This window comes from Pseudomonas frederiksbergensis, assembly GCF_017114915.1.
GTDB lineage: Bacteria > Pseudomonadota > Gammaproteobacteria > Pseudomonadales > Pseudomonadaceae > Aquipseudomonas > Aquipseudomonas frederiksbergensis_I.
Map to the genome: position 1 here is coordinate 1 of NZ_JAAUOE010000028.1, position 57,671 is coordinate 57,671.

42 protein-coding genes (1 of these 42 running past the window's edge) are annotated in these 57,671 nt (G+C 60.8%); 18 read left to right on the forward strand and 24 right to left on the reverse strand.

Annotated features, from left to right (window positions below; genetic code table 11):
* On the reverse strand, window positions 1–764 hold a 764-nt coding region (locus tag HCU66_RS19020; RefSeq protein WP_205889926.1), incomplete at its 3' end, for a cbb3-type cytochrome c oxidase subunit I.
* A gap of 382 nt (window positions 765–1,146) precedes the next feature.
* Here HCU66_RS19020 and HCU66_RS19025 point away from each other — a divergent pair.
* The 3 genes from HCU66_RS19025 to HCU66_RS19035 all read left to right on the forward strand — a co-directional run bounded on the left by HCU66_RS19025 (window position 1,147) and on the right by HCU66_RS19035 (window position 4,085).
* The gene (locus tag HCU66_RS19025) at window positions 1,147–2,820 is read left to right on the forward strand and encodes a nitrite/sulfite reductase (RefSeq protein ID WP_205889927.1); all 1,674 of its coding nucleotides are present in this window, start codon (window positions 1,147–1,149) and stop codon (window positions 2,818–2,820) included.
* A complete protein-coding gene (locus HCU66_RS19030) occupies window positions 2,817–3,311 on the forward strand; it encodes a DUF934 domain-containing protein (protein WP_205889928.1) in 495 nt (164 codons plus the stop codon). Before HCU66_RS19025 ends, HCU66_RS19030 begins: the two co-directional genes overlap by 4 nt.
* Before the next feature lie 102 nt (window positions 3,312–3,413).
* On the forward strand, window positions 3,414–4,085 hold the full coding sequence (locus HCU66_RS19035) for a DUF3313 domain-containing protein (protein ID WP_205889929.1): 672 nt from the start codon (window positions 3,414–3,416) through the stop codon (window positions 4,083–4,085).
* 70 nt (window positions 4,086–4,155) lie between these two features.
* Here HCU66_RS19035 and HCU66_RS19040 read toward each other — a convergent pair whose 3' ends face one another.
* Complete coding sequence (locus HCU66_RS19040; RefSeq protein ID WP_205889930.1) at window positions 4,156–4,581, reverse strand: YciI family protein; 426 nt, start codon at window positions 4,579–4,581, stop codon at window positions 4,156–4,158.
* Window positions 4,582–4,777: 196 nt separating this feature from the next.
* Here HCU66_RS19040 and HCU66_RS19045 point away from each other — a divergent pair, with 196 nt between their 5' ends.
* From HCU66_RS19045 to HCU66_RS19080, 8 genes are all read left to right on the forward strand, one after another.
* A complete protein-coding gene (locus tag HCU66_RS19045; RefSeq protein WP_205889931.1) occupies window positions 4,778–5,221 on the forward strand; it encodes an SRPBCC family protein in 444 nt (147 codons plus the stop codon).
* Between the two features lie 127 nt (window positions 5,222–5,348).
* Window positions 5,349–5,849, forward strand: coding sequence for a thiol peroxidase (gene tpx / locus HCU66_RS19050; protein WP_205889932.1), 501 nt, complete (start codon window positions 5,349–5,351; stop codon window positions 5,847–5,849).
* 167 nt (window positions 5,850–6,016) lie between these two features.
* Window positions 6,017–7,333: an MdtA/MuxA family multidrug efflux RND transporter periplasmic adaptor subunit gene (locus HCU66_RS19055; protein WP_205889933.1), complete on the forward strand. Its 1,317-nt coding sequence runs from the start codon at window positions 6,017–6,019 to the stop codon at window positions 7,331–7,333.
* Window positions 7,330–10,434 carry an MdtB/MuxB family multidrug efflux RND transporter permease subunit gene (locus tag HCU66_RS19060; RefSeq protein WP_205889934.1) on the forward strand — a complete coding sequence of 1,035 codons (3,105 nt, stop codon included), beginning with the start codon at window positions 7,330–7,332 and terminating at the stop codon, window positions 10,432–10,434. The genes HCU66_RS19055 and HCU66_RS19060 overlap by 4 nt, the downstream gene beginning before the upstream one ends.
* Window positions 10,431–13,538, forward strand: a complete 3,108-nt coding sequence (locus HCU66_RS19065) for an efflux RND transporter permease subunit (protein ID WP_205889935.1) — start codon at window positions 10,431–10,433, stop codon at window positions 13,536–13,538. Before HCU66_RS19060 ends, HCU66_RS19065 begins: the two co-directional genes overlap by 4 nt.
* On the forward strand, window positions 13,535–15,013 hold the full coding sequence (locus tag HCU66_RS19070) for an efflux transporter outer membrane subunit (protein ID WP_205889936.1): 1,479 nt from the start codon (window positions 13,535–13,537) through the stop codon (window positions 15,011–15,013). The genes HCU66_RS19065 and HCU66_RS19070 overlap by 4 nt, the downstream gene beginning before the upstream one ends.
* A gap of 269 nt (window positions 15,014–15,282) precedes the next feature.
* Window positions 15,283–17,364: a putative bifunctional diguanylate cyclase/phosphodiesterase gene (locus HCU66_RS19075; protein ID WP_205889937.1), complete on the forward strand. Its 2,082-nt coding sequence runs from the start codon at window positions 15,283–15,285 to the stop codon at window positions 17,362–17,364.
* Between the two features lie 255 nt (window positions 17,365–17,619).
* Window positions 17,620–18,366, forward strand: coding sequence for an SDR family oxidoreductase (locus tag HCU66_RS19080; protein WP_205889938.1), 747 nt, complete (start codon window positions 17,620–17,622; stop codon window positions 18,364–18,366).
* 149 nt (window positions 18,367–18,515) lie between these two features.
* Here HCU66_RS19080 and mapR read toward each other — a convergent pair whose 3' ends face one another.
* The 3 genes from mapR to HCU66_RS19095 form a co-directional block, all read right to left on the reverse strand.
* Complete coding sequence (gene mapR, locus HCU66_RS19085) at window positions 18,516–19,925, reverse strand: GntR family transcriptional regulator MpaR (RefSeq protein WP_205889939.1); 1,410 nt, start codon at window positions 19,923–19,925, stop codon at window positions 18,516–18,518.
* A gap of 71 nt (window positions 19,926–19,996) precedes the next feature.
* On the reverse strand, window positions 19,997–21,427 hold the full coding sequence (gene ccoG, locus HCU66_RS19090) for a cytochrome c oxidase accessory protein CcoG (protein ID WP_205889940.1): 1,431 nt from the start codon (window positions 21,425–21,427) through the stop codon (window positions 19,997–19,999).
* 195 nt (window positions 21,428–21,622) lie between these two features.
* The gene (locus HCU66_RS19095; protein WP_205889941.1) at window positions 21,623–21,856 is read right to left on the reverse strand and encodes a DUF3203 family protein; all 234 of its coding nucleotides are present in this window, start codon (window positions 21,854–21,856) and stop codon (window positions 21,623–21,625) included.
* A gap of 25 nt (window positions 21,857–21,881) precedes the next feature.
* Between HCU66_RS19095 and HCU66_RS19100 the strand changes: the two genes are divergently transcribed.
* The 4 genes from HCU66_RS19100 to glgB all read left to right on the forward strand — a co-directional run bounded on the left by HCU66_RS19100 (window position 21,882) and on the right by glgB (window position 30,092).
* On the forward strand, window positions 21,882–22,211 hold the full coding sequence (locus tag HCU66_RS19100; protein ID WP_277397070.1) for an MgtC/SapB family protein: 330 nt from the start codon (window positions 21,882–21,884) through the stop codon (window positions 22,209–22,211).
* Between the two features lie 226 nt (window positions 22,212–22,437).
* A complete protein-coding gene (locus tag HCU66_RS19105; RefSeq protein WP_205889942.1) occupies window positions 22,438–24,435 on the forward strand; it encodes an alpha-1,4-glucan--maltose-1-phosphate maltosyltransferase in 1,998 nt (665 codons plus the stop codon).
* A gap of 81 nt (window positions 24,436–24,516) precedes the next feature.
* Window positions 24,517–27,858 carry a maltose alpha-D-glucosyltransferase gene (treS, locus tag HCU66_RS19110; RefSeq protein ID WP_205889943.1) on the forward strand — a complete coding sequence of 1,114 codons (3,342 nt, stop codon included), beginning with the start codon at window positions 24,517–24,519 and terminating at the stop codon, window positions 27,856–27,858.
* 2 nt (window positions 27,859–27,860) lie between these two features.
* The gene (glgB, locus tag HCU66_RS19115; protein WP_205889944.1) at window positions 27,861–30,092 is read left to right on the forward strand and encodes a 1,4-alpha-glucan branching protein GlgB; all 2,232 of its coding nucleotides are present in this window, start codon (window positions 27,861–27,863) and stop codon (window positions 30,090–30,092) included.
* Window positions 30,093–30,243: 151 nt separating this feature from the next.
* On the opposite strand, the gene HCU66_RS19120 is transcribed toward glgB, so the two are convergent.
* From HCU66_RS19120 to HCU66_RS19180, 13 genes are all read right to left on the reverse strand, one after another.
* A complete protein-coding gene (locus HCU66_RS19120) occupies window positions 30,244–31,308 on the reverse strand; it encodes an autotransporter domain-containing protein (protein WP_205889945.1) in 1,065 nt (354 codons plus the stop codon).
* 427 nt (window positions 31,309–31,735) lie between these two features.
* Entirely contained in the window at window positions 31,736–32,536 is an 801-nt protein-coding gene (locus HCU66_RS19125; RefSeq protein WP_205889946.1) for an endonuclease/exonuclease/phosphatase family protein, read from the reverse strand.
* 198 nt (window positions 32,537–32,734) lie between these two features.
* Window positions 32,735–33,493, reverse strand: a complete 759-nt coding sequence (locus HCU66_RS19130) for a PIG-L deacetylase family protein (protein WP_205889947.1) — start codon at window positions 33,491–33,493, stop codon at window positions 32,735–32,737.
* Window positions 33,494–33,780: 287 nt separating this feature from the next.
* Window positions 33,781–35,940, reverse strand: a complete 2,160-nt coding sequence (gene glgX / locus HCU66_RS19135) for a glycogen debranching protein GlgX (protein ID WP_205889948.1) — start codon at window positions 35,938–35,940, stop codon at window positions 33,781–33,783.
* 93 nt (window positions 35,941–36,033) lie between these two features.
* A complete protein-coding gene (locus HCU66_RS19140; protein WP_205889949.1) occupies window positions 36,034–36,378 on the reverse strand; it encodes a DUF2934 domain-containing protein in 345 nt (114 codons plus the stop codon).
* A 21-nt stretch (window positions 36,379–36,399) separates the two neighbouring features.
* Window positions 36,400–39,195 carry a malto-oligosyltrehalose synthase gene (locus HCU66_RS19145; RefSeq protein ID WP_205889950.1) on the reverse strand — a complete coding sequence of 932 codons (2,796 nt, stop codon included), beginning with the start codon at window positions 39,193–39,195 and terminating at the stop codon, window positions 36,400–36,402.
* A complete protein-coding gene (malQ, locus tag HCU66_RS19150) occupies window positions 39,192–41,270 on the reverse strand; it encodes a 4-alpha-glucanotransferase (RefSeq protein WP_205889951.1) in 2,079 nt (692 codons plus the stop codon). Before malQ ends, HCU66_RS19145 begins: the two co-directional genes overlap by 4 nt.
* Window positions 41,267–43,063, reverse strand: coding sequence for a malto-oligosyltrehalose trehalohydrolase (gene treZ / locus HCU66_RS19155; RefSeq protein ID WP_205889952.1), 1,797 nt, complete (start codon window positions 43,061–43,063; stop codon window positions 41,267–41,269). Before treZ ends, malQ begins: the two co-directional genes overlap by 4 nt.
* Window positions 43,064–43,076: 13 nt before the next feature.
* Window positions 43,077–44,663 (reverse strand): glycogen synthase GlgA, encoded by a 1,587-nt coding sequence (glgA, locus tag HCU66_RS19160; RefSeq protein WP_205889953.1) that lies wholly within the window; start codon window positions 44,661–44,663, stop codon window positions 43,077–43,079.
* A gap of 509 nt (window positions 44,664–45,172) precedes the next feature.
* Window positions 45,173–46,126, reverse strand: a complete 954-nt coding sequence (locus tag HCU66_RS19165; protein WP_205889954.1) for a D-2-hydroxyacid dehydrogenase family protein — start codon at window positions 46,124–46,126, stop codon at window positions 45,173–45,175.
* A gap of 36 nt (window positions 46,127–46,162) precedes the next feature.
* Window positions 46,163–46,609 carry a YqaA family protein gene (locus HCU66_RS19170; RefSeq protein WP_205889955.1) on the reverse strand — a complete coding sequence of 149 codons (447 nt, stop codon included), beginning with the start codon at window positions 46,607–46,609 and terminating at the stop codon, window positions 46,163–46,165.
* On the reverse strand, window positions 46,609–47,055 hold the full coding sequence (locus tag HCU66_RS19175; RefSeq protein WP_205889956.1) for a DUF411 domain-containing protein: 447 nt from the start codon (window positions 47,053–47,055) through the stop codon (window positions 46,609–46,611). The genes HCU66_RS19170 and HCU66_RS19175 overlap by 1 nt, the downstream gene beginning before the upstream one ends.
* Before the next feature lie 196 nt (window positions 47,056–47,251).
* Window positions 47,252–48,247 (reverse strand): aldo/keto reductase, encoded by a 996-nt coding sequence (locus HCU66_RS19180; protein ID WP_205889957.1) that lies wholly within the window; start codon window positions 48,245–48,247, stop codon window positions 47,252–47,254.
* Window positions 48,248–48,364: 117 nt separating this feature from the next.
* On the opposite strand from HCU66_RS19180, the gene HCU66_RS19185 reads away from it, so the two are divergent.
* Window positions 48,365–49,291 (forward strand): LysR family transcriptional regulator, encoded by a 927-nt coding sequence (locus tag HCU66_RS19185; RefSeq protein WP_205889958.1) that lies wholly within the window; start codon window positions 48,365–48,367, stop codon window positions 49,289–49,291.
* Here the strand turns inward: HCU66_RS19185 and HCU66_RS19190 are convergent.
* From HCU66_RS19190 to HCU66_RS19210, 5 genes are read right to left on the reverse strand one after another with little or no spacing between them, the layout of a single operon-like run.
* Window positions 49,280–50,227: a GNAT family N-acetyltransferase gene (locus tag HCU66_RS19190; RefSeq protein WP_205889959.1), complete on the reverse strand. Its 948-nt coding sequence runs from the start codon at window positions 50,225–50,227 to the stop codon at window positions 49,280–49,282. The two genes, HCU66_RS19185 and HCU66_RS19190, sit on opposite strands and share 12 nt — an antisense overlap.
* Complete coding sequence (locus HCU66_RS19195; protein ID WP_205889960.1) at window positions 50,227–51,516, reverse strand: AMP-binding protein; 1,290 nt, start codon at window positions 51,514–51,516, stop codon at window positions 50,227–50,229. The genes HCU66_RS19190 and HCU66_RS19195 overlap by 1 nt, the downstream gene beginning before the upstream one ends.
* A gap of 40 nt (window positions 51,517–51,556) precedes the next feature.
* Window positions 51,557–53,959 carry an acyl-CoA reductase gene (locus HCU66_RS19200; RefSeq protein WP_205889961.1) on the reverse strand — a complete coding sequence of 801 codons (2,403 nt, stop codon included), beginning with the start codon at window positions 53,957–53,959 and terminating at the stop codon, window positions 51,557–51,559.
* A 1-nt stretch (window position 53,960) separates the two neighbouring features.
* Complete coding sequence (locus tag HCU66_RS19205) at window positions 53,961–55,091, reverse strand: LuxE/PaaK family acyltransferase (RefSeq protein WP_205889962.1); 1,131 nt, start codon at window positions 55,089–55,091, stop codon at window positions 53,961–53,963.
* Between the two features lie 21 nt (window positions 55,092–55,112).
* On the reverse strand, window positions 55,113–56,354 hold the full coding sequence (locus tag HCU66_RS19210) for an MFS transporter (protein WP_205889963.1): 1,242 nt from the start codon (window positions 56,352–56,354) through the stop codon (window positions 55,113–55,115).
* A gap of 435 nt (window positions 56,355–56,789) precedes the next feature.
* Between HCU66_RS19210 and HCU66_RS19215 the strand changes: the two genes are divergently transcribed.
* Window positions 56,790–56,978 (forward strand): hypothetical protein, encoded by a 189-nt coding sequence (locus HCU66_RS19215; protein WP_205889964.1) that lies wholly within the window; start codon window positions 56,790–56,792, stop codon window positions 56,976–56,978.
* Here HCU66_RS19215 and HCU66_RS19220 read toward each other — a convergent pair.
* Window positions 56,968–57,369: a fe2+ zn2+ uptake regulation protein gene (locus HCU66_RS19220; protein WP_205889965.1), complete on the reverse strand. Its 402-nt coding sequence runs from the start codon at window positions 57,367–57,369 to the stop codon at window positions 56,968–56,970. The genes HCU66_RS19215 and HCU66_RS19220 overlap by 11 nt on opposite strands.
* Window positions 57,370–57,603: 234 nt before the next feature.
* Here HCU66_RS19220 and pvdQ point away from each other — a divergent pair, with 234 nt between their 5' ends.
* Window positions 57,604–57,671, forward strand: partial view of a bifunctional acylase PvdQ gene (gene pvdQ, locus HCU66_RS19225; RefSeq protein WP_205889966.1) — the start only. It continues 2,278 nt past the right edge of the window; the window shows 68 of its 2,346 coding nt (coding positions 1–68); its start codon is at window positions 57,604–57,606; its stop codon lies beyond the right edge, outside the window.

The following is a 57,671-nucleotide window of genomic DNA, read 5'->3' on the forward strand; positions in this document are numbered from 1 at the left end:
GCCCAGATGTACAGGGTGATCAGCGCCCAGAAATGCACGATCGACAAGCGATAGGAGTACACCGGCCGCCCCACCTGTTTCGGCACGAAGTAATACATCATCCCGAGAAACCCCGTGGTCAGGAAAAAGCCCACGGCGTTGTGCCCGTACCACCACTGCACCATCGCGTCGGTGGCCCCGGAGTACACCGGATACGACTTGAACCAGTCCACCGGAATCGACAGGTGATTGACCACATGGAGCATCGCGATCACTACGATGAACGCGCCGAAGAACCAGTTACCGACGTAGATATGTTTGGTCTTGCGGCGCACCACGGTGGTGAAGAACACGATGGCATAGGCGAGCCAGACCACCGTCATCCATACCGCGCCGGAGAACTCGATCTCGGCGTATTCCTTGGTGGTGGTGTAGCCCAGCGGCAGGCTGATCAGCATCACCACGATCACCGATTGCCAGCCCCAGAAGGTGAATGCGGCGAGTTTGTCGCTGAACAGCCGCACCTGACAGGTGCGTTGCACCGCGTAGTAACTGGCGGCGAATTGCGCGCTGCCGGCAAAGCCGAAAATCACCAGGCTGGTGTGCAGCGGGCGCAAGCGACCGAAGGTAGTCCACGGCAGGTCGAGGTTCATCTCGGGCCACACCAGTTGCGAGGCGATCCATACCCCCATCGCCATCCCGACAACACCCCATACCACAGTTGCCACGACGAATTGGCGCACGACCTTGTAGTTATAGGCCTGTCCGATTGTTGCTGTGCTCATGGTCAGTTCTTCCACGGTTGCAAAGTCTTGCCAGGCCACCCGGTCTGGCATGCCGTGAACTGTAGAAACCCTGCCGGAAACAAAACAGGCTCAGGAATCTTTCATTTATGCGGATCAGATGCGGGGCGTGCCTGCGGCCATCAGCCACGGCCTGATATGGTTTTTTAGTGTTTAGCTGAATCTGTAACGTGCTGCGCTGCTCATTCATAGTCGCTATCTCCCAAACGAGCCGTAGAGCCGATACCCACGCAATCCCTGTAGGAGCGGGCTTGCCCGCGAAGACGATGGCACATTCAACATCTTTGCTGCCTGACACACCGCTTTCGCGGGCAAGCCCGCTCCTACAAGTTCTGCGCAAAATTCCTGATGAGGTGGCAGCCACATGTATCAGTACGATGACTATGACCGGGCCCTGGTGTTCGAGCGTGTTGCGCAGTTTCGCGATCAGGTCGAACGTTTCATGGCCGGTGAATTGAGCGAAGAAGAGTTCCTGCCCCTGCGGTTGCAGAACGGCCTGTACATGCAAAAGCATGCGTACATGCTGCGTGTGGCGATTCCTTACGGCACCCTGAGCGCCCGGCAAATGCGCACCCTGGCGAGCATTGCCCGGGATTACGACCGTGGCTATGGCCATTTCACTACCCGGCAAAACATGCAGTTCAACTGGATCGAACTGGCTCAGGTCCCGGACATCCTCGAACGCCTTGCCCAGGTGGAAATGCATGCGATCCAGACCTCCGGCAACTGCGTGCGCAACATCACCACCGAAGCCTTCGCCGGCGTCGCGGCGGATGAGCTAATGGACCCGCGCCCGCTGGCGGAGATCCTGCGGCAATGGTCGACCATCAACCCGGAATTCCTGTTCCTGCCGCGCAAGTTCAAGATCGCCATCTGCTCGGCGAAGCAGGATCGCGCGGCGATCATGATGCATGACATCGGTCTTTATCTTTATCGCGATAACGACGGGCAAATGCTGTTGCGGGTGATCGTTGGCGGCGGGTTGGGGCGCACGCCGATCCTCGGTTTGCAGATTCGCGAAGGCTTGCCGTGGCAGCATTTGCTGTCCTACGTCGAAGCGGTGCTGCGGGTCTACAACCGGCACGGGCGGCGCGATAACAAGTACAAGGCGCGGATCAAGATTCTGGTCAAGGCGCTGGGTATCGAAGCGTTCGCCAAGGAAGTGGAGGAGGAGTGGCAACACCTCAAGGACGGTCCGGCGCAGTTGACCGACATCGAGTATGAGCGTGTCGCCAGTGCCTTTGTGCCACCCGATTACCGCTCACTGGCCGGCACCGACCTGGATTTTGGCACACGCCTGGCCGAGCACCCGGCGTTCGCCCGTTGGGTGGCGCGCAACGTGCAGCCGCACAAGGTGCCGGGTTACGCCAGCGTGGTGCTGTCGACCAAGCCGGGTATCGCCGCGCCGCCGGGGGATGTCACGGCCGAGCAAATGGAAGCGGTGGCGCAGTGGTCCGGGCAGTTCGGCTTCGGTGAAATCCGCATCGCCCATGAACAGAACATCGTCCTGCCGGATGTGCCCAAAGCTGACCTTTATGCGCTGTGGCGCCTGGCCTGCGAGCAAGGCCTGGGGAGCGCCAACATCGGCTTGCTGACCGACATCATCGCTTGCCCCGGCGGCGACTTCTGCGCCCTGGCCAACGCCAAATCGATCCCCATCGCGCAAGCGATTCAGGCGCGCTTCGAGGACCTGGATTACCTGCATGACCTGGGCGACATCAGCCTGAACATTTCCGGCTGCATGAACGCTTGCGGCCATCACCACATCGGCAACATCGGCATTCTGGGCGTCGATAAGAACGGCAGCGAGTGGTACCAGATCACCCTTGGCGGCGCCCAGGGCAAGGACAGCGCGTTAGGCAAGGTCATCGGCCCGTCCTTCAGCGCCGCCGAAGTGCCCGGGGTCATTGAACGGATCATCGGCACGTTCGTGCGCTATCGCGAGAGCGAGGAGCTGTTCGTCGATACCCTGGCGCGCATCGGCCTGGAGCCGTTCAAGGAACGCGTCTACCCGAAAGTGCTGGAGGTGTCGGCATGAACAATCTGCTGCGTTTGCAAGAGGGCGGCGCGCGGTGGGTGCGCGACGACCCGTGGCAGTTGATTCGTGAAACCACGGACGAGTTGCCGGCCGGGCCGCTGATACTGCCGTTACCCCGCTGGCTGGCCCTTAACGCCAACACCACGACAGCACTTGAAGGCGTCTGGCTCGGCCCTGACGACGAAGTGACAAACCTGACCCCGTGGTTTCCCGACCTGCCGCTGATAGCCCTGGATTTCCCGAGCTTTCGCGACGGACGCGCCTACAGCCAGGCCTATTTGTTGCGTACGCGTTTGGGTTGGCAAGGCGAATTGCGCGCAATTGGCGACGTGCTGCGCGATCAACTCAGCCACATGCGCCAATGCGGTTTCGACAGTTTTGCCGTGCGCGAAGACAAATCCGCCGAAGAGGCGTTGAAGGGGTTAGCGGGGATGAGTGTGTTGTATGGGCGTTCGGTGATCGAGCCGCGGCCGTTGTTTCGGCGGCGGTAGGAGCGCCAATATCAAAAGATCGCAGCCGGGCGGCCAAATCCCCATGGATTGGCTATACCTGTAACTCCAGCCTCATCCCGTGTGGCTTAAAGGAGTGACAGCATGAAGCTTGCGTCAATGATCGGCACCGTGTGCATCGCCTCTGTTGCCTTGGCGGGCTGCGCCAGCAAAGTGGTTGAACCGGGTGAGTACTCCGGTTTTCTGGGCGACTACAGCCGCCTCAAGGAGGAGAAGTCCCCGTCGGGCGCGGTGGTGATGCGCTGGGTCGATCCGAAGATCGATCTGAAAAAATACAAGAGCATTTACATCGAACCGACGCAGTTCTACCCCAAGCCACAGCCAACGGTAAAAATCCCGCAGAGCACATTGTCCGGTATCACCGCGTATTACGATCAGGCCCTCAAGCGTGAGACCGGCAAATCCCTGCCACTGGCGACGGGCCCCGGGCCCGGTGTGATCGTGATGCGTGCGGCGGTCACCGCCGTCGGCAGCAAGACCGAGAGCCTCAAACCTTATGAAGTGATTCCGATCGCCCTGGTGGCCGCGGCAGTGAGCACCGCGACAGGCATTCGCGATCAGGAAACCACCCTCGGCACCGAAGCCGTGTTCCTTGATGGCACCAACAACGCCGTGGTCGCCCAGGTGGTGCGCAAGGGCACGGGCAAGCCGCTGTCCAACGATTCGCAGGTGATGAAGCCTGATGATGTGAAAAACGTTATCGATGGCTGGGCTTCGGACTTGAATCAGGCGTTTGTGAAGCTCAAGTCCAAATAAGCGGGCGGGCGACGGTGAGGGGGGCTCATTGTCGCCGCTTTCGGCAGTTCTATGGTATGTCAGGTGTGCTTCAGCTCTTCTTCGCCTGCGCACGCACTCGCTCTTCCTGCTCACGCAGCTGCGGTGTGAACTCTGCCCCGAAATCTTCGGCCGCGTACACCTGGCGAATCTCGATCTCGGCTTCTGTACCCGGCATCGGGTTGGGGCAGCGCTTGACCCACTCGATGGCTTCCTCTTTTGACTTCACTTCCCACAACCAATAACCGGCGATCAGCTCCTTGGTTTCGGCGAACGGGCCGTCGATCACTGTGCGTTTATCTCCCGAGAAGCGCACGCGGGCGCCTTTGCTGCTGGGCTGCAGGCCATCGCAATCGATGAGGATGCCGGCCTTGGCCAGTTCTTCGTTATAGTTGCCCATCGCCGTCATCAGTTCTTCGCTGGGCATCACTCCGGCCTCGGAATCGGGGCTGGCTTTCACAATGATCATGAATCGCATGGTTTGATCTCCGTTGATTTTGAGTGATTCATTGCATAGTCGAATGGGTGTGACATGAATCGACAATGCACCTAAACAAAAGATGGGCCTTTTCGTTTTAGTAAACGTTGCAGAGGATAGATGTATTTTCGACATCCTCCTCGCGATCAAATATTCCTGTGCAGCCCCTCCAACGACCAACGGAAAATGCCCCCCCATGCCCGTCCTGGAACTCACCACGCTGATCCCCGACCGCACACCCGGGCAAGTCCTTGACTTCTGCCTGGAAGGCGCCAATTTCCCGAAGATCTTTCCTGAGCGCGTCACATCGCTGGGTGATATCGACCTGAACAGCCTGCGCATCGAAGCCGGTCGCCAGTTCCGCTTCAGGCACTGGATGTTCAACCTGATCCCGTCGAACTGGACGGTGGTGATCCGGGAGGTCAGCGACACTCATTTCGTCGATGAAATGCTCAAGGGGCCAATGGCTGCCTTTCGTCATGAACATCGGGTGGCGGCGGGTGAGGGCGGTACGCTGTACACCGACCGTGTGACCTATGCGGCCATTGGCGGTGCTTTGACTGAAGGGCTGCTGGTGAATGCCTACATGCGGCGGATTTTCGTGGCGCGGCACCGCAATATGTTGCGGTTGCTGGGCTGACACATTCCTGTAGGAGCGAGGCAGAACATAATCTGCATTGTATTTGGGCATAGGTCCTCAGCCCATTTCGTGGTTAACTTCGGCCTCGTCAAAATTCTCTACATCAACGTTCAGAAGGACTCCGTTCATGGCTCAAGTCACTCTTAAAGGCAACCCGGTTCAAGTCAGCGGCCAATTGCCACAAGCCGGTTCCCAGGCGCCAGCCTTTTCCCTGGTTGCCGGCAATCTGTCCGATGTGACCCTGGCAAACTTCGCCGGCAAGCGAAAAGTGCTGAACATCTTCCCAAGCGTCGACACCCCGACCTGCGCCATGTCCGTGCGCAAATTCAATACCCAGGCCAATGACATCGCCAACACCGTGGTGCTGTGCATCTCCGCAGACCTGCCGTTCGCTCAAGCCCGTTTCTGCGGTGCCGAAGGCCTGGAAAACGTGCAGAACCTGTCGACCCTGCGCGGTGCCGAGTTCAAGGAAAACTACGGCGTGGCGATTGCCGATGGTCCACTCAAAGGCCTGACCGCCCGTGCCGTCGTGGTGCTGGACGAAAACGACAAGGTTCTGCACAGCGAACTGGTCAAGGAAATCGCTGAAGAGCCGAACTACGACGCAGCGCTCGCTGTTCTGAAGTAAGCGAAGTATCACAATTGTTAACGGCCTGGCCCTGTCCAGGCCGTTTTCATTTGTGCCTTTAACTTCCTGTTACGTAAGCCAAAGGTAAATTGCCGGTAAAGGCGCTTTGCTTAATACCCGCCAGTGCTTATCGTTCAGCCTTCCGTAGAAATAAGCTCTCGCGCCCAATGGTTGATCATTCCATGCAATCCTCCGCTTCTCGCAATCCTCGTCGCTGGCTGTTCGGCCTGCTCGTCCTGTTGGTCATCGCCGGCCTGTGCTGGAAATTCTGGCCCGCAGGCAGCAGCCCGAAGGAGGGCGCAGGGCAGAAAGCGGTTGCCGGGCACACGAGCCGGGCGGGGGGGATGCGTCCGGGCTTCGGCGGGGCGACCGGGCCGGTCCCGGTGCGCGTGGCGCCGGCGGTCAAAGGTGATTTTCCGCTGTATTACAAGGCGTTGGGCACGGTCACCGCGCTGAACACCATCAATGTGCGCAGCCGAGTCGGTGGCGAGCTGGTCAAGGTCCATTTCGAAGAAGGGCAGATGGTCAAGGCGGGTGACCTGCTGGCCGAGATCGACCCGCGTCCTTACCAGAATGCCTTGCTGCAGGCCGAAGGCACCTTGCTGCAGAATCAGGCGCAACTGAAAAACGCCCAGGTCGATGTCGAGCGCTATCGCGGCCTGTACCGCGAAGACAGTATCGCCAAGCAAACCCTGGACACCGCCGAAGCACTGGTCGGCCAGTATCAGGGCACGGTCAAGACCAGTCAGGCGGCGGTCAATGACGCCAGACTCAACCTGGAATTCACCAGGATCCGCGCCCCGATCGCCGGGCGCGTGGGCCTGCGTCAGCTGGACGTCGGCAACCTGGTGGCGGCCAACGACACCACGGCACTGGTGATCATCACCCAGACCCAACCGATCAGCGTGGCCTTCACCCTGCCGGAAAACAGCCTGGACACCGTGCTGGCCCGCTATCGCACCGGCGCCAAACTGCCCGCCGAAGCCTGGGACCGTGGTGACACCAAATTGCAGGCCACCGGCGTGTTACAGAGCTTGGACAACCAGATCGACGTCACCACCGGCACCCTGAAATTCAAGGCGCGCTACGAAAATCGCGATCAAGCGCTGTTCCCCAACCAGTTCGTCAACGTCCACCTGCTGGCCGACACCCTCAAAGGCGTAGTGCTTGCGCCCTCGGCTGCCATTCAGTTCGGCACCAACGGCACGTTCGTCTATGCCATGGACGGCGACAAGAAGGTCAGCATCCGTCAGTTGAAAGTCGGCGCCAGTGACGGGGAAAACACCGTGATTACCGAAGGCCTGGCCGTCGGTGATCGGGTAGTACTGGAAGGTACTGACCGCTTGAAGGACGGCAGTGAAGTGGAAGTGGTCAACGACAGCAAGGATGTACCGACCACCCCGACCGGGCACCTGCAGGGCAAATCGGCGGCCGACGCGACTGACCCCGCAGCCACCGACAAGGCGAAAAAGGGCGGCGCATGAACATCTCGCGGCTGTTCATCCTTCGCCCGGTCGCCACGACCCTGAGCATGCTGGCCATTATTCTGGCCGGTGTGATCGCTTATCGGCTGCTGCCGGTGTCGGCATTGCCCCAGGTCGATTACCCGACCATCCGCGTCATGACGCTCTATCCCGGCGCCAGCCCGGATGTCATGACCAGCGCCGTGACCGCGCCGCTGGAGCGTCAGTTCGGGCAGATGCCCGGCCTGACCCAGATGGCCTCGACCAGTTCCGGCGGCGCTTCGGTGCTGACCCTGCGGTTCAGCCTCGATATCAATATGGACGTCGCCGAGCAGCAGGTGCAGGCCGCGATCAACGCCGCGACCAATTTGCTGCCCAAGGATCTCCCGGCGCCGCCGGTGTACAACAAGGTCAACCCGGCGGACACCCCGGTGCTGACGTTGGCGATTACCTCCAAAACCATGCTGTTGCCCAAGCTCAATGACTTGGTCGACACCCGCATGGCGCAGAAAATCGCCCAGATCAGCGGCGTTGGCATGGTCACTATTGCCGGCGGTCAGCGTCAGGCGGTGCGGATCAAGGTCAACCCCGAAGCCCTGGCGGCCAACGGCCTGAACCTGTCGGACGTGCGCACATTGATCGGCGCCTCCAACGTCAACCAGCCCAAGGGCAACTTCGACGGCCCGACCCGAGTGTCGATGCTCGATGCCAACGACCAGCTGACTTCACCCAAGGATTACGCCAACCTGATCCTCGCTTACAGCAATGGCGCGCCATTGCGGCTCAAGGACGTGGCGCAGATCGTCGACGGCGCCGAGAACGAACGCCTCGCCGCGTGGGCCAATGAAAACCAGGCGGTATTGCTGAACATCCAGCGTCAGCCCGGGGCCAACGTCATCGAAGTGGTCGACCGGATCAAGGCCTTGCTGCCCAGCATCACCGACAACCTGCCGGCCGGCCTCGACGTGACGGTGCTCACCGACCGTACCCAGACCATCCGCGCCTCGGTCACCGACGTGCAACACGAACTGCTGATCGCCATCGCGCTGGTGGTGATGGTCACGTTCCTGTTCCTGCGCCGGGCCAGCGCCACGATCATTCCGTCGGTGGCGGTGCCGCTGTCGTTGATCGGCACCTTCGGGGTGATGTACCTCGCGGGGTTTTCGGTCAACAACCTGACCCTGATGGCGCTGACCATCGCCACCGGTTTCGTGGTGGACGATGCGATCGTGATGCTGGAGAACATTTCCCGTTTCATCGAAGAGGGCGACAGCCCGCTGCAAGCCGCGCTTAAAGGCGCCAAACAGATCGGCTTCACCCTGATTTCCCTGACCCTGTCGCTGATCGCCGTGCTGATTCCGCTGTTGTTCATGGCCGATGTGGTGGGGCGCTTGTTCCGCGAGTTCGCGATCACGTTGGCGGTGGCGATCCTGATTTCCCTGGTGGTGTCCCTGACCCTGACGCCAATGATGTGCGCGCGGTTGCTCAAGCGTGAACCGAAGGAAAAAGATCAGGGCCGGTTCTACCGCTCCAGTGGCGCGGCCATCGACTGGATGATCGCCGCCTACGGGCGCAAGTTGCAGTGGGTGCTCAAGCATCAGCCGCTGACTTTGCTGGTAGCCATCGGCACCCTGGCATTGACGGTGTTCCTGTACATGGTGGTGCCCAAGGGCTTCTTCCCGGTGCAGGACACCGGGGTGATCCAGGGGATTTCCGAGGCGCCGCAGTCGATTTCCTTCGCGGCGATGAGCGAGCGCCAGCAGGAACTGGCCAAGGTGATTCTCGCTGATCCTGCGGTCGAGAGCCTGTCGTCCTACATCGGCGTCGACGGTGACAACTCGACGCTGAACAGCGGTCGGCTGCTGATCAACCTCAAGTCCCACCGCGAGCGCGACCTGAGCGCCACCGAAGTGATTGCGCGCCTGCAACCGGAGCTGGACAAGCTGGTCGGCATTCGCCTGTTCATGCAGCCGGTGCAGGACCTGACCATCGAAGACCGGGTCAGCCGCACGCAGTATCAGTTCAGCATGTCGTCGCCGGATGCCGAGTTGCTCAGCCTGTGGAGCGGGCGTCTGGTGGAGGCACTGGCCCAACGTCCGGAGTTGACCGACGTCGCCAGCGATTTGCAGGACAAGGGCTTGCAGGTTTATCTGGTGATCGACCGCGATGCGGCGTCGCGGGTCGGTGTATCCGTGTCGAACATCACCGACGCGCTGTACGACGCCTTCGGTCAGCGGCAGATTTCCACCATTTACACCCAGGCCAGCCAGTACCGCGTGGTGCTGCAATCGCAGTCCGGCGAGAAGATCGGCCCCGATGCGCTGAACCAGATTCACGTCAAGACCACCGATGGCGGTCAGGTGCGCCTGTCCAGCCTGGCGCATGTCGAGGAGCGTCAGGCGCAACTGGCGATCACCCACATCGGCCAGTTCCCGGCGGTGATGATGTCGTTCAACCTGGCGCCCGGCGTGGCATTGGGGCATGCGGTGCAGATCATCGATCAGGTGCAGAAAGACATCGGCATGCCGATTGGCGTGCAGACCCAGTTCCAGGGCGCGGCCGAAGCGTTCCAGGCGTCGCTGTCGAGCACCTTGCTGCTGATCCTGGCGGCGGTGGTGACCATGTACATCGTGCTCGGCGTGCTCTACGAGAGCTACATTCACCCGATCACCATTCTCTCGACCTTGCCCTCGGCGGCGGTCGGCGCCTTGCTGGCGCTGCTGTTGAGTGGCAACGACCTGGGGATGATCGCGATCATCGGCATCATCCTGCTGATCGGTATCGTGAAAAAGAACGCGATCATGATGATCGACTTCGCCCTCGAGGCTGAACGCAATCAGGGCATGGACCCGCAGTCCGCGATCTATCAGGCGGCGCTGCTGCGCTTCCGGCCGATTCTGATGACCACTCTGGCCGCGTTGTTCGGCGCGGTACCGCTGATGCTGGCCACCGGTTCCGGCGCGGAATTGCGCCAGCCCTTGGGTCTGGTGATGGTCGGTGGCTTGCTGCTGAGTCAGGTGCTGACGCTGTTCACCACGCCCGTCATCTACTTGTACTTCGACCGTCTCGGGCGGCGCTGGGGCCGTAAGTCCGAATCCGTGGAACCGGTAGAGCAGCCATGAACCTGTCCGGACCTTTCATCAAGCGCCCGGTCGCGACGATGCTGTTGAGCCTGGCGATCATGCTGCTGGGCGGCGTGAGCTTCGGCCTGTTGCCGGTATCGCCGCTGCCGCAGATGGATTTCCCGGTGATCGTGGTTCAGGCGAGCCTACCCGGCGCTAGCCCGGAGGTCATGGCCTCGACCGTGGCCACGCCGCTGGAACGTTCCTTCGGCGCCATCGCCGGGGTCAACACCATGAGCAGCCGTTCCAGCCAGGGCTCGACCCGGGTGATCCTGCAGTTCGACCTGGACCGCGACATCAACGGCGCGGCGCGGGAAGTGCAGGCGGCGATCAACGCCTCGCGCAACCTGCTGCCCAGCGGGATGCGCAGCATGCCGACTTACAAGAAGGTCAACCCGTCCCAGGCGCCGATCATGGTGCTGTCGCTGACCTCGGACGTGCTGGAAAAAGGCCAGCTCTACGACTTGGCCTCGACCATCCTGTCCCAGAGCCTGTCCCAGGTGCAGGGCGTGGGTGAAGTGCAGATCGGCGGCAGTTCGCTGCCGGCGGTGCGCATCGAACTCGAACCCCAGGCGCTCAACCAGTACGGCGTGGCCCTGGACGATGTGCGCACCACCATCGCCAACGCCAACGTACGCCGGCCCAAAGGCTCGGTCGAAGACGGTCAGCGGCTGTGGCAGGTGCAAGCCAACGATCAATTGGAAAAAGCCAAGGATTACGAGTCGCTGATCATTCACTACGCCGACGGCGCGGCCCTGCGCCTGAAGGACGTGGCCAAGGTCAGCGACGGCGTCGAAGACCGCTACAACAGCGGCTTCTTCAACAATGACGCGGCGGTGTTACTGGTGATCAACCGCCAGGCCGGCGCCAACATCATCGAGACGGTCAACGAGATCAAGGCGCAGTTGCCGGCATTGCAAGCGGTACTGCCGGCCAGCGTCAAGCTCAACCTGGCGATGGACCGTTCGCCAGTCATCAAGGCCACCTTGCACGAAGCGGAAATGACTCTGCTGATCGCCGTGGCGCTGGTGATTCTGGTGGTGTTCCTGTTCCTCGGTAACTTGCGTGCCTCGCTGATTCCGACCCTGGCGGTGCCGGTGTCGCTGGTGGGCACCTTTGCAGTGATGTACCTCTACGGGTTCTCCCTGAACAACCTGTCGCTGATGGCGCTGATCCTGGCCACCGGTCTGGTGGTGGACGACGCCATCGTGGTGCTGGAGAACATTTCCCGACACATCGACAAGGGCGTGCCGCCGATGAAGGCCGCGTACCTCGGGGCGCAGGAAGTCGGCTTCACGCTGCTGTCGATGAACGTCTCGCTGGTGGCGGTGTTCCTGTCGATCCTGTTCATGGGCGGGATCATCGAAAGCCTGTTCCGCGAGTTTTCCATTACCCTCGCGGCGGCCATCGTGGTGTCGTTGCTGGTGTCCCTGACGCTGACGCCGATGCTCTGCGCCCGCTGGCTCAAGCCGCATACGCCGGGGCAGGAAAACCGCCTGCAACGCTGGAGCCAGCGGACCAACGAGTGGATGGTCGGCAAATACGCGTCCAGCCTTGACTGGGTGCTGCGTCACCGTCGGCTGACCTTGCTCAGCCTGATCGTGACGATTGGCGTGAATATCGCGCTGTATGTCGTTGTTCCTAAAACATTTTTACCTCAGCAGGACACCGGCCAGCTGATCGGTTTCGTGCGCGGCGATGATGGGCTGTCGTTCAGCGTGATGCAGCCGAAGATGGAAATCTTCCGCCGCGCCGTGCTCAAGGACGAGGCAGTGCAAAGCGTCGCCGGGTTCATCGGTGGCAACAACGGCACCAACAACGCCTTCATGCTGGTGCGGCTCAAGCCGATCAAGGAACGCAACATTTCCGCACAGAAAGTCATCGAACGCCTGCGCAAGGAAATGCCCAAGGTGCCCGGCGCGCAATTGATGCTGATGGCCGACCAGGACCTGCAATTTGGCGGCGGTCGCGAGCAGACCACCTCGCAGTATTCCTACATCCTGCAAAGCGGCGACCTTGGCGCGTTGCGCGAGTGGTATCCGAAAGTCGTCACCGCCCTCAAGGCACTGCCGGAATTGACGGCAATTGACGCGCGCGAAGGCCGTGGCGCCCAGCAAGTGACGCTGATCGTCGATCGCGATCAGGCCAAGCGTCTGGGCGTGGACATGGACATGGTCACGGCAGTGCTGAACAACGCCTACAGCCAGCGGCAGATTTCGACGATCTACGACAGCCTCAACCAGTATCAGGTGGTGATGGAGGTCAATCCGAAATACGCCCAGGACCCGGTCACCCTGAACCAAGTCAAAGTGATCACTGCCGATGGCGCGCGGATTCCGTTGTCGACCATCGCCCATTACGAAAACAGCCTGGAAGACGACCGGGTCAGCCACGAAGGCCAGTTCGCTTCGGAAAGCATCGCCTTCGACATGGCTGAAGGCGTAACCGTGGAGCAGGGCAGTGCCGCCATCGAGCGGGCGATTGCCAAGGTCGGCCTGCCGGAAGACGTGATCGCGAAAATGGCCGGTACCGCCGATGCGTTTGCCGCCACCCAGAAGAGCCAGCCGTGGATGATTCTCGGCGCGTTGGTGGCGGTGTATCTGGTGCTGGGCGTGCTGTATGAAAGCTACATTCATCCGCTGACCATTCTCTCGACCTTGCCGTCGGCCGGGGTTGGCGCGTTGCTGTCGATCTATGTACTGGGCGGCGAGTTCAGCCTGATCTCCTTGCTCGGGCTGTTCCTGCTGATCGGCGTGGTGAAGAAAAACGCCATTCTGATGATCGACCTGGCGCTGCAACTGGAACGGCACCAGGGCCTTGAGCCGCTGGAGTCGATTCGCAGCGCCTGCCTGCAACGGCTGCGACCGATTCTGATGACCACCCTGGCGGCGATCCTCGGTGCCTTGCCGTTGTTGCTGAGCCGGGCCGAAGGGGCGGAAATGCGTCAGCCGCTGGGCCTGACCATCATCGGCGGACTGGTCTTCAGCCAGGTGCTGACCCTTTACACCACGCCGGTGGTTTACCTCTGTCTCGACAACTTGCGCCATCGCTTCAACCGCTGGCGTGGGGTGCGTACCGATGCTGCTCTGGAAACTCCGCTATGACTGACCGTTCGCTTATCAATCTGGCTGCCCCGCTGATCACGGCCCGAGGCTCGCGTTTGCTGAGCCTGTCGCTGTGCGTGGCGATGCTCAGTGCCTGCGCCATCGGCCCGGATTACCAGCGCCCGCAAACCGCCGCACCTGCGCAGTACAAAGAGGCGGCCGGCTGGCGTCAGGCCAACCCCAGCGATTCGTTGGCGCGCGGTGCCTGGTGGGAGCTGTATGGCGATCAGCAGCTCAATGGCCTGATCGAAAAGCTCAACAGCGCCAACCAGACCGTCGCTCAGTCCGAAGCCCAGTACCGCCAGGCCCAGGCCTTGGTGCGCAGTGCCCGGGGGGCGTTTTTCCCGACGGTGGACCTGACCGTCGGGAAAACCCGCTCCAGCCAGGGCACCGGTAGCAGCAGCTCGAGCCTGAGCAGTTCGTCCAGCGGCATTCGCGACACTTACACGGCCCAGGCTGGGGTCAGTTGGGAAGCGGATATCTGGGGCAAATTGCGCCGTGGCCTGGAAGCCGACACGGCCAACGCCCAGGCGAGTTTTGCCGATCTGGCGGCCATGCGCCTGAGCCAGCAATCGGAGCTGGTGCAGAATTACCTGCAACTTCGGGTGATCGACGAGCAGAAACGCCTGCTCGAAGCGACGGTCGAGGCCTATCAGCGCTCGCTGATCATGACTGAAAACCAGTACCGCGCCGGGGTTTCCGGCAAGGATGCGGTGGCCCAGGCCACCACGCAGCTCAAAACCACCCAGGCGGAGATGGTCGACCTGATCTGGCAGCGGGCGCAGTTCGAGAATGCCATCGCCGTGCTGATCGGCCTGCCGCCGGCTGAATTCAGCCTGGCCGAAACCCAGGACATCCCGGCATTGCCGCAGGTGCCGCTGAGCCTGCCTTCGCAGTTGCTGGAACGCCGCCCGGACATCGCCGCCGCCGAACGCTCGGTGATGGCCGCCAACGCCAACATCGGCGTGGCCAAAGCCGCTTACTACCCGGACCTGACCCTGAGCATGAACGGCGGTTATAGCAGCAGCACCTCCAACAACTGGATCAGCGTGCCGAACCGCTTCTGGTCGGTCGGGCCGCAACTGGCCATGACCCTGTTCGACGGCGGCCAGCGCTCGGCGGAAGTCGACCGCAGCGAAGCGGCCTACGACGAGACTGTCGCCAAGTACCGCCAGACCGTGCTCGATGGCTTTCGCGAAGTGGAAAATTACCTGGTGCAGCTCAAGGTGCTGGAAGACGAGGCGAAAGTGCGCCAGGAAGCGCTGGATGCGGCGCGCGAGTCCCTTCGCTTGACCCGCAATCAGTACAAGGCTGGGGTAATTGCTTATCTGGACGTGGTGGTGGTGCAGGCCACGGCATTGAGCAACGAACGCAACGTGCTGAGCTTGTTGCAGAGCCGGTTGATTGCCAGCGTGCAGTTGATCGCCGCGCTGGGCGGTGGGTGGGACGGGCAGCTTCAGGTGAGCGACAAATAGCGAACTGTAGCCCCCGATGATCGTTCCCACGCTCTGCGTGGGAATGCCTCACCGGACGCTCCGCGTCCGCTTCTGCATGGGACGCGGAGCGTCCCTGGCTGCGTTCCCACGCAGAGCGTGGGAACGATCAGCGCCTGAAACAAACGCTTTATCACGTTGATGGCCTTTTGATGACTTTGTGAGTGCGTTCGTCCGCGAAATCAGTACAATCGCCGGCTTTGCTCCCCGAAAACAAACACAGTACGGCGGGGGCGGTTGCGAGAAGTCCCATGCTCATCGGTAGTTATTCCTTTACGCTGGTTTTCATATCGCTGTGTGTGGCGATACTGGCCTCTTATACCGCGCTCGACCTCACCGGACGCATCGCCACGGCCAAGGGCCGAGCCGTGCATCTGTGGACGGCGGGCGGTGCTTTTGCGATGGGCATTGGCGTGTGGTCGATGCATTTCATCGGCATGCTCGCATTCAAATTACCGATCGACCTCGGCTATGACATCACCGTCACGGCGTTGTCACTGTTGATCGCGGTCCTGTCTTGCGGTTTTGCCTTGTGGCTGGTCAGCCAGCCACGTCTGCCAGTCTGGCAACTGGCATTCGGTGCGCTGGTCATGGGCGCCGGCATCAGCGCCATGCATTACACCGGCATGGCCGCCATGCGTATGCAGCCGGGCATCGATTACGACCCGACACTGTTCGGCACATCGCTGCTGATCGCCGTTGGCGCGTCCGGCGCGGCGTTATGGATCGCGTTCCGCCTGCGCCAGCACACGCCGTATGTTCGCCTGATCCGTGCGGGTGCCGCTGTCGTCATGGGTATCGCCATCGTCGGCATGCACTATACCGGCATGGCCGCGGCACGCTTTGCCGATGGCAGTTTCTGTGGCGCGGCCGTCAGCGGCTTGAAGGGCGACGGCCTGGACAATCTGGTGCTGATCACCACGCTGGCGGTGTTGAGCATTGCCTTGCTGACGTCGATTCTCGATGCGCGCCTGGAGGCTCGCACCGCGGACCTGGCCCGCTCGCTGACCGAGGCCAATCGCGAACTTACCCAACTGGCGCTGCATGACACCCTGACCGGTCTGCCGAACCGGGTGTTGCTGGCCGACCGTATCGATCTGGCGATGTCGAGGGTGCAAGAACAGGGCGGCTGTTTCGCGTTGATGTTCATCGATCTGGACGGCTTCAAACCGGTCAACGATGCCTTCGGTCATCACATGGGCGACCAGTTGCTGCGTGAAGTCGCTCTGCGACTGCGCGAGGATCTGCGCAGCCAGGACACCCTGGCGCGCATCGGCGGCGATGAATTCGTGTTGCTGGTGCAACTCGCCGAGCCGAACGACGCGCTGAACCTGGCGGCCCGGCAGGTCGGGCTGATCGCGCGCTCGTTCCGGGTCGCGGAACATGACTTGCAGATTTCCGCCAGCGTCGGAATCGCGCTTTATCCGGGCAATGGTCAAACCGCCGAAGAATTGCTGATGAACGCCGACGCCGCGATGTACCACGCCAAAGGCGCCGGGAAAAACGGCCACCGCTTCTTCGACGCCTCGATGAACAGCAATGCGCGCAAACAGCTGCAATTGCTCCAGGACCTGCGCAATGCTGTCGATCAGCAGCAGTTCAAGCTTTATTACCAGCCCAAATTCGACGCGGTCCATGGTCGGCCGGTGGGAGCCGAGGCGTTGCTGCGCTGGGAGCACCCGACCCTGGGCATGCTGCAGCCGGACATGTTCATCGATCTGGCGGAGAAGACCGGGCTGATCATTGCGATTGGCGAGTGGGTGCTCAACGAAGCTTGCCGCCAGATGCGCGAGTGGTACCTGCTCGGTTACACCGATTGGCGCATCGCGGTGAACCTATCGGCCTTGCAATTTTGCCATTCAGGGCTGGTGCAGAGCGTTGCCAAAGCCCTGGCCGCTCATCAACTGCCGGCCAACAGCCTGACCCTGGAAATCACCGAAACCACCGCCATGAGCGACGCCGATGCGAGCATGACAGTGCTGCAGGAACTGTCGGAAATGGGCGTCGACCTGTCCATCGATGACTTTGGTACCGGTTATTCGAGCTTGATGTATCTCAAGCGTCTGCCGGCCAATGAACTGAAGATCGACCGGGGATTCGTCCGCGATCTGGAACACGACAGCGACGACGCGGCCATCGTCTCGGCCATCGTCGCCCTCGGCCAGGCGCTGGGCTTGCGGATCGTGGCCGAAGGGGTGGAAACCGATGTCCAGCAAGACTTCCTGACCCAGCTGGGCTGCGATTCGTTGCAGGGCTACCTGCTCGGGCATCCGTTGCCGGCCGATCGCTTCATGGTCGACATTCTCCGTGGAGAACAATTGGCGACGGGCTGACGATCCGTAGCAGCTGCCGAGCCTGCGAGGCTGCGTTCGGCGGCGCAGCCGTCGTGAAATCAGCTATCGCGGTGTGTCAGTAAAACCTTGCATATAGGGTTTACGACGGCTTCGCCGCCGAACGCAGCCTCGCAGGCTCGGCAGCTGCTACAAGACGTTTTTACCATGCCCCCTTGATGTGGGCCCATGCAAAACCGCGCAATGGCGGTTATTCTTGGCCCCGACTGCTTACGCTTGGAACGGGGGAATGCCAGCATGGACAAAGTCATCGTCATTACCGGAGGCAGCCGCGGAATCGGCGCCGCCACGGCCCTGTTGGCCGCCGAGCAGGGTTATCGGATCTGCATCAACTATCAGGCTGACGAGCAGGCGGCGCTCGGTGTGCTGGAGCAAGTCCGCGCACGCGGCGCCCAGGCTATCGCGGTGCGCGCCGACGTCAGCATCGAAGACGAAGTGATCGGATTGTTTCACCGGGTGGACACCGAACTGGGCCGGGTCACGGCCCTGGTCAATAACGCCGGCACTGTCGGGCAAAAGTCGCGGATCGACGAAATGTCGGAATTCCGCATTCTGAAAATCCTCAAGACCAACGTCCTGGCGCCGATTCTCTGCGCCAAACACGCGATCCTGCGCATGTCGCCCAAACACGGCGGGCAGGGGGGCAGCATCGTCAACGTGTCGTCGGTCGCCTCGCGTCTGGGCTCGCCCAACGAGTACGTGGATTACGCCGCGTCCAAAGGTGCGCTGGACAGCTTCACCATCGGTCTGTCCAAGGAAGTGGCCGGTGAAGGCATTCGCGTCAACGCCGTGCGGCCGGGTTACATCTACACCGATTTCCATGCCCTGAGTGGCGATCCGGACCGGGTCAGCAAGCTTGAGTCGGCGATTCCGATGGCGCGGGGCGGGCGGCCGGATGAAGTGGCGGAGGCGATTGTGTGGTTGTTGTCGGATAAGGCTTCTTATGCGACAGGGACTTTCGTCGACCTGGGTGGTGGGCGTTAACCCTTGGACTTGCTTTGTCTGTTCTGGCCTCTTCGCGGGCAAGCCACGCTCCCACAGGATTTGTGTCGTTCACAAGCTTTGTGACCAACACCGTTCATTGTGGGAGCGGGCTTGCCCGCGAAGAGGCCGGTACTGGCAACATCAAACCCTCAGAACGACCGCACAATCCGCCCCAACGTCTCCATCGCCTTCTCCGAATCCTCGGTCCACGGGCTGCCATAGTTCAACCGAATACAATTCCTGAACCGCTGGGTCGGTGAAAAAATCGGCCCCGGCGCAATGCTGATTCCTTGTGCCAACGCCATCTGAAACAGCTTCAGCGAATCCATCTGCGGTGGCAGTTCCAGCCACAGGAAGTAACCGCCGGCCGGCTGGCTGACGCGGGTCTGGGCCGGGAAGTAGCGGGCGATGGCGGCGAGCATGGCACTTTGCTGTTCTTCCAGGGCGTAACGCAGTTTGCGCAGGTGTCGGTCGTAGCCGCCGTGTTGCAGGTAATCGGCGATGGCAGCCTGGGCGGGCATCGAGGCGCAGAGCGAGGTCATGAGTTTCAGGCGTTCGATTTTCTGCGCATACCGCCCGGCGGCGACCCAGCCGATGCGGTAGCCGGGGGCCAGGCTCTTGGCGAACGAACCGCAGTGCATCACCAAACCTTCGGTATCGAAGGCCTTGGCCGGTTTCGGCGCCTGTTGCCCGTAGTAGAGTTCGGCGTAGACGTCATCCTCGATTAGCGGCACCTGGTGTTTGCGTAACAACTCCACCAGTTCCTGCTTCTTCGCCTCGGGCATGGTCGCGCCCATCGGGTTCTGGAAACTGGTCATGCACCAACAGGCCTTGATCGGATGCCGCTCCAGGGTCTGGGCGAGTACGCCGAGGTCGATGCCGTCTCGCGGGTGGACGGGAATTTCCACGGCTTTGAGCTTCAACCGTTCCAACACTTGCAGGCTGGCGTAGAACGCCGGGGCTTCGATGGCCACCAGATCCCCAGGCTCGGTGACGGCTTGCAGGCACAGGTTCAGTGCTTCCAGCGCACCGTTGGTGATCAGCAGTTCTTCCATGGGCAACATCAGCCCGCCGACCATGTAGCGCAGGGCGATTTGCCGACGCAGTTGCGGATTGCCCGGTGACATGTCGGTGACCACCATGCGCGGGTCCATCTCCCGGGCGGCACTGGCCAGCGAGCGAGACAACCGCTGCAGCGGGAACAGCGTGGGGCTGGGGAAGGCCGAGCCGAAGGGTACGGTGGTGGGGTCCTTGATCGAGTCCAGCACCGAGAACACCAGTTCGCTGACGTCGACTTCGGTGGACTCGTTGACCTGGCTGCTGATCACCGGCTCCGAGAACGGGCTCGGTGCGTGTGTATTGACGAAGTAGCCGGAACGCGGTCGCGCGCGGATCAGGCCACGACGTTCGAGCAGGTAATAGGCCTGGAACACCGTGGACGGGCTGACGCCGTAGGTCTGGCTGGCGTAGCGCACCGACGGCACCCGATGGCCGGGGCCGAGGACGCCGGAGCGGATCAGTTCAGCGATGTCGTCGGCGAATTTTTCGTAGCGTTTCATCGAGTGCCCGATTTGGAATTATTCATGTAGTGCGCTGTTGTGCATCCGACAAAGGATTGCATTTTAAAGCCTCAACGGTTCATCGGCGCAACAAACCGGCTCTTGGCCACGCTATGGACGCCCGGCTCATCGCTGTCGACAATCTTGAAACTGATCGTCTGCGAGCTGCTGCCCGGCCGTTCCGTGATCATCGCCACCGACACTGGTACATCGACAATCTCGCCGGCGGCCAGGCTCAGCTCGGTCTTGCCTTGCAGCTGGAAGCCGTCGCCGTCGACCAGCGTCAATCGATAATCCTGACGTTGCTGGGTCTTGTTGATGACCTTCAGGCTATAGATGTTTTCGATCTGGCCTTCACTGTTCTCGCGGAACAGGCCCCGATCCTTGCTCACGTCCAGTGACACCATCGGCCGTTCCACCAGGGCCAGGGCGAGGGCGCCGATCATCACCAGCAGCACGGCGGTATAACCGATCAGGCGCGGGCGCAGCAGGTGGGTCTTGCCACCCTGCAATTGATGCTCCGAGGTGTAACTGATCAGCCCTCGGGCGTAGCCCATTTTGTCCATGATCGAGTCGCAGGCGTCGATGCACGCGGCGCAACCGATGCATTCCATCTGCAAGCCGTCGCGGATGTCGATGCCGGTCGGGCAGACCTGCACGCACACCTGGCAATCGATGCAATCACCCAAACCGACTTCGGCGGGTTTCACCTCACGTTTGCGCGGGCCACGGTTTTCACCGCGGGCCACGTCGTAGGAAATGGTCAGGGTGTCCTTGTCGAACATCACGCTCTGGAACCGCGCATACGGGCACATGTGCATGCACACCGCTTCGCGCAGCCAGCCGGCGTTGATGTAAGTGGCGCCGGTGAAAAACAGCACCCAGAACAGGCTGACACCGCCGATTTGCAAGGTCAGCAGTTCTTCGGCCAAGGGGCGGATCGGCGTGAAGTAGCCGACGAAAGTCAGGCCAGTGAGCAGGCTGATGGCCAGCCACAGGGTGTGTTTGGCCGAGCGGCGCAGCAGTTTGTTCAGGCCCCAGGGTGCGGCTTGCAGCTTGATCCGCTGATTGCGCTCGCCTTCGGTGATCTTCTCGCACCACATGAAGATCCAGGTCCAGGAGCTTTGCGGGCAGGTATAACCGCACCAGACTCTGCCGGCGAATACGGTGATTGCAAACAGGCCGAAGGCGGCGATGATCAGCAGCGCCGACAGCAGGATGAAATCCTGCGGCCAGAAAGTCGCGCCGAAGATGTGGAATTTGCTTTCGGACAGATCCCAGAGCACCGCCTGGCGGCCGCCCCAGTTCAGCCACACCGTGCCGAAGAACAGCAGAAACAGAAACCCCGCGCCGCTCATGCGCAGGGTACGGAACAGACCGGTGAAGCTGCGGGTGTGGATCAGATTGTCGCTGGACTTGGCCTTCATCTTTGGACGCAAAGGCTCATCGCTTTTTATGAATGAGGCAGGTTCAACGGTTCGGACGGGGATTCTATCGCTCATGGTCTTTCGCTCATCAGCCTCCATCAGGCCTGAGCACTATGACCAGCGATCTGTTTGCGTAACAGACTCAGCTAGAGCAATAAAAAGCGGATCAGATGGACTGCTCACACTGACCTGCGACAACTTGATGCACCCGCAATGACGGGCTTCATGCGCCTATGTCAGGTGTTTGCCGCTTGTGTTGATGCGGGTCAGTCAAATCACCGAATCACTGTCCGTGGCCTTCAAATGCCGGCGGCCATCCACGGCGCCTGCTACGGTCAATGCATCGGCTTCTGCTTCGGTGATGTAGAAGCGCTGGCCGTCGAGGTCGACCGCCGACATGGATTTTTCCGCGTCGGTGATGACGGTGACGTCGGGACAAAGACGAATTTCTTCGCCGCTTTGGGTGATGAAGAAGCAGGTCTGGTTTTCGATGCGCACGGTCATGGAGCCATCCTTTTTCTGTGGGTTCATGAGTGTTAGGACCCATCCGCCGGTCATCGTTCTGTGCAACCGATTAATGGTGGGGGCCCAGGCCGATGCCATGAGTCGGGTGGTGCAGGGCGTGATCGCCGGCATCGGCTTTCTCGGTGCCGGGACGATCCTGAAAAACACTGACGGCGATGAGGCCCATGTCAAAGGCCTGACCACCGCCGCCGGGTTGTGGATGACCGCGGCCATCGGCGTTTCAGCCGGGCTGGGCCGCGAGGCGACGGCGGTGTTCAGCACGTTGCTGGCGTTGGTAATCCTCGGTGTGATGCCGGTCATCGTGCGCCAGCTGGAAAGGGATCGCACCCCTTGAATCTTTACGGATTCACGATCACCGGTGGCAGATGGCGTGAGTCGTGCTTAAGTGGATTGACCCGTGCACAGCAGAGTGGACTCCCCGAAAGATCAGGCAAATCCCGCTGAACTTTTCCCGGTGCCTGTCGCTCGGAACCTAAGTGAGTTCATCTCGGGGCGGACCGCCGAGTGTGAATGACAACCAGGCACAAGAGCGTCCTTGGGGCGTAAAGGAGCGATGCTCGATGACTGAAAAACCCACAGAACTGAGCTACAACCCGCATATTCCGCTGTCCCAGGCGTTACTGCTGCCGCGGATCGTGATCGAAAACACCATGCCGACCCTCGATGGCGGGCAATTCGCGGTTAAAGCCATTGTCGATCAGGACGTGGTGGTGATCAGCAAGGTGTTTGCCGACGGCCACGACAAACTGGCCGTGCGCATACGCTGGCGTGCCGAAGGCGACGATACCTGGCAAAGCGAAGTGATGGCCGAGTTGGGCAATAACGGCTGGCAGGGTCAGTTCCGCGTCGAGAAGCAGGGTCGCTATCTGTTCTGCCTTGAAGCCTGGATCGATCAGTACGCCAGCTTTTGTTATGAGCTGGAAAAAAAGCACGCCGCCGGTGTCTCGGTCAGCCTGGAGTTGCAGGAAGGGCGCACCCACGTCCAGCAGGCCGCCGAACGCTCCGAAGGTCGCCTCAGCGAACAACTGTCGGCGCTGCACCGTGAGCTGTCCGGTCTGCTCGAAACCGAGCAGATCGCCTTGTTTCTGCACCAGCGCAGCGCAGACTTGATGGCCGAGGCCGACCATCGTCCCTTCCTGAGCCTGAGCCCTGAATACCCGGTGGATGTGGAGCGCACGCTTGCGCAGTTCGCCAGTTGGTATGAATTGTTTCCGCGCTCGATCACCGATGACCCGGCCCGGCACGGCACCTTCAACGACGTGCATTCGCGGTTGCCGATGATTCAGGACATGGGCTTTGACGTGCTGTACTTCACACCGATCCACCCGATCGGCCGCAGCTTCCGCAAAGGCCCGAACAATGCATTGATCTGCGGCCCCGACGATCCGGGCAGCCCTTACGCCATCGGCAGCGAAGAGGGCGGGCATGAGGCGATTCACTCGGAACTGGGCACTCGCGAAGATTTTCGCCGACTGGTCGCGGCAGCCGCCGAGCATGGGTTGGAAGTTGCTCTCGACTTCGCGATTCAATGTTCCCAGGATCATCCGTGGCTCAAAGACCACCCGGGCTGGTTCAACTGGCGACCGGACGGCACGATCAAATACGCCGAGAACCCGCCGAAAAAATATCAGGACATCGTCAACGTCGATTTCTATGCCGTGGAGGCGATTCCCAGCCTGTGGATCGAGCTGCGAGACATCGTGGTGGGCTGGGTCAAGGAGGGCGTGAAGCTGTTTCGCGTCGACAACCCTCACACCAAACCGCTGCCGTTCTGGCAGTGGATGATCGCCGATGTGCGCACCCTGTACCCCGATGTTATTTTCCTGGCCGAAGCCTTTACCACGCCGGCAATGATGGCGCGTCTGGGCAAGATCGGTTACTCCCAGAGCTACACCTATTTCACCTGGCGTAACACCAAGACCGAGCTGGCGACCTATTTCACCGAACTCAACGAATCGCCGTGGCGTGAATGCTACCGGCCGAATTTTTTCGTCAATACACCGGACATCAACCCGACGTTCCTGCATGACTCCGGGCGTGCCGGTTTTCTGATCCGTGCCGCGCTGGCGACCATGGGCTCTGGCTTGTGGGGTATGTATTCGGGCTTCGAACTGTGTGAATCGGCCCCGGTGCCGGGCCGGGAGGAATACCTCAATTCCGAGAAGTACGAGATCCGCCCCCGGGACTTCACCGCGCCGGGCAACATCATTGCCGAAATCGCCCAGCTCAACCGCATCCGCCGGCAGAACCCGGCGTTGCACACGCACCTGGGTCTGAAGGTCTATAACGCCTGGAATGACCACATTCTGTACTTCGGCAAGCGCAGCGTGGATGGCAGCAATTTCATTCTGGTGGCCGTCAGCCTCGATCCGCATCACGCTCAGGAAGCGAATTTCGAATTGCCGCTGTGGGAAATGGGCCTGCCCGACGATGCCAGTACACAGGGCGAAGACTTGATGAACGGCCACCGCTGGACCTGGCACGGCAAGTATCAGTTCATGCGAATCGAACCGTGGCATCTGCCGTTCGGGATCTGGAGGATTACCGCACGTTCATGATCGTTCCCACGCTCTGCGTGGGAACGCCCACGCAGAGCGTGGGAACGATCAGGCGTTATCCAGTCTCGACAGGAGTTAAAAATGGCGAAGAAACCCAGGTCAGCCACCTTCATCAAGGACCCGCTCTGGTACAAGGACGCGGTGATTTACCAGGTTCACGTTAAGTCTTTTTTTGACTCCAACAATGACGGAATCGGCGACTTTCCCGGCCTTATCGCCAAACTCGATTACATCGCCGACCTGGGCGTCAACACCATCTGGCTGTTGCCGTTCTACCCCTCGCCACGGCGCGATGACGGTTATGACATCGCCGAATACCGTGGCGTGCACCCCGACTACGGCACCCTGGCCGATGCCAAGCGCTTCATTTCCCAGGCCCACAAACGCGGACTGCGGGTGATTACCGAACTGGTCATCAACCACACCTCGGACCAGCACCCCTGGTTTCAGCGCGCGCGCAAAGCCAAACCCGGCTCGGCGGCCCGCGACTTCTACGTCTGGTCCGATAACGATCAGAAATACGACGGCACCCGCATCATCTTTCTCGACACCGAAAAGTCCAACTGGACCTGGGACCCGGTGGCCGGTCAATACTTCTGGCACCGTTTCTATTCCCACCAGCCGGACCTCAACTTCGACAACCCGCAAGTGATGAAAGCGGTGCTGTCGGTGATGCGTTATTGGCTCGACATGGGCATCGACGGCCTGCGGCTGGACGCGATTCCGTACCTGATCGAGCGCGACGGCACCAACAACGAAAACCTCCCCGAGACCCATGACGTCCTCAAGCAGATCCGTGCCGAGATCGACGCCAATTACCCCGACCGCATGCTGCTGGCCGAGGCCAATCAGTGGCCGGAAGACACTCAGCTGTATTTTGGAAACACCGACGCCAAAGGCCAGAACGGCGATGAATGCCACATGGCCTTTCATTTCCCGCTGATGCCGCGCATGTACATGGCGTTGGCCCAGGAAGATCGCTTTCCGATCACCGACATTCTGCGCCAGACCCCGGAAATTCCTGCCAATTGCCAGTGGGCGATTTTCCTGCGCAACCACGATGAGCTGACCCTGGAAATGGTCACCGACCGGGAGCGTGATTACCTGTGGAATTACTACGCGGCCGACCGTCGGGCGCGGATCAACCTGGGGATTCGTCGACGCCTGGCGCCATTGATGGAACGCGATCGTCGTCGCGTGGAGCTGCTCAACAGCCTGCTGCTGTCGATGCCCGGCACGCCGACCCTGTATTACGGCGATGAAATCGGCATGGGCGACAACATCTACCTGGGCGATCGCGACGGGGTGCGTACGCCGATGCAGTGGTCCATCGACCGTAACGGTGGCTTCTCTCGCGCCGACCCGGCCAGCCTGGTGTTGCCGCCAATCATGGACCCGCTGTACGGCTACCTGTCGGTCAATGTCGAAACTCAGGCCGGCGACCCCCATTCGCTGCTGAACTGGAACCGGCGCCTGCTCGCGGTGCGCAAGCAGTCCAAGGCCTTCGGTCGCGGCACGCTGAAAATGCTTTCGCCGAGCAATCGGCGGATTCTGGCGTATACCCGCGAATTCACCGGTCCGGACGGCAAGCACGAGATCATTCTGTGCGTGGCCAACGTGTCCCGCAGCGCGCAAGCGGCGGAACTGGATTTGTCGGCCTATGTCGGCATGGTTCCGGTGGAGATGCTCGGCGGCAACGCGTTTCCGCCCATTGGCCAGTTGAATTTCCTGCTGACGCTGGCGCCTTACGGCTTCTATTGGTTCGGCCTGGCGGCGGAGAACCAGATGCCGAGCTGGCATGTGGAGCCGGCGCAAAGCCTGCCGGACTTCACCACCCTGGTGCTGAAAAAACGCATGGAGGAACTGCTCGAAGCGCCATCCCGCCACACGCTGGAGCAGGGCATTCTGCCGAGCTGGTTGCAGAATCGCCGCTGGTTCGCCGGCAAGGATGGCACCATCGACAGCGTCAATCTCGCTTACGGCGTGCGCTTCGGCGATCCGCAGCATCCGGTGCTGCTCAGTGAAATCGACGTCACCAGCGCTGGCCAGACCAGCCGCTATCAGTTGCCTTTCGGCTTTATTTCCGAGGAGCACGTCGGCGCGGCCTTGCCCCAGCAATTGGCGCTGGCCAGGGTTCGGCGCGGTCGGCAGGTCGGTTTGATCACCGACGCCTTCAGCCTCGACAGCTTTGTTCATGCGGTGTTGCAGGGGCTGCAGGCCAGCACGGTGTTGCCGTCGGACGGTGGCGAGATCCGTTTCGAGCCAACCGACGAATTGGCAAAACTGGGGCTGAGCGCCGAGTCGGAGGTGCGTTACCTGTCCGCCGAGCAATCCAACAGTTCGGTGGTGATCGGCGCCAGCCTGGTGCTGAAGCTGATCCGCAAGGTCGCGTCAGGGGTGCACCCGGAACTGGAAATGAGCGCGTACCTGACCCACGCCGGTTTCCAGAATATTTCGCCGCTGCTGGGGGCGGTGATTCGTCGCGATGCGGCGGGCGAGGACACGCTGTTGATGATCGCCCAAGGCTACTTGAGCAATCAGGGCGATGCGTGGGAGTGGACCCAGAACAACCTCGAGCGGGCGCTTCGCGACGAACTCGCCGATGCCGTGTCCGAGCAGGAACAGCACTACAATGCCCTCGGCGAGCTGAAGGATTTCGCCGGTATGCTCGGCCAGCGACTGGGGGAAATGCATCAGGTGCTGGCGACTCCGAGCGCCAACCCGGACTTCGCTCCACAAATCACCAGCCAGAAAGATGCGCTGGCCTCGGCCAAGGCTGTGGCGGCTCAACTGGAACACGCACTGACGTTGCTCAAGCAGCATCAAACTGAATTGAGTACGGCGGATCAAGCGTTGGTCAGTCGATTACTGGACAACAAAAAAGCCATCCTCAGCCATGTTCAGGTACTGGCCAAAAAGGCTGTCGGCGGTTTGCGTATCCGCGTCCACGGCGACTTGCACCTGGGGCAAGTACTGGTAATCAAGGGCGATGCCTACCTGATCGATTTCGAAGGCGAACCGGCGCGACCGCTACACGAACGACGGGGCAAACACAGCCCGTACAAAGACGTCAGCGGCGTGTTGCGCTCCTTCGATTACGCCGCGGCGATGGCGATTAACGTACACAATGTCGATAACACCGCCGATGCCCAGGCGGCGCGTCAACGGGTCGCCGATCGTTATTTAAAAGAGGCGCGGCAAGCATTTGTCGACGCTTATCGGCTGGCGGCAGCTAGTCTTGCTCATGCATGGCAAGATCCTGAAGGGGAGGACGCCGCGCTGGCGTTGTTCGGTCTGGAGAAGGCGGCATATGAAGTGGCCTATGAGGCGGAAAATCGCCCCACGTGGCTGCCCGTGCCGTTACACGGTTTATATGGATTATTGAGCGGGCTTAAACCCTTTTCCGATCTTGGTGGAGAGTAGTCATGAGTTTCTTGAACAAGGAACAGGGGCACGTTAAAGAGGCGCTGCTACCCGGGGCGCGGGACATCGACGCATTGGTACGCGCCGAACATCAGGATCCATTCGCAATCCTCGGCCCGCACGGCGATGGTGCTGGCGGGCAATTCATCCGGGCTTATCTGCCGGATGCCTTGAGCGTCCAGGTGGTGGACAAGGAATCCGGGGAAGAGCTCGGCAGCCTTGAAACCACCCAAACCCCGGGGCTGTTCGTCGGGCACTTCGAGCGGGCCCGGCCCTATCTGTTGCGAACCCGTTGGGCCGGTGGCGAGCAACTCGCCGAGGACCCTTACAGCTTTGGCCCGTTACTCGGCGAGATGGACTTGTACCTGTTCGCCGAGGGCAATCACCGGGATCTGAGCAGTTGCCTCGGTGCACAGTTGAAGACGGTCGATGGCGTGGAGGGTGTGCGCTTCGCCGTGTGGGCGCCGAACGCCAAAAGGGTCTCGGTGGTCGGCGATTTCAACGTCTGGGACGGTCGCCGGCATCCGATGCGCCTGCGTCATCCTTCCGGGGTCTGGGAGTTGTTCATCCCGCGCCTGCAAGCGGGGGAGGCCTACAAATACGAAATCCTCGGGGCTCACGGCATTCTGCCGCTCAAGGCCGACCCGGTGGCCCTTGCCACCGCGCTGCCGCCAGACACCGCCTCGAAAGTCGCCTCACCGTTGAGAATCGACTGGCAGGATCAGGACTGGATGCTGTCGCGGGGCGAGCGTCAGCGCACCAGTGCGCCGCTGTCGATCTACGAGTTGCACGCCGGTTCCTGGCAATGCGAGCTGGATGATCTGGGCGAAGTCGCCCGTCAGTACACCTGGCCCGAGTTGGCCGAGCGGCTGATTCCTTATGTGAAAGAGCTGGGTTTTACCCATATCGAGCTGATGCCGATCATGGAGCATCCGTTCGGTGGCTCGTGGGGTTATCAACTGCTGTCGCAATTCGCCCCGAGCGCCCGTTACGGCACGCCGGATGAATTCGCCGCTTTCGTCAATGCCTGTCACCGGGCCGAGATCGGCGTGATCCTCGATTGGGTGCCGGCGCATTTCCCCACCGATACCCACGGCCTGGCGCAGTTCGACGGCACCGCGTTGTACGAATACGGCAACCCGATGGAGGGCTTTCATCAGGACTGGGACACGCTGATTTATAACCTGGGCCGCACCGAGGTGCATGGTTATATGCTGGCGTCGGCGCTGCATTGGCTGAAACATTTCCACGTCGATGGTCTGCGGGTCGACGCGGTGGCCTCGATGCTGTATCGCGATTACTCACGCAAGGCCGGCGAATGGGTGCCCAACCGTCACGGCGGTCGGGAGAACCTGGAGGCCATCGATTTCCTGCGCCATCTCAATGACGTGGTAGCCCTGGAAACGCCGGGCGCACTGGTGATTGCCGAAGAATCCACGGCGTGGCCGGGTGTCAGCCAGAGTACGCAACAGGGCGGGTTGGGTTTTGCCTATAAATGGAACATGGGCTGGATGCACGATTCGCTGCATTACATTCAGCAGGATCCGGTGTACCGCGCCCATCATCACAATGAACTGAGTTTCGGCCTGGTGTATGCCTGGTCCGAGCGCTTCATCCTGCCGATTTCCCATGACGAAGTGGTGCACGGCAAGCATTCGCTGATCGACAAGATGCCCGGCGACCGCTGGCAGAAATTTGCCAACCTGCGGGCGTATCTGAGCTTCATGTGGACGCATCCGGGCAAGAAGCTGTTGTTCATGGGCTGCGAATTCGGCCAGTGGCGTGAGTGGAATCACGATCAGCAACTGGACTGGTATCTGCTGCAATACCCTGAACACCAAGGGGTGCGCAAACTGGTCGGCGACTTGAATCGGTTGTATCGCGAAGAGCCGGCGCTGCATGACCAGGACGATGCCCCGCAAGGTTTCCAGTGGTTGATCGGCGATGACGCGCTCAACAGCGTCTATGCCTGGCTGCGCTGGAGCAAGGAGGGGCGGCCGGTGTTGGTGGTGGCCAACTTCACCCCGGTGCCGCGTCAGTCCTACCGCGTGGGCGTACCGTTTGCCGGGCGCTGGATCGAGTTGATCAACAGCGATTCCGACACTTACGCCGGGTCGAATTACGGCAATGGCGGCGGTGTGCTCACCGAGGAAGAGCCGAGCCATGGTCAGGCGCTGTCACTTGTGTTGAATTTGCCTCCGTTGGCGGTGTTGATCCTCCGTCCGGAGGGTTAGGATCCTGATCCTCCTGACCTGATCGTTCCCACGCGCAGCAAAGGGATGCAGCCCGGGACGCTCCGCGTCCCAAGAGCGGACGCAGAGCGTCCATTGAGGCATCCCTTTGCTGCGCGTGGGAACGATCATCACAACGATCATCGGCCAGGCCTCACCACCGCATCCGCACCCCAAGGCTGCCAATCAAGCCGTTCAAATCATTGTCATCCACGTCACTGCTGTAATCGGCGCTGATGTACAGGCTGACCAGAGGCGTTACCCTGGCCACCAACCCCAGACCCACATCCACCGTCGATGACTTGCGGCTGCTGCTGATTTTGTCGACCTGATCCAGGCTCACGCTATTGCCGGTGTATACCGTGTGCCACACGTTGGTCCGCACATAGGGTTCGATCGGCAGGCCGTTAATGTCGTAACTGCCTTTCAAGCGCGCACCGACCCGCCCGCTCCAGGACGTCAGGTCACTGGACGAGGCATTGCCCGACCCGGAATAGGGGGTGTCCAGCGTGATGCGTTGATTGATCAACTGTGCCTGGGGTTCGACCACCCAGTTATCGCCAAGACCAATGGGAAAACCACCTTCCACCGAAAACGTCACCGCGCTGCCTTCGGTGGCTTGCCGCGCGCCCTGGTCGTTGCGGCTGTAACCGGTGACCCGGCCGCCGCTGGCCGTCAAGTCAACGTGCCAGCCTTGAGGAGCGGTCAGGCTCCAGTAGGCGCCAAGACTTTGGCCTTGAAGGTTGAGCGTGTCATGGGCTGGATCGGCGAGGGCGTGGCTGGTCAGCAGGCCGTTTTCGTTGCCCTGGAATTGCGCGGTGCCGCCGATCAGCCCGACCCGTTGGGTATGGCCGCTGTTGCTTTGCACGGTCAGGAGCGCCGGAGCCTTGAATTCGCTGGCGCCAGAGATAGCACCCTGGGCCAGATAATCGGCCTGGGCCTGCCGCGACGCTGGCCCGTAGACGCGGTCCCAGGCCGAAGGCGCTGCGTCTTCGATCGTCAGGCGCGAGCTTTGCAGGTCGGGGTTGACGGGGAAGCGGCCGGGATACGTGGTGGAGCCGAAGGGTAAGGTGAGTGTCGGCAGTTGTTGGTTGTACCAGGGCGTTGTTTCGTCCTCGGAAGGCGACGCTCGCACCTCCATGGATGAGCACAGCAGGAGTGAACCCGAGACGACGCAAAAAGTGATTTTTATCTCTTGTGGGGTGAATGAAGTTCTCATGGAGGGCTACCTTGCAATCGCATGCGTATCTCGCTGTGGCGTCTCTCCTACCCCGAATGAGGGGCGACCGAATGGATTGAGGCAAGGTCCGACCCGCCCGTTTTTACAGGTGTCTGGAGGCTTGCCCCTGATGGATTTCCGGGGGTAGTAAGGATTAGCTAAGAAGACCGGCGAGTCTGCGTCAAGAAAATGGCCGATAAGTGGTATGGCTATTTTAGTGTCTGTAAGTGACTGAAATTTGGCATGTATCTAAGTTGTTGTTTGTGCGAAAAATCATTCCGAAAGGGGCGGCCCAGACGTGTTTGGTAGCGGGCTATCGGTTGCTCGATGGGTGATCGGTGTTTAGTTGATGAGCAGGGCTGGCACGTTGTTGCTGTCATTTTTACTGTTGCAAGCGCCAGCGCCTGGCGCCTGTCGATTGACGTTTTTACAGGCGCACCTCCACCGCCAGCGGCAAATGGTCCGACAGGTGCGTCCAGGGTTTGTGGCCGAGTATTCGCGGTTCATGACTGCTGGCATTGCGCAGGTAGATGCGGTCCAGGCGCAGCAGGGGGAAGCGCGCCGGGTAAGTTTTCGCCGGCCGGCCATGGTGGCGTTCGAAGGCCTCATGCAGGTAGTCGCGTCGGGCGAGGGCGGCGTTGCCTTGCAACTGCCAGTCGTTGAAGTCGCCGGCAATGATGACCGGGGCATCGTCGGGCAGAGAATCGAGCAATAGGCAGAGCAACTGCAGTTGGAGTTGCCGATGGCTTTCCAACAGACTCAGGTGCACGCAAATGGCGTGAACCTCGGCATGGCCCGGCACATCCAGCACGCAGTGCAGCAATCCACGTCGCTCGGGACCGGTAATTGAGACATCGAGGTTGCGAAATTCGCGAATCGGGTATTTCGACAACAGGGCATTACCGTGGTGACCGTCGGGGTAGACCGCGTTGCGACCGTAAGCGAAATCGCTCCACATGCTGTCGGCCAGGAACTCGTACTGCGAGGTCGGTGGCCAGTCGTTGTAACGGGAAGAATGCCGGTCGTGTTCACCAACCACTTCTTGCAGAAACACCAGGTCCGCCGACGTACTGCGTACTGCTTCGCGCAGTTCCGGGAGGATGAAGCGTCGGTTGAGGGCGGTGAAACCCTTGTGAGTATTGACCGTCAGCACTCTGAGCCGCTGAATTGCCGGGGGCGTGTTCGATGGCGCTGATTCGGCGGTTTGGCGTTCGGCATCGCGTGTCACGTTCACTCCTCTGAATCAGGGCTGCTGTATGTATGCGACTGATGCGTGGGCGAGCAGTTCCAATGAGCGACACCAATCTGTAGGAGCGGGCTTGCCCGCGAAGGGGCTGTGTCAGCCGACATTAATGTTGCTTGGTACACCGCCTTCGCGGGCAAGCCCGCTCCTACATTGGATTGGCGTTTGGTGAGCGCCGGGCAGTCAGACAAACACAATTTCATACGGCAAACGCATGCGCTCCAGAAGCACTCGGGGCAGCATTGGGGCGATGCCGATCGCTGGCTCGCCGTCGAGTTGGCTGGCGTAGGCATGGGTGGCGTGGCTTTTGCGCGCGACGGTCCAGGTGTCGAGGCGTAGCTTGCGTGCGCGCTGCCAGGGGATCAGCCCGTGATCGCGCATCGGCCAGTGCCACGCCCACACCGGTATTTCATTGAGCGTCGCCCCGACCAGGGCCGCTGCCCTGGCGCTGGCCCGACCGACGGTGTCGTGGTCGATGTTGCCGTCTTCGCGCCAGGTGGTGAATACCACATCGCCGGGGCGCAGGTAGCGGACGATGAATCGGGTCAACTCCGATTCCCGCTCGGCCAGAGCGTTGTCGGCGAAGCCGCCGCGAATCCACTTCAGGCTGTGCATCGGCAACCCGAGCCGGCGCAAGGCTTCGACGCTTTCCTGGGGGCGGAACACACTCAGGCGTTTCTGCGACCACTGTCGCGAGCCCGGATGGCTGGCGCTGCCGTCGGTGATCGAGATCAATTGCAGCGGATGACCGAGGGCGCACAGCAGTTGCAGCAGGCCACCGCAGGTCACCACTTCATCGCCGGGATGCGGCGCGATCACCACCGCGCGAGCCCCGGCCGGGACCAGCGTTTCGGTATTGATGACAGGGATGTTGTCCAGTTGCGGCGCGCTGTTCCAGATCTGCGCAGGCAAGCTGTTTTCGCTGATGGAAACCGGTTTCATAGGCGCTACGTCCTTGTTCTGTCTGGCCCTCAGTCATGCGCAATGCTTGCAAGGGCGCAAGCCTGGCAGACCCGTGAAGGCGGGTAGATAGCAATGTGCAGCGCTCCGAACCCTGGATTGCCGCGGGTAGAGTATTGCTCAAGTGGCGCAATTCGTCGCCTCAGCCTTTGGTCTGATGCGGTTTTTTTAATCCTGGAGCGGGCTTGCCCGCGAAAAGCGGTGTGTCAGGCAACATCAATGTTGACTGTACCGGCGTCTTCGCGGGCAAGCCCGCTCCTACAGGTGCGTCACTCTTCTTCCTCATGCTGCAATTCGAACAGCAACAGCGAACGGCCGGTGACTGAGTATTGGCGACCGAACTCGAAGCGTTCCTGGCCCCGAATCGACGGTTGATTGGTGTCGATCATGCACGTCCAGAAACCGCCGTCGGGCACTTCCGGCAGCAGAAAGTTGACGATGTCATGGTGGGCGTTGACCACCAGCAGCAGGGTCGCGTCGGCGCCCTTGCGGCGAATGCCGGTTTCCTGGGCGCGACCATCGAGCAGGATGCCCAGGCAGCGGCCGTGGCCTTCCTCCCATTGCTCGGTACTCATTTCGTTACCGTCCGGATCCAGCCAGGTCACGTCTTTGACGCCGATGTCTTCGTTGTAATTGCCCACCAGGAAACGCCCGCGCCGCAGGATCGGGTAGGCCAGGCGCAACTTGATCAGGCGTTTGACGAACTTGAGCAGGGCCTTGCCGTCTTCGCTCAGGTCCCAATTGACCCAACCGATTTCGCTGTCCTGGCAATAGGCATTGTTGTTGCCTTCCTGGGTGCGGGCGAACTCGTCGCCGGCCACCAGCATCGGTGTGCCCTGAGCCAGCAGCAACGTGGCGAAGAAGTTGCGCATTTGCCGCTGGCGCAAAGCGTTGATTTCGGGATCGTCGGTGGGGCCTTCGACACCGTGGTTCCAGGACAGGTTGTTGTTGCTGCCGTCCTGATTGTCCTCATCGTTGGCTTCGTTGTGTTTGTCGTTGTACGACACCAGATCGTTGAGGGTGAAGCCGTCATGGGCGGTGATGAAGTTCAGCGAGGCATACGGCCGACGGCCACGCTGGTTGAACATCTCACCGGAAGCGGTCATGCGGCTGGCGAAGTCGGCGAGCTGGCCGTCGTCGCCTTTCCAGAATGCGCGCACGGTGTCGCGGAATTTGTCGTTCCATTCGACCCAGCCCGGCGGGAAGTTGCCGACCTGATAACCGCCGGGGCCACAGTCCCAGGACTCGGAAATCAACTTCACCTGGCGCAGCACCGGGTCCTGACGGCAAGCCACGAGGAAGCTGTGACGCTCGTCGAAGCCGTCGTGGTAGCGGCCGAGGATGGTTGCCAGGTCGAAGCGGAAGCCGTCCACGTGCATTTCCGTGGCCCAGTAACGCAGGGAGTCGGTGACCATTTGCAGCACGCACGGGTGGCTCAGGTCCAGGGTATTGCCGGTTCCGGAGTCGTTGATGTAGTAGCGTTTGTCGTCGGGCCTCAAGCGGTAATAAGAGGCGTTGTCGATGCCGCGCATGGACAGGGTCGGGCCTTGCTCGTTGCCTTCGGCGGTGTGGTTGTAGACCACGTCGAGGATCACTTCCAGATTGGCGTCGTGCAGGTGCGCGACCATCTCCTTGAACTCGGCGATCTTGCCGCTGGCCAGGTAGCGCGGGTCCGGGGCAAAGAACGCGATGCTGTTGTAACCCCAATAATTGGTCATGCCTTTGTGCAGCAGATGCTGGTCATTGACGAAGGCATGGATGGGCAGCAATTCCACGGTCGACACGCCGAGCTTGCGGATGTGTTCGAGCACGTCATCGACCATCAACCCGGCGAAGGTGCCGCGCAGGTTCTCGGGAACGGCGGGGTGCCGCATGCTGAAGCCGCGTACGTGCGTCTCATAAATGATCGTTTTGTCCCATGGCACGCTGACTCGATGGTCATGGCCCCAGGTGTGGGCCGGGTCGATCACTTTGCATTTGGGCACGAAGGGCGCGCTGTCCCGTTCATCGAAACTGAGGTCAGCATCGGGGTGGCCGATGGTGAAGCCGAACAAGGCTTCGGACCATTTCAGTTGGCCGACCAATTGTTTGGCGTAGGGGTCGATCAGCAGTTTGTTCGGGTTGAAGCGATGACCGTTGGCCGGGTCGTACGGACCGTAGACGCGATAGCCGTAGATCAACCCCGGGTGGGCATCGGGCAAGTAGCCGTGGTAGATCTCGTCGGTGTATTCCGGTAGCTCGATACGCTCCAGTTCCACCTCGCCGGCATCGTCGAAGATGCACAGTTCGACCCTGGTCGCATGAGCCGAAAACAGCGCGAAATTGACCCCCAGGCCATCCCAGGTCGCGCCGAGCGGGAAGGGCAGGCCTTCACGGATTCGCGAGGCCTCGACAGGAGGGTCGGGCGCGGTTTTCTTTGGACGGGTCATAGGCGCTCCTGCAACGTATTTTTTTCGAGGGCGAATGCGCTCCCGGTGGCGAGAGGTTCGCCACGAAGTCAATCAGGACAAAGCAGCGAAGCGTCAGACCGCGGGTGGTTTACGCGCGGCGCGAGGCTTTTTCACGGTGGCTTTTTCGCCCGGCGGGACCACTGCCGAAGCGGCGACGGGTTTGGCTTTGGGCTTGGCACGGGGTTTGGTTTCGATGCCTTTGGCATTGACCAGCTTGCCGTCGGGCTTGCTGGCAGCGGCCTTGGCGCCGGCGGTTTTGCTGCCGCTCGCTTTCGGTGACTTGCCGGGCGCCAGCGCTTCGGCCTCGGCGAGTTTGCAGGCCATCTCCCAATGGCGGGCTTCCTGGCCCACGGGTTTTCCTTCGGACTCCCAGATTTGATAGGCAAATTCGCGGATACGTTTTTCGTCGGTACTCATCGCAATGCTCCTGAACTCTACTCAAGCTTGGCTGGTTTGGATAAAGAGATTGACCGGGAAGTCCCCCAGCGCGGCGCTGACCATCAGCTCCCTGTGTTTTGTGACTGCGACGCTTGCAAAAAATCCCTTCAGATTTTCTTCAGCGGCCGCGAACGGCAATTTGATTCGGGTATCGCCCCACAGCGACGCGTCAACCTGGGGGGCGGCACTGTTTTTCAGCAGTTCGGCACAGCGTATCGGTACTGTCACGATTGCCCGTTCTCCCTGCCATTCACGAGCAAACGCCAGGACCCGGTGAGCCTGGCTGCCAATCACTTCAAGGGCTTGATAAGTCCCTTGTTGAAACAACCCGGCATGTTCGGCACGCCGGTTTAACGCCCGGGCGATCAGGGTTTGCTTGATGCGCCCGTCACGCCAGTTCGCCAACAGCTCTGCCAGATCCAACGGCCTGTGCATGGCCTGTTGCCGGCTGACGTAATCCACCGGCCGGCGGTTGTCCGGATCGACCAGCGTGAAATCCCAGAACTCGTTGCCCTGATAGAGGTCTGGCACCCCTGGCACGGTCATGCGCAGCAAGGTTTGCGCCAAACCATTGAGCGCGCCCGGGGCGGCAATGCTCTGCGCCGCTGCAGCGATGGCCGCGCGCAATGGCTGGCCTTCGGGTTTCAGGAGCAGGCGTTCGAGAAACCCATGGGTGGCTTGTTCATATCCGTCATTTGGCGCGCTCCAGCTGCTTTGCAACTTGGCTTCGCGCAGGGCTTTGTGTTGCCACTGCCGGAGGCGTTTGGCGTAGTCCTCGAGCGCCCCCTGATCGTCACTGCAAAGGTCCAGCGGCCAACTGCCGAGCATCGCTTGATACAGAATCAGCTCGTCGCCCGCCGAGGGGGCACCGGGGTCAGTGCGCAGATCGCCGGCCAGGGTTCGCCAGTGTTCGACCTGTTCGGCATACCAGGCGCTGCGCTCGCTCAACACCGCCAGACGCGCGCGGGTGTCTTCGCCGCGTTTGTGGTCGTGGGTCGCGGTGGCCAGCAGGTTGTCGGGGAATTCGGCGAGACGCTGGGCGCAGGCGGCATGGAAGTCGGCAACCGGTGCGCTGAACCGCTCGGTGTTGTAGCCGACATCGTTGCGCGACAGCAGCACCGCCGAGCGATACAGCGCGGTGTCTTCCACCGCTTTGGCCGCCGCCGGTGAGGTCAGTTGCTGGAAACGTACGCAGGCATGTTTGAGCAGTTTGCGTGGGCGGCCCACCGGGCGCTGGCGCCAGGGTTGGCCACCGAGCCAGCCGGCCAGGCAATCGAGCACCGGCCAGTCGGCCTCGCCGAGGGTTTGCCTTGCACCGGCCATGGCCTGCTGGAAAAACACTTCGTCCTGAGCAGAGCGGCCCAACGGGCTGATGTAAGTGCGGTACACCGGGAAGTGCACGATCAGTTCCTGCAGGGCCCGACGGATTGCACCGAGGGTCAGGTCTCGGGTCATCAGGTCGTCTCGTGCCACTTGCAGCAGGGCATGGGCAACACTTTCGAAATCCCCGGCGAGGGAGCCGTTGAGAATCTGCTGGCGCGCCAGTTGTGCTTCCTGGCGGAAATCGGCGGGCCGTTCGCTGTGCCGGCTCCAGAGTTCACCCAGGGGGCGGGCGCCTTCGGGGGCGTGTTGCAGCAACGACAACTGGTTCATGAATTCGTAACCGGTACTGCCGTCGACGCACCAGTCGCGGTGCAGGGTTTCGCCTTCGCCGAGGATCTTCTCGACGTAGATCGGCAGATGTCGATCCGGTGCCAGGCGATCTACCCGGCGCCGCAGTTTGCGGCAGTAGCCACGCGGGTCGGCGAGGCCGTCGATGTGGTCGATGCGCAGGCCATCGACCAGACCTTCGGCCACCAGCTCGAAGATTTTTGCATGGGTCGCTTCGAATACCGTCGGACGCTCGACGCGCAGACCGCCCAGTTCATTGATATCGAAAAAACGCCGCCAGTTGATGTCGTCCGCCGCGGTGCGCCAACTGGCCAGGCGATAACTCTGGCACTCCAGCAGGTTATGCAGGCGCTGGAAACCGTCGGCAGTGAGCGAGTCGTAAGTGTCGAGGGTGTGCTGGATGGCGTGAGCAATGGCCGGATCGCCGGTCAGCTCACTCAGCTCCTTTTTCAGCGCAGGCGCCAGGCTGTAGGCATCGTTCTGGTAACTCAACGTGCTGAAACGGTCTGCCAGGGATTTGAGCCGTTCAGCCTGCTCGGCATTTAATCGGTCATCGGCCTTGAGCAGTTCGCCGTAGTCCGACGGGCAAATCGGAAATGGGTGCTCATAGTGCTCGACATGAAAGGCGCCGCGCCGGGCGTCGAAACGCAAGGGCAGGGTGCCGTCCTGCAAGGCGATGCCGTAATCGCTACCCAGAAAAGGCAGCAGCAACTGGCCTTCCATCAACGGATCGGGCGAGTGCCATTGAATGTCGAAGAACTCGCCATAAGGGCTCAGCCGTCCCCATTCCAGTAAGTCGAGCCACCAGGGGTTGTCGCCACCGCCGACGGCCATGTGGTTGGACACGATGTCGAGGATCAGTCCCATGTGGTGTTCGCGCAACGCAGCGACCAAACGGCGCAACGCCGCTTCGCCGCCCAGTTCCGGGTTGACCGTGGTTGGGTCCACCACGTCGTAGCCGTGCAGGGAGCCTGCGCGGGCGGCGAGCAGCGGCGAGGCGTAGACATGGCTGATGCCCAGGCTGGCGAAGTACGGCACCAGCGGGATCGCCTGATCGAGGGTGAAGCCTTTATGAAATTGCAGGCGCAGCGTCGCCCGCAACGGTGGGCTAAGCGGTTGATTCATTGGTCACGCTCGGCCGCCTGAAGTCGCGCGCAGGCGAGCAGTTCCAGGCGGCGGGCGGCGTCCGGATCATCGAGCAGGGCTTCGCTGTCACCGGGCAGCCGGCGGGACCAGTTGGGGTGGGTGTCGGTGGTGCCGGGCAGGTTGGCCTGCTGTTCGATACCCAGGGCATCTTCCAGCGGCAGCAGCACCAACGGCGCGCGGGTATGCCCGAGGAAGCGGATGGCGGCGTCGAGCACCTGATCGGTTTCATGGTGCTCTTCGCGAAAGTTCTGCGGGTCCTGGCTCAGGACCCGGCGCAAGCCTTCGCGCTCGCGTTCGCGATGTTGACGCCATTCGATTTCACCCGTGGCGTCGACCAGATTCAAGTGCGCGCTCCAATCAATATCGCGGCCATGCCACCAGCCATTGAGGGTCGGCAGGTCGTGGGTGCTGGTGGTGGCCAGCGCATTGTCCGGCCAGTCGAGAATCGGCTTGAAGTGTGTGTTGTCCTGTTCGAACAACAGCACGCGCATGCCGAGAATCGAGCGCGCGATGAGTTTCTCGCGCAGGCCATCGGGCACGGTGCCGAGGTCTTCGCCGAGGACGATGGCCTGATGGCGATGGGATTCGAGGGTCAGCAGGCGCAGCAGGTCGTCCACCGGGTAATAGAGGTAGGCACCATCGCTGGGCGGCGCGTCTTTAGGGATCACCCACAGTCGTTGCAGGCCCATGACGTGATCGATGCGCAGGCCGCCGGCATGGGCGAAGTTGGCCCGCAGCATTTCGATGAACGCACGAAAGCCGTTGCGCACCAGACCTTCGGGGGAAAACGCGGAGATCCCCCAGCCCTGACCGGTGCGGTTGAGGATGTCCGGTGGCGCACCCACGGTCAGCGAGGCGAGCAATTCGTCCTGGCGACTCCAGGCCTGGCTGCCGCCGCCATCGGCGCCCACGGCCAGATCGGCGATCAGGCCAATACCCATGCCCGCACCGCGGGCGGCGGCTTGGGCGCGTTCCAGGCTGCGCGCAATCAGCCATTGGCAGAATGCGTAGTAGCCGATGCGGGTCGAGTTTTCTTCGGCAAAATGCGCCAGGGCGGTGCTGCGCGGGTCACGCCATTGCTCGGGCCACTCGCGCCAGTCGAGGCTTTCACCGCGCCGCGCACGGGCTTCCTGGATCGCTTCGAAGCGGCAATGATTTTCCAGCGCTTCGCCACCGGCATGGCGGAAACTGCTGAAGTCTGGATGCAAGGGGTGTTCACCGTGGGTGAACCCTTCATACAAGGCTTCGAGCAAGCGGTGCTTGGCTTCGGCGGCGGTGGGCCAGTCGATCAGCGGCAGGGCTTCGAGGTGCTTGAGTTCGGCGGCAAGGCCGGTGGCGTCGATCGCGGTGCGCAGGGCACGCTCACCGAGAATCGCCCCGGGCGCCGCGTACAGGCTATTGAGGAACAGACGGCTGGACGGCGAGTAAGGGCTGTAGCGCTGGGTGTCGCCGCTGAACATCGCGTGCAGCGGGCTGATCGCCAACGCTTCGGCGCCCCGTTCGCCGGCCACCCGGGCCAGGTCTTCGAGGGCCTGGGTATCGCCGAAACCGCCATCGCCGGGGCGGCGCAGCGAATACAGCTGCACGCTCAGGCCCCAGGCACGTGGGGTTTGACTGTCAACGGCGTCGCCGACGCTGTAACAGCGCTCGGGCGCCACCGCCAGGGTGAACGACTGATCGTCGATGTTGACGTGCTGATAACCCACCGGCACCAAACCGGGCAAAACAGCGTTGTCATCGAGCTTGAGGTTGAGCCGCGAGCCGTCTTCAAGATGGATCTCACACGGGGTTTGCGGTGCGAAGTAGTGGGCCAGATCAAGACCGACGCCAACGTCGCAGGTCAGCAGCGGCGGCAGGTGCCGGGTTTGTTGCACCTCCTGCAGTTGCAGCAGGCTGGCGTCGATTTCCTGGGCGGTGCTGGCGGGGTGGCCAAGCCCGGCAAGCACCGAACGCAGCACCGCCGGGGCGACTTTTTGTGGGCGGCCGTTGGCGTCGATCCAGTCGACGGCCAGGCCGGCTTGGCGGGCCAGTATTTCCAGTTGCGCATCGCTCATGGGCGCTCTCCATCCGGGGGTAGCAAAGGGGTTGCGGCTGTGAGGCTGACGAGCGCGCAATACGGGGCAAGGGTGCCCTGATCCAACAGACCGGCCGAGTGCGGCGGGTGTTCGAACAGCCGTGTCGCATCGGCCTGCGGGGTGTGGACCAAGGGCGCGTCGCTGAGGTTCAAGTCAATACGCAGCTGACTGCCATCGCCCAGCCGCCAGCGCGCCGTCACTGCACCTTCTGCCAGTACCTGCGCGCCCAATGCCTGGGCGCCAGGCAGGTGCGGGATGATGTGTTGATGGCGGATTTGCAGCAGTCGGTGATACAGCTCATAAATGGCCGGCCGCTCGGTGGCGGTCAGTTTCGGCCGCGACGCCTCGAAAGTCTGCGTCGCGTTCGGGTCGGGAATCTGCTCGCGTATGTGCGGGTCGGCAAAGGCGCTGAACGCCGCGAATTCATTGCGTCGACCTTCGCGCACCAGGTCCGCCAGTTCACCGTGGTGGCTGGTGAAGAACAGGAACGGTTGCTCGGCGGCGAACTCGTCACCCATGAACATCAGCGGAACCATTGGCGACAGCAGTAGCAACACAGTGGCGGCACAGAGGGCGTCAGGCCGGGCCAGTTGATGCAGACGCTCGCCAAAGGCGCGGTTGCCGATCTGGTCGTGGTTCTGCAGAAACAGCACGAAGGCCGTGGGCGGCAAATGACCGCTCGGCTCCCCGCGCGGTGTACCGTGGCGGGTGATATGGCCTTGAAACACGAACCCCTGGCTCAGGCAACGGGCGAGTTGTTCGGTGGGGTTTTGCGCATAGTCGGCGTAATAGGCCTCGGTTTCACCGGTGAGTAGAACGTGCAGGGCGTTATGGCCGTCGTCGTTCCACTGCGCGTCGAAACCTTGCTCCAGCAGGCTGGCCTGGTTGTGCTCGTTTTCCGCCATCAGCCACACGTGTCGTGGCGGATCGATTTGCTGGCGAACCCGTTGCGCCAGCTCCTGCAGGAAGTCCGGGTCTTCGATGGCATGCACCGCATCCAGGCGCAGGCCGTCGAAGCGGTACTCCAGCAACCACATCAGCGCATTGTCGATAAAGAAGTCGCGCACCTCGCGCCGGCGAAAATCGATGGCTGCGCCCCACGGGGTGTGTCGGTCTTCGCGAAAAAAGTCTTTGGCGTAGCGATGCAGGTAATTGCCGTCCGGGCCGAAGTGGTTGTAGACCACGTCGAGAATCACCGCCAGGCCATGGCCGTGGGCCGTGTCGATCAGGTGCTTGAGTTGTTCGGGTGAACCATAGGAGGCCTGGGGCGCGTAAGGCAGAACCCCGTCATAGCCCCAGTTGCGCTCGCCGGGGAACTGCGCCAAAGGCATCAGTTCGATGGCGGTAATCCCCAGCTCGACCAAGCGCGCCAGATGCTGCTCGACCTCACTGAAACCGCCGAGTGCACCGACATGCAGTTCGTAGATCACCGCCTCGTTCCATGGCCGACCTTGCCAGGCACTGTGTTGCCAGCGATAGGCGAGGGGATCGACCACCACGCTGGGGCTGTCGATGTCGACTGCCTGGGCGCGGGAGGCCGGGTCCGGCACTTCCAGCTCGCCATCGATGTTGTAGCGGTAACGGGTGCCCGCGGGGCAGCGGGTCTTGATCACAAACCAGCCATCGGCCTGGGGCAGCAGCGGCAGGGATTGTCCATTTTCCAGTTCAAGGCTGACGTAAAACGCATCGGGCGCCCACAAGGCAAAACGCGTGTGTTCGGCGTCCAGCATGATCGCGCCGTGGGGCCAGGTCTCAAGGGTCCGTAACGGCATCGTTGAAAACCTCTTACTGTTTGCCCGATTTACCCAGCGCTTTAGCCACCAGTTGTTCGTAGAGTTCGGCGTAGGGTTCGACCGCCTTGCACCAGTTGAAAGGCGCCGCCATGGCCCGGCAACGCATGGCGTTGAGCAGGCCGGGGAAGGCGAACACCTTGAACGCACGGCTCAGGGCTTCGCGATAACTCTCCACGGTGGATTCGTCGAAAAGAAAACCTGTCACCCCGTTTTCAATGGTGTCGGCCAGGCCGCCGGTATTGCGCGCCACCGGCAACGAGCCGAAACGCTGGGCGTACATCTGGCTCAGGCCGCAAGGTTCGTAGCGTGAAGGCATCAGCAGGAAATCACTGCCGGCGAACATCCGGCGGGCGTCGGTTTCATTGAAGCCGATGTGCACGCCGATCTGCCCGGGGAAGCGCAAGGCCAGTTCACGCATGGCTTGTTCTTCTTCCGGTTCGCCACGGCCGATGATCGCGATCTGCCCGCCGTTGGCGACAATGTATTCGGCCACCGCTTCGGTCAGGTCCAGGCCTTTTTGGTACACCAGCCGCGAAACCACGGCGAACAGCGGGCCTTCGGAGTCTTTGAGACCGAACAGCCTGCGCACGTGCGCCGCGTTGACCGCTTTGCCGTCCCAGTCGCCGATGCCGAACGGGCAGAACAGGTGCGGATCGGTGGCCGCGTCCCAGCTTTCATCGATGCCATTGGGAATCCCGCTGAGCAGACCTTGCTGGGTCTTGGCGGCGAGAAAACCGTCGAGGCCGCAGCCGAAGGCCGGCGTGGTGATTTCCTGGGCATAGGTGGCGCTGACGGTGGTGATGTGGCTCGAGTAGGCCATGCCGGCCTTGAGGAATGACATCTTGCCGTAAAATTCCATGCCTTCCTGCTGCAAGGCATGCATGGGAATGCCGAGTTCCGGGCACGAACCGAGGCTGGTGACGCCCTGGTACGCCAGGTTGTGGATGGTGAACAGGGTCGGGGTGCGTTGACCACGCCAGTGCATATAGGCAGGAGCCAGGCCGGCGGGCCAGTCGTGGGCGTGCACCAGATCCGGGCACCAGTGAATTTGTGCCAGGTTGGCGGCGATATCGGCGGCCGCCAGGCCCAGGCGGGCGAAACGAATATGGTTGTCCGGCCAGTCACGGCCATTGTTGGCGCCGTAAGGCGAACCTTCGCGTTCGTACAGTTCAGGGCAGATCAGTACGTAAATGACCAGGCCGTCGGGCATGTCCATGCGCCCGATCTTGCAAGGCGGCAACGCGGCGTGCCCGCCCAGTTCACCGATGATATGAATCGGGTTTTCGCTGTTCAGTACTTGCGGGTAACCGGGGATCAACACCCGGACATCGTGCAGGTGAGCCATGGCTCGCGGCAGCGCGGCGGAAACGTCGCCCAGGCCACCGGTCTTCACCAGATCGGCAATCTCCGAGGTGACGAACAACACTTTCTTCTTGTTGGGATTCTGACTGACTACCGGTGCCAGCGCCTTGGTGATCGGGACACTGACTGATTTGGCTGTAAGAGCCCCCACGGTGCTGGCTTCGCCGACCTGCTGATGGGCACGTTCTCCCTGAACATCTAACGCCGTACTGATCATATGCATCTCCCCGTGTTGTTGATCTGATTCCAGGCCTGGCACAAACGGTGTTGGCCAATTCCTGTGGCCGGGCGCAAATGCGCTACGCATCGGTGAGCAAGTGCTGCCCATGCGCTGAAGCTCAATGGGTGAAGTGGCTGTTGCAAGGAATGCACCAGTCGCTGTGTCCCTACCTTTCAGGTGACCCGAAGTCAGCACCAAAAGTTTCGATTTTTTTCACCGAATGACCAGTCGGTTTTATCCCCCGGAAAGAGTCTAGGCCAGAACCTGGAGGCGGGCAGTCAACCGGGCAAATTGTTCGACAATCGGTTGAGGGAGGGTACAAACACTGGGGGCTTTGCGGGGAAACGCACCGACGAAGGGCAGGTTTGTTTTGGGGCGTGGGTCAAATCAGGACCGGGAAGTCACGATAGTTGAGCACGATGGGAGGTGGGTTGCGCTATTACGGTGCGCAGGGTATGGGGCTCTTCGCGGGCTTGCCCGCGAAGAACGATAACGCGAACGCGGTCCTAGTTCAGAATCCGAACCGGCTTGCCGGCCGCCCACGCCTGAATGTCCTCAATCATCTGCGAAAAAAACAGCTGGTAATTCTGTCGGCTGACATACCCGACATGGGGCGTGGCCAACACATTGTCCAGCGTCCTGAAGGGATGATGGCGGGGCAACGGCTCGTGCTCGAACACATCCAGCGCAGCGCCCGCCAGGCGTTGTTTCTGCAGCGCCTTGATCAGCGCCGACTCATCGACAATCGGCCCGCGCGCCGTATTGACCAGCCAGGCCGTGGGTTTCATCCAGCCCAATGCCTGCGCGTCCACCAGCCCCCGGCTACGCTCGCTGAGCACCAGATGCACCGACAGCACATCGGCCTGCTCGAACAGTTCCTGCTTGCTGACATAGGTGACGTCGACTTCGGCAGCCCGTTCGCGGGTGAGGTTTTCGCTCCACGCAATCACGCGCATGCCGAACACCTGACCGAAGCGGGCTACCCGTTGACCGATGCTGCCCAGACCGAGGATCGCCAGGGTCTTGCCTTGTAGATCGCCGCCCAGGCCTTGCTGCCATTGGCCCGCGCGCAAGGCGTTGGCTTCGGTCACCAGGTTTCGGGTCGCGGCCATGATCAGCGCCCAGGTCAGTTCGGGAGCTGCATGTTTGTAGCTGTCGGTGCCACAAACCTGAATACCCAGCGCGGCGGCGGCTTTCAGGTCCAGGGCGGCGTTGCGCATGCCGCCGGTGACCAGCAGTTTGAGTGTGGGCAAGCGGCGCAGCAGGTCTTCGTCGAACCGGGTGCGCTCGCGCATCACACAGATCACCTCGAAGGCGCTCAGACGTTCGGCCAGGGTTTCGTTGTCGGTCGGGTAGTCATGGATAAAACTCACCTGGCCGATGCTCTCCAGCACCGACCAGTCCACCACGTCGCGCGCCACGTCCTGCCAGTCATCGATCACTGCAATCTGCACCGCCATCAGCCTTACCTCATTAATGAACGGGATTGGTTTTGTTCAGCCAGCCGGATAACCCATCCAGCCTAGTGTGGCCATGGCCAGCACGCCATAGCGGGCGCCCTTGGCCAGGGTTATGATCAGCAGGAAGCGCCCCAGTGGTTCGCGCATGACGCCGGCCACCAGCGTCAGCGGGTCGCCGATGATCGGTACCCAGCTCAGCAGCAAGGACCAATGACCGTAGCGCTGATAATGCTTTTGGGCTTGTTGAAGATGACGAGCACTGACCGGAAACCAGCGCCGCTCGCGAAACCGCTCGATGCCGCGCCCCAGCCACCAGTTCAGCAGCGAGCCCAGCACATTGCCCAGCGTTGCGACCGCCAGCAGCGACCAGAGCCAATACTGGCCACTGAGCAACAGCCCCACCAGCACCGCTTCGGACTGCAAGGGCAGCAGGCTTGCGGCACCGAATGCCGCGAGAAACAGCCCGATGTAGGCGCCCAACATCAACGGGCGGGGTAGTCCGCCACCACGACGTCAGTACCGTCCTTTTTCAGGCCGATCACCTGATAGGCATCACTCATGCCGTCCATTTCCATGCCGGGCGAGCCCATCGGCATGCCGGGAGCGGCAACCCCCAAGAGATCGTCGCGCTTGCTCAAGGCCAGCACTTGATCGGCAGGCACATGGCCTTCGACGAATTTGCCGTTGATCAAGCCGGTGTGGCAGGACGCCAGGCGAGGTGGAATGCCATGTTGTTGTTTGAACTGGCTCATGTCGGCTTCGACGTGGTCGTCGACCTTGAAACCGTTGGCTTCCAGATGGCTGACCCATTTTTTGCAGCAGCCACAGTTGGCGTCGCGGTGAACTTCGATCGGGATCAGGTCGGCTGCCTGGGTCAGGGAGGAGATGAAGAGGGCGCTCAGGGCGGCCAGACGCAGGTGAGTTCGCATGGGGATCTCGTCTCGGGTTGCGGTCAAAAAAGAAGCATTTTGACCCTTTTCAGCCGAGAGGAGATACGAGATTGTTTCCGGGTAATACAGCCGTGAGCAACCCTTGTGGGAGCGGGCTTGCCCGCGAAGGTGTCAGGTGACATCAATGTTGACTGTGCCGTCGTCTTCGCGGGCAAGCCCGCTACAAGGGAACCAGCTACCGGTCGAGCAACTTCATGACTTCCTCCGGATAACGCAGGCCTGCCGTGGCATTGGCCGGGAATATCGCTTCCAGGGCCAGCAACTCCTCGCGGCTCAACTTCACGTCCAGCGCAGCCACATTTTCTTCCAGGTATTTACGCTGTTTGGTGCCTGGAATCGGGATCAGGTAATCCCCTTGGGCCAAGACCCACGCCAACGCCAGTTGGCCCGCCGTCACGCCCTTATCGGCGGCCAGGGCCTGCACTTGCTGTACCAGCAACAGGTTTTTGGCGAAGTTTTCCCCTTGAAAACGCGGGCTGAAGCGACGGTAGTCGTCAGGTGCGAAGTCATCCGGGCTTTTCAGTGCACCAGTCAAAAAGCCCCGGCCCAATGGGCTGTAAGGTACAAAGGCCACGCCCAGGCGCTGGCACGCGGCCAGGCAACCGTTTTCTTCCTGATCGCGGCTCCACAGCGAATACTCACTTTGCAGGGCGCTGATCGGATGAACCTTGTTCGCTCGCTCCAGTGTGGCGACCGATGCTTCACTCAATCCCAGGTACCGCACCTTGCCGGTCTTCACCAGTTCCGCCATGGCGCCGACGGTTTCCTCGATGGCAACCTGCGGATCGATGCGGTGCTGGTAATACAGATCCAGGGTTTCCACGCCAAGGCGCTTGAGGGTGCCGTCGATCGCCGCGCGAATGTATTCCGGTCGACCGTTGACGCCCCGTGCACCGGGGTTGGACGGGTCGCGAACAATGCCGAACTTGCTGGCCAGAAATACCTGCTCACGCTTGCCGGCAATGGCCTTGCCGATCAGCGCTTCGTTGGTGTGTGGGCCGTACATGTCCGCCGTGTCGAGCAGGTTGATCCCCAGCTCCAGTGCGCGGTGCAAAGTGGCCGTGGCTTCGCGGGTGTCCACGCCGGTGGTGTAGAAATCGGTCATGCCCATGCAGCCCAGACCGATGGCAGACACCTGTGGTCCGTTCTTGCCCAGTTGACGTGTTTGCATGAAATCAGCTCCCTGTGAATTGAGTCCCATTGTTGATCTCGACAGAAACAAGATAAACCGGCTAAAACTGCTATCACTATTTGTAATTTCTAAATAATCAGTCGGTAAGCCAAAGCAATGGATCGTTTCAATGCCATGCGTGTGTTCACGCGAATCGTCGAACTGGGCGGCTTCGCCAAGGCGGCGGACAGCCTGCAATTACCCCGTGCTTCCGTGACCATTCTGATCAAGCAACTTGAGGCACACCTGGGTGTGCAATTGCTGCAACGCACCACCCGGCAGATCAGCCTGACGCTCGATGGCGCCGCCTATTACCCGCGTTGTGTGCAATTGCTGGCTGATCTTGAGGAAACCGAAGCCGTATTTTCCGCCGCTCGTCACAACCCCAAAGGTCTGCTGCGAGTGGATATGCCGGCGGGGGTGGGGCGTCTGATCGTGATCCCGGCATTGCCGCAATTCACGGCGCGGTATCCCTTGATCGAGCTGGAAATCGGTTTGAATGACCAGCCTGTGGATCTGATCCGCGAAGGCGTCGATTGCGTGTTGCGGGGCGGTTTGGCCCTGGATGATTCACTGGTGGCGCGGCCGCTGGTCACACTGGATCAGGTCACGTGTGCGAGTCCTGACTACCTGCAACGTTGCGGGACTCCGCTGGGTCTGGAGGATCTCAAGGGGCATCAGATGGTGGAATACTTTTCCAATAGCACAGGCAAACGCTACGGACTGGAGTTTGTCGTCGATGACCAGCTGCAGATGATCGATCTGCCCAGGCACGTCTCGGTCAACAGCGCCGATGGCTATCTGGCGGCATGTGAGGCGGGATATGGCTTGGTCCAGACTCCGTACTATCACGTTGCCCGCCAGTTGAAGGAGGGGCGTTTGGTCGAGGTGCTGAGGGATGTGCCGCCACCGGGTATGCCGCTGACGGCGCTCTATCCTCCTCATCGCCAGTTGTCTCGGCGGGTGCGGGTGTTCGTCGACTGGATGGTGGAACTCTGTGCACAGCCGGCTAATGGTTTTTTTAGAAAAGACTCATGCGGCTGAGCGGTTACCTAGCGGGGCGTCTGTTTTCGTGACGGGGGTGTTCTGCTGCAAATCGTCATGCAACTGTTGCATGTACGCGCAGTGCAGGTTGAGGGATCGAACCTGCACGCCCCGATGAAACAGCGCGAACCAGCCATTGTCACCTGACGTAGGCATCAGGCCGGTAAAGGCGAAGCCCAGCGCCGAAAAACTGCGCAAGTGCCAGGCGAAGTGCCGGGACAGTTCGAGCCGTGCCGAGATCAGCCAGTGCCTGGGCAGTTGCCAGAGTTGCTCAAGTAAATCCTTGTTCAAATGGTGAATGATAATGTCGACCCGATGCTGATGTTGTTCTATTTGCAAGGGCATCGCGAGGCGCGGCGTGTCCTGGTGGGTTCCGAATACCGAGCACAAGTACTGCATGAACGCCCGGCAGCTTTCGGGCCAAGGGATGTCGGGGAGCGGCCGTGCGTGTCCTTCGATGACATGGCAGCCCATCACCATGGTTTCCAGGAGTGGTTTGGCAAATGGCGAAGGGACGTAATCGGGAAGCAGTCCAGTGCTGTGAAAACCGATTTTTTTTGCCATGCGTTGCGTGTAGGGATGGTGGGTCACTTGCTTGATCGAGACGTTCTTAAGCCCCAGAGAACCTGCCTGCTTCAGCAGTTCGCGGCTCAGGCGGGTCGCGAGGCTCTGTCCCTGGGCAGCGGGATGGACCACGGTGAGGGCCAGTTCCGCAGTATTGGAAGGGGCGTCGCGTCGCAACGCGGCATGCCCGAGAACATTTGCATCGTCCACAGCCAGCATTGATTGCCAGTGACCCTCGGCATTGTGCTGACTGATCATGTTCGGCAGGTAAACATCCGGCTGAGGGTAATCATCGCCGTAGACCTCTTGAAACAATCGACTCACTGCGTCTGCGTCGCCGGGGCGGTAGGCGCGAATTATCAACGGGGTCATCACGCGAACTCCAGCGGGGGAACGTCATACTCCCGCAAATCCAGCACCCGCAGTTGTTTGCCCGAACGCGGGTGAAGCTTCAGGTCTGTGGTTGCGCAGGACAATACTCGAAACTCCAGCAGACCCTCGCGGCTCAGGTCGTCGATGGCGGGGTAGTGGGCAAGCAGCGCTTTACGCAATGCGTGGAGCACCGGTTCGACGGCTTGTAACTGAGGTTCGGGTACCCACTTCACGCTCAACAGATCCTTGGGGCCGGTCTGTTCGATCAGTAACTGCCATTGTTCGCTGTGTGCTACCCGCTGAACGATCTCGTGTATTTCTGCGGTGAACAGCGACAGCACACCGACTCGTATTCGTTGACTGTGGGCACTGCGCCCTTTGAGCGCGAACTTACGCCTCGGGGTTGCGGCCGGCTCACGCCAACAGGCGCGGTCGCCCACCGGATAGCGCAGCAGTGGCATGAGCCGGCGTGTCAGGTTGGTGATGACCAATAGCCCGGTCCGATCACATTCTTCGATCACTTCGCCGGTATGTTCGTCGACGATTTCCAGCAGGGTTTGTTGATCGAACACCCGATGCTCGCCCAATGCACAGTCGCGATCGCTGGCGCCTATCAGCCCGGCGTCTACGCTAGCGTAGCCGATCGAGGCGATACGGGCATTGGGGAACACTTCCCCGAGGATTGCCAACTGCGGGGCAAACAGGCTTTCACCTCCATACAACAGCGTCTCGACCCCGCACAATACACGCCGATGCTGCGCCAGGTAGGCGCAGAATCGCAGCAGTTGTGCCGGTACTCCGGCCAGAACGTTGATCCGATGTTGCTCTATGGCATCCGCCAATACGTCCGGCTCGACACTTCCTGTAAACGGAAACTCACAGATGGATTCCTCGACATGGGCCAGGGAGTCGTGGACGAACAGAAAGCTGGCGTAGAGATCCCCTGAAAAAAACAGGTTGGCAACCCGGTCGCCGTTGTTCAGTTGAGCCGAGAGGCTGGCGCCGAATGTGCTGACCAACGCTTGCCATTCCTCGTAGGAGTAAATCGCAAGTTTGCCTTGGCTGGTCGAGCCTCCGGTTTTAAATACCAGTGCATCATCGACTTTTCCGGTCAGGACTGGCCAATGACTCAAGTCATTGCTACCAGACCAATAGTCGGCCACATGGGTTAATGGCAGATCTTTTAAAGCAAGCCCGTTCGCGGGCAAGTGTTCCAGATGTTTGCGGTAGAAGTTGGAGTGTCGTCTTATATAAGGTACGAGTTGTTCAAGCGAATAAGTTGGCTTCACGGGATTCTCTTTTTTAGTGGGCGTCTTGCGTCGACTTTTTTTATTTTCGTTGATCGATAATTAAGGGGGTTTTGCCACTGTGTTTGTTTCGGGTGAATGCTTGTTCAGCGCATGTCGTCACTTCCACAATTAAAAGTTCAGCGCTCACCGCATTCGCCAAGGCTTCGTGGGTCAGCAGTTTTTCGTGTGCCCACGCGGCGTCTGCATCCGCGAGAACGTGCATGCGTTCGATCCCGTCGGCGGTGTGGTCCAGGACCACTTGAATGGGTGATCCCACACTGAGTTCCAGCGCCGCAGGCGCAATGAATTCCGTGCCAATGCGCACCAGTTTGCCGTGCCGCTGCAGCAGTTCGAATCGCGGCGTCTCCAGTCCGCAAGGGCAGGTTCCGGGTATCCAGCGGCCGGTGTCTCCGATGTCATATCGGCGCACGTGCTGACCTTGCCGGGCGCGGGACGTAAACAGCAGGCGGCCGATCTCATGGGCCTGTACCGGCACATCCTGTTCGAGCTGAACGATTTCCAGATGCTGGGTTTCGCTCATCAAGTGGAATACGCCGTCCGCCGTGGCCTGGCAGGCATGCCCCAAGGGGCCTGCATCGACGGAGCCATACATGGCGGAGCGAATCGTCGACACTCCACAGCTTTCCATCAGGCGCCGACTGGCTTCTCCCGGATGCTCGCCGCCAAAGAAAACTTTGCCGATACCGGCGTAAGCGCGAAGTCGGTCCTGCTCTTTGAGAAACAGGCGATGCAGCGTGCTGGGCATGCCGATCAGCACGGTGACACGCTGCTCCACGATCAGTCGGGCGATTTCGCTGAAGTCATCGTCCTGGGGCGCCCCCATGGGCAAATGCACAACACCCATCTGTTCCAGAATGTTGGAAAAACTGAAAAAACCGCCATAAAGGTTGCCGCCATAGAACAGGTTCATCACCCGGTCCTGTGACGGATCGAGCCCTACGGAAAACATGCCATCGGCTGCGGCGCGCATTTGTCGTTGAAAGTCTTGATAGCTGAAGCCAGCCAGCGCCGGCGTCCCGCTGCTACCGCCGGAACGGAAGTACAACTGTGCCGCGGATCCGATCGGTTGGGCCATAAAAGTGTCTTTGTCCATGATCGGGTCATGGGATGTGTCAGGGGCAGGTGGAACCGGGTCGAGCGTTGCACGGCCCGTCGACACATGCGGGGGCAAACTCACCGAGAGGCGGCGACTCAGACGCGACAGCGCGTAAACGCCATCGTGGGGCTCACCGGTGTATCCGTCATGGATCGACTCGCAAGGCGCAATGCGACTAACCCCGGCATTGACCAATGTTCGAACGAGCTCGGGCGTTTCTGCCGAGGGATACATCAACGCGCAGCTTTGCAGGAAGTTGCGCCAGGGGTGCAGCGTCTCGGCGAGCAGATGCTGTGGTACTGGCTTGAGCAGAATCGTACGAAACAGCGGTGACGGCGCGAGCGTTTGATGGTGCTCCCAGATGACACGCCATCCGAGGCCGGCCCACACCTGGCCGGTCTGATTGGCAAAGCACTGATCGAGCTGCGCCATGGCGGTGCGGGTGGTGATTTCCGATGCTTCCTGATCTGTCGGCGTCAACGCCGGCCAGTGTGGGGCGCGACGGTTGAAGGCTTCGGCCAGTCGATCTCCGAGGTTCTGCAAGACAGCCGGATCGTTGCTGTCCACCAGCATCCATTGAGGGCTGGAACACGCCTGTTGATCCAGTCGACAGACTTCGTCCGCCAATGCATCGAGTGCCGAAGGCGTCGCCGAATCAGGTGACAGGTAGGCGAAGCTGATCTTGTGTCCCCAATCGATCCAGCGACAGCCGGCCGGGATCTGCTGGCGAATCGCTTTGAGCGCTGTTTCCCCGCCCCACGCGGACACCCCATCGGCCTTGGCGCAGAGTTGAGCGATATGAGAGGTGTCCACCGGCAGAACCGCTACGAATTCGGCCAGTCTGCCACTGGTGTCGCAACGCAAAAGGGCGGCGAGCAATTGTGCGGTCAGCCCCTGATCGCTGGAGCTGGGGCGCAGCCAGTTGATGTTGCCGGCCAGCAGGCTTTCGAGTACCGCGAAGAACGCCAGCATCGGTGCGTTGCCCGGGGTGATATGCACCACCAGCCCCAATGGATGCCAGCTTTCGAAGCTGGGCTGGCGGTAGTCGATACGCCGCAGCGAACGCGGTTGCAGGCCCAGTTCCCGCTCAAGCTTGGTGCTCAGGTTGCTGCGCTGGCAGAAGTCGATAAGCCCCTGACATTGATCGTCGTCCAGGGGCAGATCCAGGCCGCGAGCTTGCAGCTGCGTGGCAAAGCGAGCGGCGGATTCGATCACGATATCGCTGTCGATCGGTGAAGAAAGCAGCCGGGGCAATGGTTTCTGAAGCAGTTCGAGGGCGCTTTGCGCGGTGATGTCGTCGCGCAGCTGGCCATTGATCAGGTACATATCAAGCTCCTCCGATCAGTTCTGAAGCGGCCATGGCACAGCTGCGACTGGCGCTGGTGCCGGCGCGCCCATGCAGTTCGAACCAATCGGTCGTCAGGCCGCATCCGCAACGGGCGCCGGGGTGCAGCGTTGCCAGATCGCCCATGACCACCGCATGAGCAGGGCTTGAGGAAATGTAGGGGGAGACGAATTCCAGCAAACCGCGCTGGCCGTAGGGCTGGACAGTGAAATCGGATGGGTTGCGCACGAAAACCTTCGAATATATCGGGACATGAAAATGATGATGGGCACACTGGATATAGGGCACGGCATGCTCTACGGCGCCGTAGCCGTCCCGACAGCGGGACAGGTCGATACCCAATTGCCGGTTGATTCGGGCATACAACTGATGCAGGGGAATCTCCTGTGCCGCCTGGGTTTTCCAGCCGCCCCCCAGAAACACCAGTGACCGGGCAGGCAACTGCAAGTCGGCCACGCCGGTGTCCTCCATGTGCTGCAGTGCATGGGAAAGGAACGCCGGAAAACCGAGAATGCGAACGGGTAATCCTTCCTCGGCAAACTCCTGCAAGGCGCGAATGACACCGAAGAGGTCGAACTCGTGGCCTTTGCCGGTCAGGCGCAAGCCGTAAGCGACTCGGTTGACGGGGGCATAACTGCACAGAAACTGATCGGTATAGGCCGTGCCAAGGGTGATGGCTGCCTCGGGTTCATAGCTCAGGAGCAGATAATTGCAGGGGCTGTCCGGAGTGTCCCAGCCGTAGTACCGGAAAATGCGACTCACCATGCCCTGGGCGGCAGCCATGCTGCGATGGTCATAGCGCATGCGACTCTTCTGACCGCTGGTGCCGGATGAGGTCAGCTCCAGCGCGCCTTCGCCTGTGGGGCCGAGCAGCAAATGACGTTTGAAGTAATTGGCGAAAATCGGCGGCAACCTTGACCAGTCATCCAGCGTCTCCAGAGTGCGGGCATCAAGGCCATTGGCGTTCAGCCAGCGTTCGTAGCCAGGTGTGTGGTGGCAATGAAACAGGCTGACTTCAGCCATGGCCCGGTCGAACAGGCCTTGCGGCACGGAATCCGGGCAATAGGGTTGTGTCAACGCGCAAAGCGCATCGGTGTGGGGTAGATGGATCATCAGAAGGCCTATGGTGTGGGGTCAGACGGCATGAACGATATGAGAGCGCTGCAGGAACAGTCGCAAGGGGACAAGGCACAAGAGCCCCGAGATACCGGCCAGCAAGGCGAAGGTTTCAAGACTGTCACCGGCTCCCAACGCCGCGATAATCGAGCCACCTCCCCCCATGACCGCAATGGAGATCATGCCGATCATGGCCGACACCAGGCCTTTGCTGTCGTCGCTGGAAAACAGTGCGAGCCGGTACAGCGCGGCATTGCTCATGCCAAGGCCCACGGCGTAAAGGCCCAGGCAACTGACCAACAGGACTGTTGAAGTGCCGGTAAAAGTGATGACGACCAAGGCGATGAGGCCACCGCAAAATGGCCAGAGCGCATATCGAATCAGTTGGGTCAGTTCAGTTTTGGCAATCAATCGGTTGAGTATCAGATTGCCGAAAATGACGGCCGTAAATACCGGGATCTGCCACAGGCCATAGTGCAGCGGGGAAAGTCCCTGGTGCTGGATCAGCAAGAGTGGCGCCAGCCCGATCCAGGCAATCAGCGGCAGGCTCATCAGGCCCAGGGCGACGGTGGCGCTCAGAAATGGCGGGTTGGCGAGCAAGGCGGTGTAGCGGCGCAGCGTACCGCCCCACTCAAAAGGCACTGCGGCCAGTCGCTGTCCGTCATGGCGCAAGATGCCGACGGTTTCCGGCATGAACAGATAAAGCCCGAGCCAGACTATCGCGCCGCCGACTCCCAAGAGTAAGAACAGCTCCCGCCAGGAGATCCATTCCAGCATCAGGCTGCCGAGCAAGGGTCCCAGCAGCGGGGAGAGCAGCGCGACGTTTCCCAGCAATGCCATGATTTTTACGGCGTCAGCTTCGCAAAAGACTTCTTGCAGGGCTGGATAGCTGACGGCGATGACAAATCCCAACCCCATGCCCTGAATCAGGCGCAAGCCGTTGAAGGCCAGCATGCTCTGCACGTAGAACACTGCGGCACAGGCCAGGGCAAACACCGCACTGCCGATGAGCAACAACCGGCGGCGACCGAAGTGATCGGACAGCGGCCCTATAAGCCATTGCAGAAGAATGCCGCCAATCAAATAAAGATTGAAGGCATAGGGAACGTGGTTCGGGCTGGCACCCAGTTGATGAGTGACCGTCAACATGGCCGGCATGATCATGTCGCTGCCCATATAAGTCAGTAGTTCGAAAAGAGTGATTGCTAGGCAAAAGCCAAACAGATAATGGGGGCTGATAGGTATTAACGGCTTGAGCATGACATCCCTGTTTTTAATCGAGTTCGAGAGCTGGCTTATTTATGTTGGTCCGAGAATAGACATCGAACATAAGCAGCTCAAATGTCCGATTGAGACTTAAAGCTTCAACGGTTTTCGTTATATTTCGACGTATGGGTGCAAACAAAAAAGAGAGTGTTGTGATGGATTAACCTGACAGCCTGATTAGAACTGTCATATACGAAAAATGCCCGCTAGAGAGCGGGCTGATCGGTTGATTTCTCGTCGCTGGTGTCAGGGCAAGCAGGAAATCAGCCGCATTGCAGAAATCCTCATCGTGATCACCGCAATAAAGTCAAAACGCTTCATCGGCTGTAACATGAGGTCCCGCTTGCAGCCCCTCATTCCTGCGCAAGGGCAGGGGCTTGGCATGCAATCGGATAAAGCCGGATACATTTTTTGGTTCAGGAACCCGCAATGACCCAGTCGCAACGTTTGAAATACTCGATTCTGATTTCCCTGGTGGTACTGGGGATCATGTTCGGCCTTTCCTGGCTGCAAAATGCAGGGATCATCACAGAGAAGCTGTTCCAGTACATCGCCATTGGCGTGGCGGTGATCGTGGTGGTGATCAACGGCGTGATGCGTCGCAAGGTCAAGCCTTGAGCGACGCCCTCTGAGCGGATTGCTCGCTATAAAGAACCGCAGCGGCCTGCGGATGCAGGCTGTAGCTTTTGTCCGGATTGAGGGTGATCACGCCTTCCCCGCACAAGCGTTTTAGCACTTCACGGACACTGAGAAAGGACAGGGGAATATCCAGGCCCAACAAGTGGCTGTGCACGCCGCGCACCCCCAGGCTGCGGTCGCTTTCGGCAGCGGTCAGCAAGGCGTCGATGACTTTGAGGCGGATCAGACTGGTTCGCAGGCCAAAGCTTTTGAGCAGAAACCGGATTCGTTCGTTGCCGTGGCGCTCAGCCTGTTGATTGAAAGCGCGGGAACCCGGGTGGGTACCCTTTGGCGCATGGCTACCGTCCGTTGGCAGTTGCGGGTTGTACATGCAAAAACTCCTTTTCAGAGCCTGATCAGGAAAATGTGATGGGTGCTCTCAATCAATAAGACGAACGAGCAGGGAAATAATGAATACCCATATGTAGAAAATTTGTCGCCGTTACGTCAGCGTCCCGTCAGACGGGCATGGGGGACGCCCTCAAAGGCCTAAATTTTTTGTCATTTGCTTCGTTTCAAGGGGAGGCGCATTGCGTGTCATACGTCTTTACGATCAGGAGCGAGCGTGATTATTTCCAGGCAGTTAACCAGGTTGAGCCTTGCGGGTGTGATGCTGGGGGTGAGTCTTGCGGC

Bases quoted from the DNA above. Each gene is read 5' to 3' on its own strand.
- HCU66_RS19190 (WP_205889959.1), bottom strand. From the start codon at position 50,227: ATGACCCCGTTGATAATTCGCGCCTACCGCCCCGGCGACGCAGACGCA.
- HCU66_RS19025 (WP_205889927.1), top strand. From the start codon at position 1,147: ATGTATCAGTACGATGACTATGACCGGGCCCTGGTGTTCGAGCGTGTT.
- HCU66_RS19180 (WP_205889957.1), bottom strand. From the start codon at position 48,247: ATGCAAACACGTCAACTGGGCAAGAACGGACCACAGGTGTCTGCCATC.
- HCU66_RS19070 (WP_205889936.1), top strand. From the start codon at position 13,535: ATGACTGACCGTTCGCTTATCAATCTGGCTGCCCCGCTGATCACGGCC.
- HCU66_RS19130 (WP_205889947.1), bottom strand. From the start codon at position 33,493: ATGAAACCGGTTTCCATCAGCGAAAACAGCTTGCCTGCGCAGATCTGG.
- treZ (WP_205889952.1), bottom strand. From the start codon at position 43,063: ATGCCGTTACGGACCCTTGAGACCTGGCCCCACGGCGCGATCATGCTG.
- HCU66_RS19075 (WP_205889937.1), top strand. From the start codon at position 15,283: ATGCTCATCGGTAGTTATTCCTTTACGCTGGTTTTCATATCGCTGTGT.
- HCU66_RS19060 (WP_205889934.1), top strand. From the start codon at position 7,330: ATGAACATCTCGCGGCTGTTCATCCTTCGCCCGGTCGCCACGACCCTG.
- glgB (WP_205889944.1), top strand. From the start codon at position 27,861: ATGAGTTTCTTGAACAAGGAACAGGGGCACGTTAAAGAGGCGCTGCTA.
- HCU66_RS19185 (WP_205889958.1), top strand. From the start codon at position 48,365: ATGGATCGTTTCAATGCCATGCGTGTGTTCACGCGAATCGTCGAACTG.
- tpx (WP_205889932.1), top strand. From the start codon at position 5,349: ATGGCTCAAGTCACTCTTAAAGGCAACCCGGTTCAAGTCAGCGGCCAA.
- glgX (WP_205889948.1), bottom strand. From the start codon at position 35,940: ATGACCCGTCCAAAGAAAACCGCGCCCGACCCTCCTGTCGAGGCCTCG.
- HCU66_RS19040 (WP_205889930.1), bottom strand. From the start codon at position 4,581: ATGCGATTCATGATCATTGTGAAAGCCAGCCCCGATTCCGAGGCCGGA.
- HCU66_RS19035 (WP_205889929.1), top strand. From the start codon at position 3,414: ATGAAGCTTGCGTCAATGATCGGCACCGTGTGCATCGCCTCTGTTGCC.
- HCU66_RS19145 (WP_205889950.1), bottom strand. From the start codon at position 39,195: ATGAATCAACCGCTTAGCCCACCGTTGCGGGCGACGCTGCGCCTGCAA.
- HCU66_RS19210 (WP_205889963.1), bottom strand. From the start codon at position 56,354: ATGCTCAAGCCGTTAATACCTATCAGCCCCCATTATCTGTTTGGCTTT.
- malQ (WP_205889951.1), bottom strand. From the start codon at position 41,270: ATGAGCGATGCGCAACTGGAAATACTGGCCCGCCAAGCCGGCCTGGCC.
- HCU66_RS19215 (WP_205889964.1), top strand. From the start codon at position 56,790: ATGACCCAGTCGCAACGTTTGAAATACTCGATTCTGATTTCCCTGGTG.
- HCU66_RS19045 (WP_205889931.1), top strand. From the start codon at position 4,778: ATGCCCGTCCTGGAACTCACCACGCTGATCCCCGACCGCACACCCGGG.
- HCU66_RS19140 (WP_205889949.1), bottom strand. From the start codon at position 36,378: ATGAGTACCGACGAAAAACGTATCCGCGAATTTGCCTATCAAATCTGG.
- HCU66_RS19105 (WP_205889942.1), top strand. From the start codon at position 22,438: ATGACTGAAAAACCCACAGAACTGAGCTACAACCCGCATATTCCGCTG.
- HCU66_RS19205 (WP_205889962.1), bottom strand. From the start codon at position 55,091: ATGATCCATCTACCCCACACCGATGCGCTTTGCGCGTTGACACAACCC.
- glgA (WP_205889953.1), bottom strand. From the start codon at position 44,663: ATGATCAGTACGGCGTTAGATGTTCAGGGAGAACGTGCCCATCAGCAG.
- HCU66_RS19080 (WP_205889938.1), top strand. From the start codon at position 17,620: ATGGACAAAGTCATCGTCATTACCGGAGGCAGCCGCGGAATCGGCGCC.
- treS (WP_205889943.1), top strand. From the start codon at position 24,517: ATGGCGAAGAAACCCAGGTCAGCCACCTTCATCAAGGACCCGCTCTGG.
- HCU66_RS19175 (WP_205889956.1), bottom strand. From the start codon at position 47,055: ATGCGAACTCACCTGCGTCTGGCCGCCCTGAGCGCCCTCTTCATCTCC.
- ccoG (WP_205889940.1), bottom strand. From the start codon at position 21,427: ATGAGCGATAGAATCCCCGTCCGAACCGTTGAACCTGCCTCATTCATA.
- HCU66_RS19120 (WP_205889945.1), bottom strand. From the start codon at position 31,308: ATGAGAACTTCATTCACCCCACAAGAGATAAAAATCACTTTTTGCGTC.
- HCU66_RS19055 (WP_205889933.1), top strand. From the start codon at position 6,017: ATGGTTGATCATTCCATGCAATCCTCCGCTTCTCGCAATCCTCGTCGC.
- HCU66_RS19100 (WP_277397070.1), top strand. From the start codon at position 21,882: ATGAGTGTTAGGACCCATCCGCCGGTCATCGTTCTGTGCAACCGATTA.
- HCU66_RS19165 (WP_205889954.1), bottom strand. From the start codon at position 46,126: ATGGCGGTGCAGATTGCAGTGATCGATGACTGGCAGGACGTGGCGCGC.
- HCU66_RS19200 (WP_205889961.1), bottom strand. From the start codon at position 53,959: ATGTACCTGATCAATGGCCAGCTGCGCGACGACATCACCGCGCAAAGC.
- HCU66_RS19095 (WP_205889941.1), bottom strand. From the start codon at position 21,856: ATGACCGTGCGCATCGAAAACCAGACCTGCTTCTTCATCACCCAAAGC.
- HCU66_RS19030 (WP_205889928.1), top strand. From the start codon at position 2,817: ATGAACAATCTGCTGCGTTTGCAAGAGGGCGGCGCGCGGTGGGTGCGC.
- HCU66_RS19220 (WP_205889965.1), bottom strand. From the start codon at position 57,369: ATGTACAACCCGCAACTGCCAACGGACGGTAGCCATGCGCCAAAGGGT.
- mapR (WP_205889939.1), bottom strand. From the start codon at position 19,925: ATGAAACGCTACGAAAAATTCGCCGACGACATCGCTGAACTGATCCGC.
- HCU66_RS19065 (WP_205889935.1), top strand. From the start codon at position 10,431: ATGAACCTGTCCGGACCTTTCATCAAGCGCCCGGTCGCGACGATGCTG.
- HCU66_RS19170 (WP_205889955.1), bottom strand. From the start codon at position 46,609: ATGTTGGGCGCCTACATCGGGCTGTTTCTCGCGGCATTCGGTGCCGCA.